At 56.1% G+C, this 45,707-nt stretch carries 52 protein-coding genes, 1 tRNA gene and 1 pseudogene (1 of these 54 running past the window's edge); 13 read left to right on the top strand and 41 right to left on the bottom strand.

Annotation, left to right across the window (positions count from 1 at the left end):
• Together COA55_RS06310 and xerD are read right to left on the bottom strand one after the other, a co-directional pair.
• A protein-coding gene (locus COA55_RS06310) for a DsbC family protein (protein ID WP_290501053.1) crosses the window boundary here: on the bottom strand, window positions 1-166 show its start. The gene continues 578 nt to the left of window position 1, outside the view; only the first 166 of its 744 coding nucleotides appear in the window; its start codon is at window positions 164-166; the stop codon falls past the left edge of the window.
• 45 nt (window positions 167-211) lie between these two features.
• Window positions 212-1,150 carry a site-specific tyrosine recombinase XerD gene (xerD, locus tag COA55_RS06315; protein ID WP_290501054.1) on the bottom strand — a complete coding sequence of 313 codons (939 nt, stop codon included), beginning with the start codon at window positions 1,148-1,150 and terminating at the stop codon, window positions 212-214.
• A 186-nt stretch (window positions 1,151-1,336) separates the two neighbouring features.
• Here xerD and COA55_RS06320 point away from each other — a divergent pair, with 186 nt between their 5' ends.
• Window positions 1,337-1,591 (top strand): GlsB/YeaQ/YmgE family stress response membrane protein, encoded by a 255-nt coding sequence (locus COA55_RS06320; protein WP_290501055.1) that lies wholly within the window; start codon window positions 1,337-1,339, stop codon window positions 1,589-1,591.
• Window positions 1,592-1,774: 183 nt separating this feature from the next.
• On the opposite strand, the gene rplS is transcribed toward COA55_RS06320, so the two are convergent.
• The 5 genes from rplS to ffh all read right to left on the bottom strand — a co-directional run bounded on the left by rplS (window position 1,775) and on the right by ffh (window position 5,556).
• Window positions 1,775-2,131: a 50S ribosomal protein L19 gene (rplS, locus tag COA55_RS06325; RefSeq protein WP_007150853.1), complete on the bottom strand. Its 357-nt coding sequence runs from the start codon at window positions 2,129-2,131 to the stop codon at window positions 1,775-1,777.
• Window positions 2,132-2,141: 10 nt separating this feature from the next.
• Window positions 2,142-2,939: a tRNA (guanosine(37)-N1)-methyltransferase TrmD gene (gene trmD, locus COA55_RS06330; protein ID WP_290501056.1), complete on the bottom strand. Its 798-nt coding sequence runs from the start codon at window positions 2,937-2,939 to the stop codon at window positions 2,142-2,144.
• Window positions 2,940-3,506, bottom strand: coding sequence for a ribosome maturation factor RimM (rimM, locus tag COA55_RS06335; RefSeq protein ID WP_290501057.1), 567 nt, complete (start codon window positions 3,504-3,506; stop codon window positions 2,940-2,942).
• Entirely contained in the window at window positions 3,506-3,754 is a 249-nt protein-coding gene (gene rpsP / locus COA55_RS06340; protein ID WP_290495092.1) for a 30S ribosomal protein S16, read from the bottom strand. Before rpsP ends, rimM begins: the two co-directional genes overlap by 1 nt.
• A gap of 383 nt (window positions 3,755-4,137) precedes the next feature.
• Window positions 4,138-5,556, bottom strand: a complete 1,419-nt coding sequence (gene ffh / locus COA55_RS06345) for a signal recognition particle protein (protein WP_290501058.1) — start codon at window positions 5,554-5,556, stop codon at window positions 4,138-4,140.
• Window positions 5,557-5,781: 225 nt separating this feature from the next.
• Here ffh and ccsA point away from each other — a divergent pair, with 225 nt between their 5' ends.
• Together ccsA and COA55_RS06355 are read left to right on the top strand one after the other, a co-directional pair.
• Window positions 5,782-6,582: a cytochrome c biogenesis protein CcsA gene (ccsA, locus tag COA55_RS06350; RefSeq protein WP_290501059.1), complete on the top strand. Its 801-nt coding sequence runs from the start codon at window positions 5,782-5,784 to the stop codon at window positions 6,580-6,582.
• A gap of 136 nt (window positions 6,583-6,718) precedes the next feature.
• Window positions 6,719-7,975, top strand: a complete 1,257-nt coding sequence (locus COA55_RS06355; protein WP_290501060.1) for an HlyC/CorC family transporter — start codon at window positions 6,719-6,721, stop codon at window positions 7,973-7,975.
• Window positions 7,976-8,143: 168 nt separating this feature from the next.
• Here the strand turns inward: COA55_RS06355 and rssA are convergent, their stop codons facing one another.
• The 4 genes from rssA to COA55_RS06375 are packed head-to-tail and all read right to left on the bottom strand — an operon-like array spanning window position 8,144 to window position 10,432.
• Window positions 8,144-9,073 carry a patatin-like phospholipase RssA gene (gene rssA, locus COA55_RS06360; protein ID WP_155134033.1) on the bottom strand — a complete coding sequence of 310 codons (930 nt, stop codon included), beginning with the start codon at window positions 9,071-9,073 and terminating at the stop codon, window positions 8,144-8,146.
• A complete protein-coding gene (locus COA55_RS06365) occupies window positions 9,070-9,279 on the bottom strand; it encodes a DUF1289 domain-containing protein (protein ID WP_290501061.1) in 210 nt (69 codons plus the stop codon). Before COA55_RS06365 ends, rssA begins: the two co-directional genes overlap by 4 nt.
• Entirely contained in the window at window positions 9,272-9,808 is a 537-nt protein-coding gene (locus COA55_RS06370; protein WP_007149553.1) for a gamma carbonic anhydrase family protein, read from the bottom strand. Before COA55_RS06370 ends, COA55_RS06365 begins: the two co-directional genes overlap by 8 nt.
• A gap of 51 nt (window positions 9,809-9,859) precedes the next feature.
• Window positions 9,860-10,432: a CoA pyrophosphatase gene (locus tag COA55_RS06375; protein WP_290501062.1), complete on the bottom strand. Its 573-nt coding sequence runs from the start codon at window positions 10,430-10,432 to the stop codon at window positions 9,860-9,862.
• Window positions 10,433-10,784: 352 nt separating this feature from the next.
• Here COA55_RS06375 and COA55_RS06380 point away from each other — a divergent pair, with 352 nt between their 5' ends.
• The 4 genes from COA55_RS06380 (at window position 10,785) to COA55_RS06395 (ending at window position 13,703) form a co-directional block, all read left to right on the top strand.
• A complete protein-coding gene (locus tag COA55_RS06380; RefSeq protein ID WP_290501063.1) occupies window positions 10,785-11,318 on the top strand; it encodes a hypothetical protein in 534 nt (177 codons plus the stop codon).
• A 55-nt stretch (window positions 11,319-11,373) separates the two neighbouring features.
• Window positions 11,374-12,633 (top strand): hypothetical protein, encoded by a 1,260-nt coding sequence (locus tag COA55_RS06385; protein ID WP_290501064.1) that lies wholly within the window; start codon window positions 11,374-11,376, stop codon window positions 12,631-12,633.
• A 103-nt stretch (window positions 12,634-12,736) separates the two neighbouring features.
• Window positions 12,737-13,303 carry a hypothetical protein gene (locus COA55_RS06390; protein WP_290501065.1) on the top strand — a complete coding sequence of 189 codons (567 nt, stop codon included), beginning with the start codon at window positions 12,737-12,739 and terminating at the stop codon, window positions 13,301-13,303.
• 73 nt (window positions 13,304-13,376) lie between these two features.
• Entirely contained in the window at window positions 13,377-13,703 is a 327-nt protein-coding gene (locus tag COA55_RS06395) for a hypothetical protein (RefSeq protein ID WP_290501066.1), read from the top strand.
• A gap of 83 nt (window positions 13,704-13,786) precedes the next feature.
• On the opposite strand, the gene COA55_RS06400 is transcribed toward COA55_RS06395, so the two are convergent.
• From COA55_RS06400 to COA55_RS06415, 4 genes are read right to left on the bottom strand one after another with little or no spacing between them, the layout of a single operon-like run.
• Window positions 13,787-14,659, bottom strand: a complete 873-nt coding sequence (locus tag COA55_RS06400; RefSeq protein WP_290501067.1) for a CsgG/HfaB family protein — start codon at window positions 14,657-14,659, stop codon at window positions 13,787-13,789.
• Window positions 14,660-14,684: 25 nt separating this feature from the next.
• Entirely contained in the window at window positions 14,685-15,086 is a 402-nt protein-coding gene (locus tag COA55_RS06405; RefSeq protein WP_290501068.1) for a curli assembly protein CsgF, read from the bottom strand.
• Window positions 15,086-15,457, bottom strand: a complete 372-nt coding sequence (locus COA55_RS06410; RefSeq protein WP_290501069.1) for a CsgE family curli-type amyloid fiber assembly protein — start codon at window positions 15,455-15,457, stop codon at window positions 15,086-15,088. The genes COA55_RS06405 and COA55_RS06410 overlap by 1 nt, the downstream gene beginning before the upstream one ends.
• Window positions 15,458-15,492: 35 nt before the next feature.
• Window positions 15,493-16,167 (bottom strand): response regulator transcription factor, encoded by a 675-nt coding sequence (locus tag COA55_RS06415; protein ID WP_290501070.1) that lies wholly within the window; start codon window positions 16,165-16,167, stop codon window positions 15,493-15,495.
• A 320-nt stretch (window positions 16,168-16,487) separates the two neighbouring features.
• Here COA55_RS06415 and COA55_RS06420 point away from each other — a divergent pair, with 320 nt between their 5' ends.
• Window positions 16,488-17,045 (top strand): NUDIX hydrolase, encoded by a 558-nt coding sequence (locus tag COA55_RS06420; RefSeq protein ID WP_290501071.1) that lies wholly within the window; start codon window positions 16,488-16,490, stop codon window positions 17,043-17,045.
• Window positions 17,046-17,062: 17 nt separating this feature from the next.
• Here the strand turns inward: COA55_RS06420 and COA55_RS06425 are convergent, their stop codons facing one another.
• The 4 genes from COA55_RS06425 to purL form a co-directional block, all read right to left on the bottom strand.
• Window positions 17,063-17,407 (bottom strand): hypothetical protein, encoded by a 345-nt coding sequence (locus COA55_RS06425; protein ID WP_063520164.1) that lies wholly within the window; start codon window positions 17,405-17,407, stop codon window positions 17,063-17,065.
• Between the two features lie 24 nt (window positions 17,408-17,431).
• Entirely contained in the window at window positions 17,432-18,145 is a 714-nt protein-coding gene (locus tag COA55_RS06430; RefSeq protein WP_063520165.1) for a PaaI family thioesterase, read from the bottom strand.
• A 3-nt stretch (window positions 18,146-18,148) separates the two neighbouring features.
• Entirely contained in the window at window positions 18,149-18,814 is a 666-nt protein-coding gene (locus tag COA55_RS06435; RefSeq protein ID WP_290501072.1) for a PaaI family thioesterase, read from the bottom strand.
• Window positions 18,815-18,975: 161 nt separating this feature from the next.
• Window positions 18,976-22,866 carry a phosphoribosylformylglycinamidine synthase gene (gene purL, locus COA55_RS06440; RefSeq protein ID WP_290501073.1) on the bottom strand — a complete coding sequence of 1,297 codons (3,891 nt, stop codon included), beginning with the start codon at window positions 22,864-22,866 and terminating at the stop codon, window positions 18,976-18,978.
• Window positions 22,867-23,272: 406 nt separating this feature from the next.
• On the opposite strand from purL, the gene mltF reads away from it, so the two are divergent.
• Window positions 23,273-24,676 (top strand): membrane-bound lytic murein transglycosylase MltF, encoded by a 1,404-nt coding sequence (gene mltF, locus COA55_RS06445; protein WP_063537853.1) that lies wholly within the window; start codon window positions 23,273-23,275, stop codon window positions 24,674-24,676.
• An 82-nt stretch (window positions 24,677-24,758) separates the two neighbouring features.
• Here mltF and COA55_RS06450 read toward each other — a convergent pair whose 3' ends face one another.
• The 4 genes from COA55_RS06450 to COA55_RS06465 all read right to left on the bottom strand — a co-directional run bounded on the left by COA55_RS06450 (window position 24,759) and on the right by COA55_RS06465 (window position 27,044).
• Window positions 24,759-25,604 carry a DUF72 domain-containing protein gene (locus COA55_RS06450; RefSeq protein WP_290501074.1) on the bottom strand — a complete coding sequence of 282 codons (846 nt, stop codon included), beginning with the start codon at window positions 25,602-25,604 and terminating at the stop codon, window positions 24,759-24,761.
• On the bottom strand, window positions 25,601-26,062 hold the full coding sequence (locus tag COA55_RS06455; protein ID WP_063518834.1) for a hypothetical protein: 462 nt from the start codon (window positions 26,060-26,062) through the stop codon (window positions 25,601-25,603). Before COA55_RS06455 ends, COA55_RS06450 begins: the two co-directional genes overlap by 4 nt.
• Before the next feature lie 111 nt (window positions 26,063-26,173).
• Window positions 26,174-26,250, bottom strand: a tRNA-Val gene (locus tag COA55_RS06460).
• A gap of 98 nt (window positions 26,251-26,348) precedes the next feature.
• On the bottom strand, window positions 26,349-27,044 hold the full coding sequence (locus COA55_RS06465; RefSeq protein ID WP_063521337.1) for a GntR family transcriptional regulator: 696 nt from the start codon (window positions 27,042-27,044) through the stop codon (window positions 26,349-26,351).
• A gap of 194 nt (window positions 27,045-27,238) precedes the next feature.
• Here COA55_RS06465 and COA55_RS06470 point away from each other — a divergent pair, with 194 nt between their 5' ends.
• Entirely contained in the window at window positions 27,239-27,784 is a 546-nt protein-coding gene (locus COA55_RS06470; protein WP_290501075.1) for an HD domain-containing protein, read from the top strand.
• Between the two features lie 429 nt (window positions 27,785-28,213).
• Here COA55_RS06470 and COA55_RS06475 read toward each other — a convergent pair whose 3' ends face one another.
• The 6 genes from COA55_RS06475 to dapA all read right to left on the bottom strand — a co-directional run bounded on the left by COA55_RS06475 (window position 28,214) and on the right by dapA (window position 32,180).
• A complete protein-coding gene (locus COA55_RS06475; RefSeq protein ID WP_063537857.1) occupies window positions 28,214-28,720 on the bottom strand; it encodes a hypothetical protein in 507 nt (168 codons plus the stop codon).
• A 140-nt stretch (window positions 28,721-28,860) separates the two neighbouring features.
• Window positions 28,861-29,094, bottom strand: a complete 234-nt coding sequence (locus tag COA55_RS06480; RefSeq protein ID WP_063519818.1) for a DUF6726 family protein — start codon at window positions 29,092-29,094, stop codon at window positions 28,861-28,863.
• A gap of 71 nt (window positions 29,095-29,165) precedes the next feature.
• Window positions 29,166-29,882: a phosphoribosylaminoimidazolesuccinocarboxamide synthase gene (gene purC / locus COA55_RS06485; protein WP_063519817.1), complete on the bottom strand. Its 717-nt coding sequence runs from the start codon at window positions 29,880-29,882 to the stop codon at window positions 29,166-29,168.
• Window positions 29,883-29,908: 26 nt separating this feature from the next.
• A complete protein-coding gene (locus tag COA55_RS06490) occupies window positions 29,909-30,682 on the bottom strand; it encodes an MBL fold metallo-hydrolase (protein WP_063519816.1) in 774 nt (257 codons plus the stop codon).
• On the bottom strand, window positions 30,682-31,299 hold the full coding sequence (gene bamC, locus COA55_RS06495) for an outer membrane protein assembly factor BamC (RefSeq protein ID WP_290501076.1): 618 nt from the start codon (window positions 31,297-31,299) through the stop codon (window positions 30,682-30,684). Before bamC ends, COA55_RS06490 begins: the two co-directional genes overlap by 1 nt.
• A complete protein-coding gene (dapA, locus tag COA55_RS06500) occupies window positions 31,296-32,180 on the bottom strand; it encodes a 4-hydroxy-tetrahydrodipicolinate synthase (protein WP_039926965.1) in 885 nt (294 codons plus the stop codon). The genes bamC and dapA overlap by 4 nt, the downstream gene beginning before the upstream one ends.
• A gap of 352 nt (window positions 32,181-32,532) precedes the next feature.
• On the opposite strand from dapA, the gene COA55_RS06505 reads away from it, so the two are divergent.
• Entirely contained in the window at window positions 32,533-33,060 is a 528-nt protein-coding gene (locus COA55_RS06505; protein ID WP_290501077.1) for an ACT domain-containing protein, read from the top strand.
• A gap of 66 nt (window positions 33,061-33,126) precedes the next feature.
• Window positions 33,127-33,615 carry a thioredoxin-dependent thiol peroxidase gene (bcp, locus tag COA55_RS06510; protein WP_063521514.1) on the top strand — a complete coding sequence of 163 codons (489 nt, stop codon included), beginning with the start codon at window positions 33,127-33,129 and terminating at the stop codon, window positions 33,613-33,615.
• 99 nt (window positions 33,616-33,714) lie between these two features.
• Here bcp and COA55_RS06515 read toward each other — a convergent pair whose 3' ends face one another.
• Both COA55_RS06515 and COA55_RS06520 read right to left on the bottom strand, forming a co-directional pair.
• On the bottom strand, window positions 33,715-34,806 hold the full coding sequence (locus COA55_RS06515; RefSeq protein WP_063521513.1) for an AI-2E family transporter: 1,092 nt from the start codon (window positions 34,804-34,806) through the stop codon (window positions 33,715-33,717).
• Window positions 34,806-35,087: a sulfurtransferase TusA family protein gene (locus COA55_RS06520; RefSeq protein ID WP_007150804.1), complete on the bottom strand. Its 282-nt coding sequence runs from the start codon at window positions 35,085-35,087 to the stop codon at window positions 34,806-34,808. The genes COA55_RS06515 and COA55_RS06520 overlap by 1 nt, the downstream gene beginning before the upstream one ends.
• 107 nt (window positions 35,088-35,194) lie before the next feature.
• On the opposite strand from COA55_RS06520, the gene COA55_RS06525 reads away from it, so the two are divergent.
• Complete coding sequence (locus tag COA55_RS06525; protein WP_231880762.1) at window positions 35,195-36,631, top strand: M48 family metalloprotease; 1,437 nt, start codon at window positions 35,195-35,197, stop codon at window positions 36,629-36,631.
• A 139-nt stretch (window positions 36,632-36,770) separates the two neighbouring features.
• On the opposite strand, the gene nadA is transcribed toward COA55_RS06525, so the two are convergent.
• From nadA to COA55_RS06570, 10 genes and pseudogenes are all read right to left on the bottom strand, one after another.
• On the bottom strand, window positions 36,771-37,820 hold the full coding sequence (nadA, locus tag COA55_RS06530) for a quinolinate synthase NadA (RefSeq protein WP_290501078.1): 1,050 nt from the start codon (window positions 37,818-37,820) through the stop codon (window positions 36,771-36,773).
• Between the two features lie 154 nt (window positions 37,821-37,974).
• On the bottom strand, window positions 37,975-39,258 hold the full coding sequence (locus COA55_RS06535; RefSeq protein WP_290501086.1) for a cyclopropane-fatty-acyl-phospholipid synthase family protein: 1,284 nt from the start codon (window positions 39,256-39,258) through the stop codon (window positions 37,975-37,977).
• 5 nt (window positions 39,259-39,263) lie between these two features.
• Entirely contained in the window at window positions 39,264-39,668 is a 405-nt protein-coding gene (locus COA55_RS06540) for a DUF1365 family protein (RefSeq protein ID WP_290501079.1), read from the bottom strand.
• A gap of 2 nt (window positions 39,669-39,670) precedes the next feature.
• Window positions 39,671-39,763, bottom strand: a pseudogene (locus COA55_RS16935) (peptide chain release factor-like protein); the annotation flags it as partial.
• A gap of 138 nt (window positions 39,764-39,901) precedes the next feature.
• Window positions 39,902-40,615: a phosphate signaling complex protein PhoU gene (phoU, locus tag COA55_RS06545; RefSeq protein WP_290501080.1), complete on the bottom strand. Its 714-nt coding sequence runs from the start codon at window positions 40,613-40,615 to the stop codon at window positions 39,902-39,904.
• A 62-nt stretch (window positions 40,616-40,677) separates the two neighbouring features.
• Entirely contained in the window at window positions 40,678-41,556 is an 879-nt protein-coding gene (gene pstB, locus COA55_RS06550; RefSeq protein WP_290501081.1) for a phosphate ABC transporter ATP-binding protein PstB, read from the bottom strand.
• A 41-nt stretch (window positions 41,557-41,597) separates the two neighbouring features.
• Window positions 41,598-42,899, bottom strand: coding sequence for a phosphate ABC transporter permease PstA (pstA, locus tag COA55_RS06555; protein ID WP_290501082.1), 1,302 nt, complete (start codon window positions 42,897-42,899; stop codon window positions 41,598-41,600).
• 2 nt (window positions 42,900-42,901) lie between these two features.
• Complete coding sequence (gene pstC, locus COA55_RS06560; RefSeq protein WP_290501083.1) at window positions 42,902-44,287, bottom strand: phosphate ABC transporter permease subunit PstC; 1,386 nt, start codon at window positions 44,285-44,287, stop codon at window positions 42,902-42,904.
• 71 nt (window positions 44,288-44,358) lie between these two features.
• Window positions 44,359-45,420 (bottom strand): substrate-binding domain-containing protein, encoded by a 1,062-nt coding sequence (locus tag COA55_RS06565; RefSeq protein WP_290501084.1) that lies wholly within the window; start codon window positions 45,418-45,420, stop codon window positions 44,359-44,361.
• Window positions 45,421-45,477: 57 nt separating this feature from the next.
• On the bottom strand, window positions 45,478-45,707 hold a 230-nt coding region (locus COA55_RS06570; RefSeq protein WP_290501085.1), incomplete at its 5' end, for a hypothetical protein.

Genomic DNA, 45,707 nt, shown 5'->3' on the forward strand with positions numbered 1-45,707 from the left:
CCATGGGTGCAGCACGCACATCACTGACCTCAACAGCAGGAAAGGCTTTCTCGAAAGCCGCTTTCGCCTGTTCACCATCGATCTCGGCGTTACCCTTGGCGGTTTCAGAACTGGCGCCACATGCGGTCATCAGCCCCAACAATACAAACAGCAAAACCTTTTTCATTGTGTCGTTACTCCTTCTCTTACCTTTGAGAACCCGCCAGCTGGCTCAGGTTCCCGATCGGGGGTGATGTTTCTGGTAGACGTCTTGTAACCGCTGTTGTGCCACATGGGTGTAGATCTGGGTCGTCGACAGATCCGTGTGCCCCAGAAGCAGCTGTACCACCCGCAAATCCGCGCCGTGATTCAGCAAGTGCGTGGCAAATGCATGCCGCAGTGTATGGGGGGAGAGCTTTTTTTGCACCCCCGCGACCACTGCCAACTGCTTGATTCGATGCCAGAATGTCTGCCGTGTCATACAGGTGCCACGACGGCTGGGAAAGAGCAGATCCTGATTGCCGCCCTGCTGATCCGCTGCCAGCAACTGGGGGCGCCCCTCCTGGGCATAACGGCCCAGCCAGTGCAGCGCTTCTTCGCCCAGTGGCACCAATCGCTCCTTGTCACCTTTGCCAATCACCCGGATCAGCCCCTGGCGCGGGTTAATCTGGCTCTGGGTCAATGTCACCAGTTCCGTCACCCGCAACCCGGTGGCATAGAGCACCTCCAGCATGGCCCGGTCACGCAGGCCCAGCGGCGTGGACGGGTCCGGCGCCGCCAGCAACGCCTCCACATCCGCTTCACTCAAGGTTTTCGGCAACGGGCGACCCAGTTTGGGTCGCTCAATCAGCAGCGCCGGGTCATCCGCAATGCGCCCTTCCCGCTTGAGCCAACGGTAAAAGCTTTTCACCGCCGACAGCTGCCGGGCAACAGAGCGTGCACTGAGGCCTTGCTGGTGCCGGTCAGCAAGGAATTCCAGCAATTGATAACGCTCACAGGCCAACAAACTCGCCCGTTGATGCTGCAACCAGACAGCCAGCTGGCTAATGTCCCGACGATAATTGGACAGGCTGTGCTCACTAAGGCCTTTCTCCAGCCACTGCTGGTCCAGCCAGCTATCAATCAGCCGACCATGCGCATCCGTTAGCTGCCTGCTATCCACCGTTCCCATTACGCCATCAGGCCTTATACAAAGAGAAAAAACAATGGGTTACCCAGAATGAACGCCCACACATACTGGCACGCCTTTTACTAAATATTACGCACAAGCCCACGGGCATAGACGACAAACCACGCGATTTAGGGCAACAATGGAGGCCAGTATAATGTTGATACATCGCCACCAAGGAGAGGAATCGTGGGAATTTTATCCTGGATCGTATTCGGTTTGATCGCCGGCATCATCGCTAAATGGATTATGCCAGGGAAGGACCCGGGCGGCTTTATTGTCACCACCCTGATCGGTATTGCTGGCGCCGTAGTCGGCGGCTGGCTGGGCTCCATTACCGGCCTGGGCGGTTCCGTCAGCGGTTTCAGCCTGGGCAGCTTTGTCACTGCCATCGTCGGTGCCCTGGTGCTGCTAGCCCTGTACCGGATGCTGAAGAAGAACTAGCGCGCCTGATGCCATGAGCGTCATGCATCCGGCATCCAGCGTCCGGCGCTCCAACAAAAAAGCCGCTTCCTTTTCGGGAAGCGGCTTTTTTGTTGGAGCAATCTACCGGGCCAGAGGTTGATTTCGCATGCCCTACAGCAAAGGCTAAACCAACATTCGCTCGCGGTAGAAGGAATCCGCAAACTACCGGATTTTTTCTTTGATCCGTGCGGACTTACCAGAGCGATCACGCAGGTAGTAAAGCTTGGCGCGGCTCACATCACCACGACGGTTCACCTGGATGGAATCGATCAGCGGGCTATGCAGCTGGAATACACGCTCAACGCCCACACCGTGAGAGATCTTGCGCACGGTAAATGCAGAGTTCAGGCCACGGTTACGACGGGCGATAACCACACCCTGGAACGCCTGCAGACGCTCACGGGTGCCTTCCTTTACTTTCACTTGCACGGTGACAGTGTCACCGGCGCCGAATTCCGGTACTTCGGTTTTCAGCTGGGCATTTTCGATGCCCTGGATAATAAGGTTCTTGCCACTCATGGCAGTGCTCCTAATCAGAGTTTTTTGCTGTATGCGACGGCTGCTCGGCGATGTATTCGTCCAGCAGCTGTTGCTCTTCGTTGCTCAAGCCCCGCGCCCGGCGGGCCTCCAGCAGGTCCGGACGCTGTTGCCAGGTCCGCCCCAGCGCCTGTTTAAGGCGCCAGCGGCGAATCAGCTCGTGATTGCCGCTGAGCAGTACCGGCGGCACTGCCTGCTCGCCATACACCTCCGGGCGGGTGTAATGCGGGCAATCGAGCAGGTTTTCGAAGTCACCCGAAAAAGAGTCCTGCTCGGCGGAATCCTGGTGACCCAGCACTCCGGGAATCAATCGGCTGACCGCATCGATCAGCACCAGCGCCGGCAATTCGCCGCCGCTTAGCACGTAGTCGCCGATGGATATCTGCTCATCCACCTCGGCATCGAGCAACCGCTCGTCTACGCCCTCGTAGCGCCCCGCCAGCAAAATCAGGCCGGGCTGCTCCGCCAACGCTGCGGCCTTGGCCTGGGTCAGCGGCTGTCCTTGCGGGGACAGGTAAATCACTTTCGCTGCCGGGTTGGCAGTGCGTGCAGCCTGCAAGGCTTTCGCCAGCGGCTCCACCTTCATCACCATGCCGGGGCCGCCACCAAAAGGGCGATCGTCCACGGTGCGGTGGCGGTCTTCAGTGAAATCCCGAGGATTCACCGTTTCCACCTGCAGCTGGCCGTTTTCCACGGCCCGCCGGGTCACGCCGAAGTCAGTAATCGCCTGCGCCATCTCCGGAAACAGTGTAACCAGAGTGACGGCAAACGGAGGCTTCGCCGCCATCATTTAAAAGTCCGGGTCCCAATCCACTGTCATCTCACCCTCTGCAAGGCTGATGGCAGTAATCACGTCATCCGGGAGCCAGGGAATCAGGCGTTCACGCCGATCCAGGCTATTGCTGTCACCGCGAACCACGACCACATCATTGGCACCGGTTTCCAGCATTCGCGTCACCTTGCCCAGGTCCATGCCATTCACATGCCTTACCCGCAGGCCAATCAGATCACGCCAGTAGTACTCACCTTGCCCAGACTGTGGCAGCAAATCCGCGGGTACGCCGATCTCCTGCCCCACCAGGGCCGCTGCTGCGTCCCGGTCGGCAATGCCTTCCAGTTGCGCAATCAGGCCTTTGCCCTGGGGGCGAAAACCGGTCACTTTCACCGGTTTCCACTCTCCACCCGGGCCACCCTGTTTCAGATGCCAGGGCTGGTACTGCTGGAGGTTGTCCATCGGATCGGTATGGGAATACACCTTTACCCACCCTTTGACGCCGTGCACCCCGAGGATGCGGCCGACGACCTCCAGCGTAGAGGACGCGCCCTCTTCAGAAGAGGATTGTCCCCGCTGTGCCATCAGGCTGCCTTACGGGCCTGCTTGGCAAGGGACTTAACACGATCAGACAGCTGTGCACCCTTGGCAACCCAGGCGTCCAGGCTTTCCAGGTTCAGCTTGAGAGGGATTTCACCGCCACGGGCGATGGGGTTGTAGAAACCCAGTTGCTCGATGAAACGGCCATCACGGGCGTTACGGCTATCGGCAACAACGATGCTGTAGAACGGGCGCTTCTTGGAACCGCCGCGAGCGAGACGAATAATTACCATGGTTTACGTACCTTTTTATCAATCCGGTTTCCCGGCCCGGCCATCGAAAAGAACGGCCTGACCATCGTATCCGCTTGAAAGCCACCCGTGAAAAGCACGGAGAGGCCGCGAAGGGCGCGAATTATACAGGCAGTTGCAGCCCGCAACAAGCACTTCGCAAATACCAAACGCTCCGGAGCACCTGTAGGAGCGGCGCTTGAGCCGCGAACCGTGCGATAGCACGACAAAGCCCACCAATTACCTCGCTGAGGCTCGGATTCGCGGCTCAAGCGCCGCTCCTACAAAACCCCTTACCCCAAACGCAACGCGGGCAGAGAGGTGGAGTCCCCACCCGCTCTGCCCGCGTTGTTGCGTGAAGCATGCCGCGTGATGCGTGCACGGCCTCACATCGGCGGCATGCCGCCTGGGCCGCCCATGCCGCCCGGGGGCATGCCACCACCCGGACCACCCTGGCCGCCGCCCATCATGCCTTCCATGCCTCGCATCATGTTCTTCATGCCACCCTTGGTGCGCATCTTCTTCATCATCTTGGCCATCATCTTCTGCTGCTTGATGAGGCGGTTCAGGTCCTGAATCTCCAGACCGGCGCCAGCGACAATGCGCTTCTTGCGAGAGCCTTTAAGCAGATCCGGGTTACGGCGCTCTTTGGGGGTCATGGAATCAATCAGGGCTTCCATGTGCTTCATCTGTTTCATGGCGGCCGGATCCTGGGCCGCTTCCATCATCCCGCCCATGCCCGGCAACTTGTCGAGCAGGCCGGCCATGCCGCCCATATTACGCATCTGCTGGAACTGGTCCTTGAGGTCCTCGAAGTCCATCGCCTTGCCTTTCTTGAACTTCTTGGCGATTTTTTCGGCTTTCTTCTTGTCCAGTTTGCGCTCGGCTTCTTCCACCAGGGAGAGCACGTCGCCCATGCCGAGAATCCGGCTGGCGATACGATCCGGGTGGAACGGCTCCAGGGCATCGGTCTTCTCGCCCATACCGATGAACTTGATCGGCTTACCGGTGAGCTGACGCACAGACAGCGCCGCCCCCCCGCGGGAATCACCGTCAGCCTTGGTGAGGATCACACCGGTGAGCGGCAGCGCTTCATTAAAGGCCTGGGCGGTGTTGGCCGCATCCTGACCGGTCATGGCGTCCACCACGAACAGGGTTTCCACCGGGCTGATGGCCCCGTGCAGGCGCTTGATCTCGCTCATCATGTCTTCGTCGACATGCAGACGGCCCGCAGTATCGACGATCAGCACGTCCATATAACGACGGCGGGCTTCTTCCAGCGCCGCATTGGCAATATCCACCGGATCCTGGTCGCCGGTGGACGGGAAGAAGTTGGTCTCCACTTCCCCCGCCAGGGTTTTCAGCTGCTCGATAGCGGCCGGGCGGTAGACGTCAGCGGACACCACCATGACTTTCTTTTTCTCACGCTCCTGCAGGAAACGCGCGAGCTTGGCCACGGAGGTGGTTTTACCGGCACCCTGCAGGCCCGCCATCAGAATAATGGCCGGCGGCTTGGTGGCCAGATCCAGGGCGTCGTTGGCATCGCCCATGGTGTGAACCAGCTCGTCGTTGACGATCTTCACAAACGCCTGGCCCGGGTTCAGGCTCTGCAGCACTTCTTGCCCCAGGGCCTTTTCCTTTACCTGCTCGACAAACTCTTTCACCACCGGCAAGGCCACATCGGCCTCCAGCAGTGCCTTGCGCACTTCGCGCAGGGTGTCGCGGATATTGTCTTCGGTCAGCGAACCCTGACCTGCCAGGTTTTTAAGCGACGATCCCAACCGATCGGTGAGATTCTCGAACATGGGTCTACCTCCAAATGCACCATGTCTGCGGCCAGGCGTGCTTGCCGCAGTGACAGGGGCGCGATTATAGCCTTCCTTGGGCACCAACGTCATGGGCCATGGCCTTCAGCAAGATGCCCGCAGCACAAAATGAGAATGATTGTTGATAGATAACTGGCGGCTATGCCAGACTTCGGCGGGCTTGGCCCGCAATTTTCGGGCACCTACTTCGGATAACAACGACTTATGAACTTTTCCGTGATCACCGGTTTCGCGGCGTTTGTTTTGTATCTCGCGGCCTGCCTGATCCTGTATCGGCAATTCCGCGGGCAGACGGTACCGTCCCGGGCCAGCATCCTGATACCCGGCACCCTGGCCGTTATCGCCCATGCCGCCAGCCTCTGGCAGGTGATGCTCACCACAGCCGGGTTGCAGCTGGGCCTGTTTCCGGTTGCCTCCGCCGTGGCCATGACCGGGGCCGCCGTGGTCGTCGTATCCAGCCTGTATCGCCCTTTCGAGTGGATTTCAGCGTTAGTCTACCCTTTTGCCGCGTGCACCATTCCCGCCATGCTGTGGGTCAGTACCGGCTACACTGCCCACCCGCTGGCCCACGGCCTGGGGGTACATGTCCTGTTTTCCATTGTTGCCTACGCTGTGCTGGCGCTGGCCGCCTGCCAGGCGATTCTGCTCTGGATTCAGGACCGTCAACTCAAGAGCGGCCATATCCGTGGCGTCATGCGGCTTTTTCCACCGATTCAGGTCATGGAGTCCATGCTGTTCGAGGCGATCTGGCTGGGCGAAATCCTGTTGACCGTTGCCATCTTCAGCGGCTTTCTTTACGTGGATAATCTGTTTGCCCAGCATCTGATGCACAAAACCGTGCTGACCCTGGTGTCCTGGGTAGTATTCGCCACTCTGCTCGGCGGCCGCTATCTGCGAGGCTGGCGGGGGCGCACCGCCATTCGCTTCACCCTCAGTGGTTTTGCAGTCTTGCTGGTGGCCTTCTTCGGCAGTCAGCTGGTGCTGGAATTCATCCTGAAACGCTGACAGGCAACACCCCTCACGCAGCACGCTTTTGCGTGCCCGGCGTGGGCCTGATGCATATAGCTTACCTCTCTCCTTGACACCCCAACCCCCCGGCCCGAACAATAGCGGGCCGACTGGCGGATAAACGATATTTCCTTTGGATACCTACTCTGACGGGTGGCTGATTGGCGCCCTGATTATTCTGATTCTGGCCTCTGCGTTCTTCTCCAGCAGTGAAACCGGCATGGTGGCCATTAACCGCTACCGCCTTCGACATCTGGCCCGTCAGGGACAAAAAGCGGCCAGCCGGGTGGAAGCCCTGCTCAAACGCACGGACCGGCTGCTGTCCGTGATCCTCATTGGCAACAACTTCGTCAATAACTTTGCCGCCACCGTGGCCGCTATTCTGGCGATTCGCTGGCTGGGCGACAGCGGCGCCGCTGTGGCACCGGTGGTGATTACCATCATCATGCTGGTTTTCGCGGAGATCACCCCGAAAACCTACGCCGCCATGCGCCCGGAGCGAGTCGCATTTCCTGCCAGCCTGGTCCTCAAGCCGCTACAAGTTCTGCTGGCGCCGCTGGTGTGGATGGTCAACGGGGTCAGCAGCATGCTGTTGCGTCTGGCGGGCATTCGCCCCAACGAGCAGGATGAGGACCACCTGAGCCCGGAAGAACTTCGTACCGTGGTCAATGAAGCCGGCGGGCTGATTCCCGAGAATCACCAGAAAATGCTGCTCAACATTCTCGATCTGGAGACCGTGACGGTGGAAGACATCATGGTCCCCCGAAACGAAATGGTCGGGATTGATCTGGATGACGACATGCACGACATCCTCACTACCCTGCGCTCCAGCCAGCATACCCGGCTGCCGGTCTTCAACGGCGACCCGAACAACATGATCGGCCTGCTGCACCTGCGCAAACTCAGCCGCTTGCTGCTCAAGGAAGACATCAACAAGGCTGAGCTGATGCAGTACACGGTGGAGCCCTACTTCGTGCCGGAAGCCACCTCCCTGCACCAGCAGCTGATCAACTTCCAGAATGCCAAACGCCGCATCGGCATTGTCGTGGATGAGTATGGCGACGTGCAGGGCCTGGTCACCCTGGAAGATATTCTCGAAGAAATCGTTGGCGAGTTCACCACCGACCTGGCCGCCACCAGCCAGGACATCCATCCCCAGGACGATGGCAGCTTCGTGATCGACGGCTCCTCCACCCTGCGCGACATCAACCGCGCCCTGCAATGGGAACTGCCCACCGATGGCCCCAAGACCCTGAACGGCTTGATTCTGGAGTACCTTCAGGATATCCCCGACGCCAACATCTCGATAAAGATTGAGCAGTATCTGATCGAAATCTTGCAGGTGAAGGACAATATGGTGAAAGCGGTGAGAGCAAGGAAGGCGAGTTAAGTTGACAGTTGATAGTGGAAAGTTGACAGCTGCGCGATCAAAATTCCTGTTTTCTTAAAGCAATGAGGCCGCGCCCAACCTTTTTGAGCGCGGCCTCTTGCGTTTCAAGATAACCCCTACGGTTAACGCGCAGCTGTCAGCTGTCAGCTTTCCACTGTCAACTGCCCTTCAAACCCGATCCGCGATCGGCGACCCAACCCAGGCGAGAATATCGGCCTCGTAGCGCTTCACCAACGCACGCCCTTCGGCGATGGCTTCCTTGGCACGGTGAAAATCCATCAGCGCGAAGTCTTCCAGCATTGGCACCAGCGTCACTTCAGGCGGATCGCCAGCCATACGCGAGCGGGTAATGCGGTCCTGCATGATATTGATGCTGGACGCCACCACATCGAAAAAACCCGGATCCTGACCGTCCCCTGAAGCAAAGTAATCCATCATTTTCTGCCAGATACTGCGCTCTTCAGCGGTGCCTTCCTCTCCCTCTGCCTGGCTGCGTGTGTCCCGGGACAGATGGGCGCCCACCAACTGGGCATTGAGATTCACCGCGATCACCACATCTGCGCCCATGGCGCGAGCGGCAGACACAGGAACCGGATTCACCAGGCCACCATCCAACATCCAGCGCCCCTGCATCTTCACTGGAGAAAACAGCCCCGGCAAGGCACAGGATGCCCGCGCGGCATCCAGCATCCGCCCTTTGGTTATCCAGACTTCGCGGCCACTTTTCATGTCTGTGGCCACGGTGACCAGCTTCTTGTCCAGGGTCTCGATTTCCGGATTTTCATGGTGGTCCTGAAAGAAGCTGAACAGCTTTTCCCCTTTCACCATGCCGCCGGAAAAGCTGATATCCAGCAGACCAAACACATCCTTGACCGTCAGGGACTCCACCCAGTCGGCAAAGGCATTGAGCGTGCCGGTCACATAGGCGCCCCCTACCAATGCGCCAATGGATGTTCCGGCCACCACCTGTGGCTGCACACCGATTTCTTCCAGCGCCTGGATGATCCCAATATGCGCCCAGCCGCGGGCGGAACCACTGCCTAACGCCAACCCGACAACGGGCCGCACCGGCTCCTGGCTACCAATCTGTGTTGTCATGGCTTTTTCTCCTTGCGCACCACACAGGGGGCCGGCTCGCCGTTCATTCGCTGATCAATACGGCGAAACACCTCTCGCTTTTCGTCATCCGAGAGCAGCCCCCAGATGGAGATTTCCCCGCCGGTACGGAAACAGCCCACACAAATATCATCTTCATCCAGTGCGCAGATCGACACACACGGCGACACCAGTTGCCTGTCAGTCATGGAAGCGTTCGTCCACCTCCAGGTGTTGATCGAATTCTTTGGCATGGGCAACGTAATGCATGCTGCCCATGGTCAGCATGGCCTTGTGCCCTTCACCAATTTCCTTCACCACCTTGGCCGGAGACCCCATCACCAGGGAGTTGTCCGGAATTTTCATTCCTTCCGGCACCAGCGAATTGGCGCCGATAATGCAGTTATTGCCGATAACGGCCTTGTTGAGCACCACCGCGTTGATACCAATAAGACTGTTATCGCCCACGGTACAGCCATGCAGCATGACCTTGTGGCCCACGGTCACGTCCCGACCCAGCTTCATGGGTACGCCCGGATCCACGTGCAGCACTGCACCGTCCTGAATGTTGGTATTTTCACCGATTTCGATCACGTCGTTATCGGCCCGCAACACCGCGTTGAACCAGATACTGCTGTTGGCTTCCATGATCACCGAACCAATGACGGTGGCGTTGTCTGCGATCCAGTGACCACTACCACGCTGCTCCAGGCGGCGCTCACCAATTTTGTAAATCATTCGACTCCCCTTTGTTTTCTCATGCCAGGCAGAGGGTTAACAGGCAGAAAATTACTTCACCTCGAACTCAATGCCCGCATCATAGACGTGGTTGATCAGATCCAGAATCATGAAGGCGGTAAGGCCCCAAATGCGCTTGTCTTCATAGTAATAGCTGGGGATACGGAACTGGCGCCCAAACACGTCAATGGGGCTGGACAGCTCCGGGACCTCATCCAGAAAGAACTGCAAAGGCACCTGGAAAATCGTATCAATTTCACCCGGCTCGGCCTGCAGCTCCGCTTCCGGGCTGACAATGCCCACAAAAGGCGTCACTTTCATACCATAACGGGAGGCCAGCGGAGACAACTGCCCCAGCACATCCACATAATCCGGTGACAACCCCACTTCTTCCTGGCTTTCACGCAGGGCCGTCATCAGCAGATTCTTGTCGCCCGGGTCCCGCTTTCCACCGGGGAAAGCGACCTCACCAGCATGGGTCGGCATGGAATTGGAGCGAACCGTCAGGATAACCCGAGGCTCCGACACATCAACCAACGGCATCAGAACGGCAGCCTCGGGCAACGCCAGGGGCAATTCTGTGCGTCTGTAATCCGGCAAACGCTGCCTGAGCTGCTCAAGCACACCCTTCTCCAATTCTCAAATTCAAACGGTAGTTTGAACAGCCAGAACGCCCTGGGCAAGCCTTGTCAAAGCCCATCTCCGACCACCGGTCACAAACTCACCCTCATTTTCTGACGCGGCAAGACATTGGCTTACACCAAACGAACTAACTGCCAACAGACTCTCAAATCCTTGTTCTACAGGCATTCCGCGGTTTTTTCTGAAAACCGCCCGGCCCAAAAACGCAATCTCTCCGCTTTTTATTACCCCACCGACTAGTCACGCCCTGAAAAATTCAGCACCGATGGCGAATGTCACTGCAGAAAAAATCGCGCAAGACTGAGTGCGTGAGGTTCAATTATCAGGGATGAAAATGATGACCGGGCACGCCATAGCCCGCCTTGTTCTTGCAGGACTCTTGTTGATTCTGGGAACACAGGCGATCGCTACCGACCTTTCATTTTTCGATGAAATTCCCGCCGGCAATAGCGCGGACATTGCCCAGGACGGTGCGGATCTCAATGCCACCATAACCCAGCAGGGAAAAAACATCGGCATCCTCCAACAGGAAGGCCTCAGCCATACCGCCTCGCTTCAGCAAAAGGGTTACGCCAACCAAGCCGACATCATCCAGCACGGCACGGCGCAACAGGCGGACATCACCCAGCTCGGCTGGGAAAACCTGGCAGTGGCAAGCCAATACGGCACAGGCAACAACGCCTCTCTCTTCCAGAAAGGCAGCCACAACACAATCACGCTCGATCAAAACGGCGATTACAACCGCGCCACCATTGCCCAATACGGGGTCGGCAATAACGCCGATGTGGCGCAATACGGTAACGCCAACGCTGTTTCGGTTACCCAGATCGGGGCCGGACTCCACGTCTCCATTCAGCAATGGGATTGAAATGGACGACGTTATTTTGCCTAAGACCTAGCCTAAACCTTGAGGAGATACACCCATGAAAACCTTGAAACCGCTTGCCGCTGCCATTCTGGCAACCCTGGCGACTGCATCCTGGGCTGCGAACAATTCAGCCACCACCAACCAGACCGGCGCCGGCAACACCGCCAGCACCGTGCAAAGCAGCACCGACGATGCGGTTGCCACGGTTGATCAAACCGGCAACAACAACAGCGCCGACGTCAGCCAGGCCAACAGCATCAACATGATGACTGCCGACATCGACACCGTAGGTGACGACAACGCTGCCACCATCACTCAGGATGACAGCTGGTTCGCCACTGCCACGGTTGAACAGGACGGCACGCTAAACACCGCCACCATCACCCAGGTTGCCATTTCCGACAACACCAATGGCACCATTCAGCAAATCGCAGGTAACGAAGACTCCGTTGCCAGCATCACTCAGACATCCGCCTTCTCCAGCGACGCGACCATCGTGCAAAGTGCCAGTCTGAACGCGGATGCCTCCATCACTCAAACCGGCGTCGACCACCTCGCCAACATCACGCAAAACAACCTGATTGGATCTACCGCCACGGTTAACCAGTCCAACGTCAACAATACCGCCGACGTGCTGCAGGATGATTCCTGGTTCGCCACCGCCACCGTAGACCAGACCGGTGCAGACAACATTGCCAGCATCAGCCAGGTGGCTATTTCCGACAATGCCACCGCCACCATCACCCAAAGCGGCGACAACAACAACGGTCTGATCAGCCAGGATTTCTCGTTCAACTCTGACGCAATGATTGATCAGTACGGCACCAACGGCGATGCGGATATCATCCAGGACGAATCCACTGGTAGCTACGCAGAAATCGTTCAGGGTGGCGACGCCAACATTGCACAGGTTGACCAGGGACTGGGCGATCGTAATACCGCTTATGTGAACCAGTCAGGCACAGCCAATGATGCGGAAGTGGACCAATCCGGCTCCGACAACCTGGCCAACGTGGACCAACACGGCAACGCCAACGTAGCGGTGGCACACTCACACGGCGGCAACAGCGTTATCGATGTGGACCAGCTGGGTGACAATAACCTGGCCAACGTAGAGCAGGACGCCATTTCAGAATACGGCATTGCAACCATCACCCAGCCCGGCTCTGACAACGAAGCCTTTATTACCCAGTTCGGCATTGGTGCCTCTGGCAATGAAAACGTGGCCACCATCCTGCAGGAAGCCACTCTGGACTCAGCCACCATCACCCAGATGGGCGGCGGCGGTAACAACGCCTTTATCCACCAGAACTGATCACCCCGTGATCACGTCGGGGCCACACCGTGGCCCCGACCTCGTTGTGCCCACCCATAATACCAACGCCTGACCCGGGGGCCGGACCCAAGAGGACAATGTCATGGCGCTGCCGCCTGCACTGCGGATGCTTTTTCCCGCGCTTATGCTGTCTCCCTGTCTCCTGCTTGCAGACAGCAGCATCCCCCAAATTGAACCACACAGCAGCATTAATACCGCCAGCCTCTATCAACAGAGCAGCACCAGCAGCCTTGCAATCATCCGACAATCCCAAAGCCATAACGCCAACGCCATAATCAACCAGCAACACAGCCACCACAGTGACGCCAACCTTCATCAGACGCGATCTCATCATAGCGGGGCACGGATATCACAAGACCACACCGATGGCGCCACAGGCAACGTCCAACAAAATCAGTCACCGTCCTCTCGAGCTGATATAGAACAGTCAAACGGGTCGAATATCGACGCGAGCATTGCACAGTACGGCTCGGGTAACGACGCACTGATAGCGCAGAGTCATATGGACAGCCGGGCATCCATTGAGCAGCACAGCACGCTTCGTGATATCGAGGGGAGCGCCGCAACAATCCTGCAATCAGCGGGCAATAGTTCGGGAAAAATCATCCAGTTTGGAGTGGGCAATCATGCAACGGTACATCAGTTCTAATCGGCAACGGAGCCTTGGCACCCCCACCCGCACAGCAGGGCTTACCCTGTTACTCATCGGAGCAGCGACACCCATGGCCGCCTATTCATCACCCTGCACTGTCGACATCATTGCCACTGCTGAAAAACAGCAACACCGTTTCCACCTGCTGCTCCAATGCGAGATGGCCGACAGCAATCTTCATTACGAAATCGGCATTGAGAAAAAAGAGCCGAGCGGAAGCAGCCGCACCCGTCAATCCGGCCATATTTCAGTGCATGCAGGAAAAAATCAGGCAGGAAATATCGCCATTAACGTCCTGCCAACAGATACCGTTACGGCCACCGCCATCATCCGCCGGGATGACACGCTAATGGCCAATGCCACGCGCACCTTTGCGCCTGGCTCGCTGAACCCTTAGAGAGCCGCTGAATGACTCCTTGCGCACTCAGAACAGATCGGCAAGCCTGCAGCAATCCGCACCGGCTAACTGGCAGTATTTTATTATCGATCACGCCGGCCAGGGGTTTCTACTGTCTCGCCCCTCAAGGCCAGACCGTACTGCTGAATCACCTCGGAATCCATATCAGCGGGGTTCTCAAGCTGCCAGTTGCCGTCCATAACCCCTTTGACGATAAGGTGTGCCACAGCGGCTTCGATCGCTAGTTTGACACATTGCTGAACCGGCTCGTTGGTGGTGACCCCGGCTTCGGTTTCCAGCAATTCCTTGAAGTCGATATACCGATACACACCGACCTGCAGCTCTTTACTGTAAATGGTCTTGCGTGTTGAGACCGTGTTGATGATCCGCCCTGTGCGCACATCAACAGCCCGCAGATTCACTGTCACCTGGTCAGTGCGGTATTGCTCCGATGCGCCTACCCCCAGATAACGGGCACCCAACCCACCGGTCTTGATATTGGACTCATAGGCAACAATGCCACCCTGAAAGAGGATGTCCGAGGAAAACAGGTCAGGGACATCCGCCACGCGCACGCCTTCCTTCTGGCGCTTTTCTACCACGGCCCGGGCAATCTTGCGCTCAGTCAGCAGGTCTTGCAGCCCTTCCCGTTCCAGGGTGAGAAACCAGCCAGAGCGATTCAGGGCATCGATAAGAAACGCCGCTGCGCCCTGGGTGACCGCCGTGGAAAATGACGAAGACGGCGCCGGCCGATATTGCCCGGTCAAATCACGAAAGCTGTATACCGAAGCCATGATTCGCCCTTTGGGGGGCGGCATGCTTTCAAGATCCAGAGCCACATCGGATTTTTGCACCAGCTCAGGGGCTTCCGGCTCCAGGGGCGGAGTCACACAGCCAGCCAACAGCAGGATCGGCAAGGCCAGCATGACTAGCCCGCAACGGTTGTAACGATTCATCCTTGAATTTCCCAGCGTAGAGCCTTTAAAAGGTATCGGGGACCAGGCCATCGACCGCAATCTGGGTGACTTCGCCGGTATTGATGTCTTCAATAATGATGGACAGCACACCCTGGTCATCGATGATGTTGATCGCAAAATCATCGGTCACAATACTGCCCTCGTTTCCCGCCCCCACATCGGCCAGCAACTGGCTCAACAGCCTGGACTGTAACGAGGATGTCAGGCGATCCAGATCAGAAGGCCTTTCATAAGCAGACGAAGAGGCTTGCGGATCCTTGTAATCGTTTTGCGCCTGAGCATTGCCCAGCAGGTGGGAACCGTTGAGGGGATTGCCTCCGAAGTTTGGATTGACCGGCTGGTAAACCAGCTCACTGGCCGCAACAGGGCCAGCAACAAGAACCAAAAGACAATAAAGCGTTTTCATTAATAGCCGTCCTTGGCCAGATCCGGATTTCCCACCAGCGTATCCAGCACTTTCATGCGCCGGACCCTGAATTCAATGGATTGCACCATCTGTTGTACCCGAGCATCTTCCCAGTTGGATGCAAACGACAGCACAAAGCGCTCCAGTGTCGTATCGTCCGATTTCACCGTAATGATGCTGCCACTGCGGGCGGAGGGTTGCTCATAAATGCTGATACTGAAAGGCGAGTCGGGAAACAGGTAATGGCGTTGATAAGCAAACTGCTGATAGAACCGTTTGCCGATAGGAGTAATCGTCTGGTCGACAACCACCCCCATGTCTTTTTCATTCAGGGCAGCCGCTATCCCGGACAGTGCGAGGAGACTGCACATGAATGGCACCCACGCCAATCGCAGCCCACACACGGCTATTCTCCGCTCTCTTCCAGGTGATTCTCATGCACCCAGCGCATCACACCCACCCGATTCTTCACACCCACCTTCCGGTAAAGGCTTTGCAAATGTGCCTTCACCGTATGCGTACTCAGGCAAAGGGCATCAGCAATTTCATGGTTGCTCATGCCACGCACCACATGATCCAGCATCTGCCGTTCACGGCTGGTGAGGCTTTCAAAGACATGCCCGCAACGGGTTGGGGTTTTGCGGTGACGAACCAGGTAATCCATGTAACTGCGCGGGAACCAGCTGCGCCCCTTGCAAACCACATCCAGCGCCTTGGAAATAAGGGCGTCGCTGTCCTGCTGATAAATAACGCCTTTAACCACCGGCCAGTTAAGCAGGAAAAAAATATTATCGCCCCGATCGGCATTAACCAGGATAACTCGACACAGGGGCATACGCTCCTGGACACGACCAAGCAACCTTTCCATTTCCGGGGTTGAAAAGTCCAGCACATTAATGAGCACCAGTTCATCCTGAATCTGATCACAAAAAAGATCATCACGACTGATTGCTGTGCAGGATACGCCTCGCTGGTTCTCAATGGATTTTGCTAAAAGACGGATTGCAAGATTATTGCAATGTGAAACCACCAAATAAGTTTTGCTTTCGTCACGCGTCCCGTGCGCCATCGACACATCCATATCAATGTCCCTTTCCCCAAGTTCATGGCCAATGGACCAAGAAATATCGCTCCCTTACGTTACCAACACAGACATTACCAACCTGGTCTGTCGGCAGGCTGGCTTCTGCCAACCGGGATCGTTAGTCTATGTCCACCATTTTTCAGTAGCACTAGCTCTATCGGCTATATTTTAAAATCTGTAAAATGGTGACATTCATCACAAAAAATATCACTTTATTTTTATAGCGGCTATTGTCATGCATTTATACCCAAGATGGGTAATTACCGTTGCGGCGATATTTTCGGGGCTCTTTTAATACCCTCTATAGCGAGTTTTCCATGAAATTCTGCAGCCATTGCGGCAACCCCAACCTGCAATTCAGTATTCCGGAAGGGGATAACCGGCCCCGCTACTGGTGCCCGGACTGCGAAACGATTCATTACCAGAACCCCAAGGTTGTGGTGGGCGCCGTGCCGATATGGGAAGGGAAAGTGCTGCTCTGCAAGCGGGCCATCGAACCGCGCAAGGGCTATTGGACGCTACCTGCTGGCTACATGGAAAACGGCGAAACCCTGCAGGAAGGCGCGGCCAGAGAAACCTGGGAAGAAGCCTGCGCTACAGTGGCAATCGGCGACTTGTATACAGTCTTCAACCTGCCGCACATCAATCAGGTGTATGTGTTTTTTCTGGGTGACGTGGAAGACGGCAAATACGGTGTCGGCGAAGAGAGCAGCGATGCCGGCCTGTTTGCTCTGGACGACATTCCCTGGGATGAGCTGGCGTTCCCCACCATCGGGCGCACGCTGCGGTTTTATATTGATGACCTTGCCCGCAATGATTTTCCCGTGCGCACCCAGGATATTCAGCCGCTTAAGCGCCGCCCCATAGACGAATAACCGGATCTCGGCAGCTCTCAGTGCGTGCCCGGCAGCGGCTCCAACTTCCACAAATCAATGGCAGGCTCTTCATAGGGGTGCGACAGGCGTAAGGCGCTGATCACCGCTTGCAGACACGCGCCCAGGCAAAGCGTCTCCACCCGGTACTCTTCCACCACTTCCACCTGATCATGCTGACCGAGAAAGGGCTGACTCCCTGACAGGGGCCGGAATTGCCCCTGACCCAGCGTCTGAAAGCTGCAATGATCGTAATCACCCAGGTGCCCGGCACCGGCCTCGAAAATGGCCGTTTTCACCTGTTCCACATGGCTCACGGGCACGTAAAAGCACAATTTGTAATGTTGATCACTGGCCTCTGTCATTCATGACTCCCAGTGCGTTGAACGTTACGATGCCACCCCGGTATCCGAGGGTAGCGCAGACACAAATTCTGGCTTCAACGCATACTCACCATGGGCGGAAATCCAGATACCTTCCGCCGAAACCGTTTGCTCGCCATTTACCCAGACACTGCCTTCACAGCGTAACTTGCGGCGCTCCAGCGAAACCAGCCGGGCTTCGAAATCCACCGGCGTGTTTAACGGCGTGGCCGCCAAGTAGCGGATATTCAAAGTGCCGGTCATGCCGATTTGACGGACATAATCCTGCGTCTTGGCCATCAGCATATCCAACGCCAATGCCAGCACGCCACCGTGGACCCGCCCTGGCGGCCCCTGAAACGCGGGACCAAACGTGGCCCGGCCACGAATACGGTCACCATCGATCCACAATTCCAGCGGCGGCGAAAGCGGCGAGGCTTTGCCGGTAAGAATTTCAAAATCCACCAGGTCAGTCACGTCATCACCACTGCCCTGCCCGGCCAGCAGACGCTGCAGAATATCGCTGTAATCCCGCTGGCCTTCCTGCTGCAATGCCTGGCGCAGCTGCTGCACCTGACCGATGTAATCCTGCAACTTTTCATGCGGTGCATCCAGCCGTAACACCTGTTCGGTGAGGCCCGCTAATTCCTGGCCCAGCTGACGATGCAACTGCGCCCGCGTGGACGGCTCTGGCGTTTCCGCCACACGAATATCGCGAAAATGATAGGTGGTTTCAGACATCAATTACCCCAGACTCTTGGGTGTCAACCAGACACCTTCTGCGCTGACGGTCTGGGTGTCCCCGTGCCAGATGCCGCCCTCTACAAAAATTTTCCGCCCTTCCTGGCCGGTAATGTGCGCCCGACATTCAATCGGCGCTTCTATGGGTGTCGCTGCCAGATAACGGATATTCAACGTACCGGTGACGCCCAAACGAAACGCGGCATGCAGCGCACGGGAGAGCCCTGCATCCAGCAGCCAGGCGATCACCCCGCCATGCACCCGTCCCGGCGGCCCCTGATACTGAAGCCCCAGGCTGACTTCTCCACGGATACCATCCTGATCTTCCTGCACCCACTGCACCTGGGGAGCAATCGGGTTGGACAGGCCGCCCACCGGGTCGTAGTCCATCATGTGATAGATATCGTCTGCGGTGGCTTTACCGGTAAACAGTTTTCGATTCGCTTCACGGGTATCACGACGCTCCGGTGTGCCCACCGTCTCTACCATGGCTTCCAGTTGCTCTGCCCAACCGGCGAGGGTTGCTTCATCCGCTTCTGCACGAATCAACCGCTCGGCCAGTAATTGCATGGCCGCACTGATACGGCGGCGCTGTGCAAAATCACTGGGCACAGGCTCGGTTTTGTAGGCCTTTTGCAGCTCAAAAGGGCCGAATGTTTTTTCAGACACAGATCACCAATGAATAATTAATCACGAAGAAATTCAAACAATCGTTTGATTCTGAGGGGAGAGACTCTGTAGCTCAAGCTCATAAAAGGACATAAAAAAGGCGGAAATGGCCACCCCATTTCCGCCTTTTTCAGTTTCCAGCTGTCAACTGTCCACTGTTTTTAACCTACCCATTTGCGGGCGTTGGCAAACATCCGCAACCAGGGGCCATTCTCGTGGCCACGCCAGTCGTCCGGGATCCAGCTGTTCTGCAGCACCCGGAACACCCGCTCCGGGTGCGGCATCATGATGGTGACGCGCCCGTCAGTGGTGGTAAAGCCGGTTACCCCCTGCGGAGAACCATTAGGGTTGGCCGGGTACTGTTCGGCCGGGTTACCCAGGCCGTCCACATAGCGCAGGCTCACCAGGCGTTGCTCGATATTGCGATTCAGGGCGTCATCCGCCAGCTCCACACGGCCTTCCCCATGAGCCACGGCAATCGGAATGCGCGTGCCAGCCATGTCTTTCAACAAGATGGACGGGGAATCCTGCACTTCCACCAGGGAAGTACGCGCCTCGAACTGCTCAGACAGGTTACGCACAAAACGCGGCCAGTGCTCCGCACCGGGAATCAGGTCTTTCAAATGCGACAGCATCTGGCAGCCGTTACAGACCCCCAGCGCAAAGGTGTCTTCACGGAAGAAGAAACGGTTAAACGCTTCGCGCATTGCGTCGTTATAGAGCACGGTCTTGGCCCAGCCACCGCCGGCACCCAGCACGTCCCCGTAAGAAAAACCGCCACAGGCCACCAGCCCCTTGAAGTCATCCAACTTCACACGGCCTTCGAGCAAATCACTCATGTGCACGTCAACGGCGGAGAAGCCGACGCGATCAAACGCCGCCGCCATTTCTGTCTGACCATTAACGCCCTGCTCGCGCAGGATGGCCATTTGCGGTTTGCTGCCAGTATTGATGAACGGCGCCGCCGGGTTTTCCGTCATATCAAAGGTCAGCCTCACATTCAGGCCCGGGCCATTGCTGTGCGGAATCGCATCAAATTCCTGACGGGCACAATCCGGGTTATCCCGCAGGGACTGCACCTGATAACTGGTTTCCGCCCAGATACGCTGCAATTCACGGCGCGGGGTTTCCAGCAAAATACCACCCCCCAAACGCAGGCGAATCACATCGTCGCCATCCGGTTGTCCCAAACGGTGAACACACTGCCCGAGACCCGCTTCGGCATAACGGGCAACCACTTCTTCCGAGTGGGATTTTTCCACCTGCAACACCGCGCCCAGCTCTTCGGTAAACAGCGCCGCCACGGCTTCCGGGGTATCGCCGGCCAGGTGATCCAGGGAAATATCCAGCCCTGTGCGGGCAGCAAAGGCCATTTCCACCAGGCTGGTAAACAGACCGCCGTCGGAGCGATCGTGATAGGCCAACAGTTTGCGTTCGGCCAGCAACTGCTGGGTCACCTCGAAGAAAGCGATCAGGTCTTTGGCATCATCCAGGTCCGGCGCGATATCACCGACCTTGCCGTACACCTGCGCCAGGGCGGAGCCGGCCATGCGGTTCTGACCACGGCCCAGGTCCAGCAGCAGCAGTTCGCTGTCCACACCGGTTTTCAGCTCCGGGGTCACCGTCAGGTCAATGTCGGTCACCGTGGAAAAGGCAGAAATCACCAGCGACATGGGTGCGGTGACGCTTTTATCGATGCCCTTGTCGTTCCAGACCGTACGCATTGACAACGAATCCTTGCCCACCGGAATGGCGATACCCAGCTTCGGACACAGGTCCATGCCCACCGCTTTCACCGCATCGAACAAAGCCTGATCTTCACCCGGGTGACCCGCTGCCGCCATCCAGTTGGCCGACATGCTGATCTGGCCCAGATCGCCCAGATGGGCGCCGGCAATATTGGTGATGGACTCGGCCACCGCCATCCGCCCGGACGCCGCTGCGTCCACCAGAGCCACCGGGGTACGCTCCCCCATGGCCATGGCTTCGCCTGTGGTTTTGTTGTCTGCGTTGGGATTAAAGCCGGTAGCGGTCACCGCACAATCAGCCACCGGCACCTGCCAGGGGCCAACCATCTGGTCCCGGTGCACCAGCCCGGTAATGGAGCGGTCGCCGATGGTAATCAGGAAGCTCTTGGAGGCCACGGACGGCAGGCGCATCACCCGCTCACCGGCTTCTTTCAGGTCGATATCTTCAGTGGTGAACGCCTGACGCACAAAATCTTCGCGCTCGAAACTGCGCAGCATTTTCGGCGGTTTGCCGAACAGCAGGTCCATGGGCAGATCCACCGGCGCCTTGCCGAAATGCTCATCGCTCACGGTCAGGTGCTCGGCATCGGTGGCTTCGCCCAGCACAGCGTAGGGAGTGCGCTCACGCTGACAGATGGCGTCGAAGTCCGGCAAATCGTCTGGCATCACGGCCAGCACATAACGCTCCTGGGCTTCATTACACCAGATTTCCACCGGGCTCATGCCGGGCTCGGAACTGGGCACTTTGCGCAGCTCCAGCTGGGCGCCCATATCATGATCGTGGACCAGCTCCGGCAAGGCGTTGGACAAACCGCCAGCGCCCACATCGTGAATGGATACAATCGGGTTATCGTCCCCGCGGGCCCAGCAGCGATCAATCACTTCCTGTACCCGACGCTCAATTTCCGGGTTCTCGCGCTGCACTGAAGCAAAATCCAGCGCTTCCGCAGACTGGCCGGAGGCCATGGAACTGGCCGCCCCGCCGCCCAGCCCGATCAGCATGGCCGGGCCACCCAACACAATAATCTTGGCGCCGGCGGGAATCGGGTTCTTCTCCACATGACCATCACGGATGTTGCCCAGGCCACCGGCGATCATGATCGGCTTGTGGTAACCGCGCATCTCATCACCGTTCACACCTGGTGCGTTAATTTCCAGGGTACGGAAGTAACCGCACAGATTGGGACGACCAAATTCGTTATTGAATGCAGCAGCGCCAATCGGCCCCTCGATCATGATGTCCAGCGCAGAGGCAATGCGCCCGGGCTTACCGTAGGGCTGCTCCCAGGGCTGGCCAAAACCGGGAATATTCAGATTGGATACGGAAAAGCCGTTCAACCCGGCCTTGGGCTTGGAGCCACGGCCGGTGGCACCTTCGTCACGGATTTCACCACCGGAACCGGTGGCCGCCCCCGGATGCGGCGCAATCGCCGTGGGGTGGTTATGGGTTTCCACCTTCATCAGCATATGCACCGGTTCGTTCACGAACTGGTACTGCTGACTGCCCGGCGCAGGGAAAAAGCGATCAGCCACCGGACCGGCCACTACCGACGAGTTATCGCTGTAAGCGCTTAGCACCCCTTCCGGCGCATGCTTGTAGGTATTGCGGATCATCCCGAACAGGCTCAGATCCTGTTCTTCGCCGTCAATCGTCCAGTCCGCATTGAAAATCTTGTGGCGACAGTGCTCGGAGTTGGCCTGGGCAAACATCATCAATTCTGCGTCTGAGGGGTTACGTCCGAGCGCAGTGAACTGTTCCACCAGGTATTCAATCTCATCCGCCGCCAACGCCAGGCCCAGCTCTCCATTGGCCGCTTCCAGCGCCCCACGGCCACCGCCGAGAATATCCACGGTGGTCAATTCCCGGGGCTGGTGATGGGTAAACAAGGCTTCGGCATCGTCCAGCTCCGCCAGCACCACTTCGACCATCCGGTCGTGCAGGGCGGCGGCCAGAGCGTCGCGGTCACCGTCTGCGTCCAGGCGATATTCAATACCGCGCTCAATCCGCTCTACCTGGGTCAACCCGGCGTTGTGGCAAATATCCGTGGCCTTGGACGACCAGGGGGAAATAGTGCCCGGGCGGGGCACCACCACGAAACGCTGCCCCTCAACCTGGGCCTCTTCGACACTGGGGCCATACTGAAGCAAGCCTTCCAGTATCTGCTGCTGCGCAGCATCCAGTGGCGCAGACAACTCCACAAAATGCACATAGCGCGCCGACAGAGCCGATACGCCATTCAGGGACTCAAGCAGTTTTTCCTTACGAAATGCGGACAGGGCCGGGCTTCCGGAGAGGATCAGCATAGTGCGCCTTATATGATTACCAATAGGGATTGAGGGGTGCCAGTTATTCAGGTCGGCAATGATACGGGATTTGCTCGTCGCTCGCAGCCTCTCAAGCCGCCGATTTACTCCGCAATTTGCGCCCGGAACAGGCCGGCTCACCCTGTCATCAGGCAGCAGCAAAACACCTACGAATGACGCCTGATACGCAATTTAATGCTCTTTTCCTGACTTTTAAAAATTGTGCAAAAAAGGAGCAATTGTTCGACAAAGCTTTACAGAACAGCCATTTGCCGATGATAGAGTTGCGCCGCAATTTCGTGATATAGATCACAAGTAAGGAACAATAGCGAAGGCATAGGGCCTTTCACCGGTCGGCGGTAAGCAGTATCGACCTGTCTGGACAACCTGACAGAGGTACCACCAAGTGACGGTATTCTTTCGACACAGCAAGCATTTGCTCGCCTCGCTGGCACTGTTCAGCGTACTGGGGCTAATGCTGGCCATGCGTCCCACCCCCTCCGCCATGGAGCGCGTTATCGCCCGTGGGGAGCTGGTGGTGCTAACCCGCCCGTCCAATACGACCTATTATGAGGATCAGCACGGCTTCACCGGCATGGAATACGAACTCGCCAAAGGGTTCGCTGACAGCCTGGGGGTAGAGCTGCGCATCCTCGAATCCGACGACCTCTCCTACATCCGCTACGCTATCCGCAAGGGCACGGCAGACATTGCCGCCGCTGGCCTGGTCGCCACCACAGAGCGCAGCGAAAGCCTGCGCTTCAGCACTCGCTACCAAAATATCGATACCCTGCTGGTACGCCGCCTGAGCAGCCCACGAATTACCGACCTGAGCGAGCTGAACGACCAGAAAGTGGCAGTAAGCGCCGGCTCCAGCCACGCCGAGCTGTTGATCAAGGCACAGCTGGACAATCCCGAGCTGGCATTCCAGGAAGTGGAAAACGCCACCCCCGAGCAACTGCTGGCGCTGGTGGAAGACGGTCAGGTCGACTACACCCTGATCAATTCCAACAGTTACGCCCTGCAACGTGCGCTCTGGCCTGACCTGATTGCCGATTACACCGTGGCCACCGATATGCCGCTGGCCTGGGCCTTTAATCCGAAAGATGACAAAAGCCTGTATATGGCCGCGCAGCGCTACCTGACCCAAGCCAAGGCGGACGGCACTACCGCCAAGCTGGAAGACCGCTTTTACGGGCATGTGGAACAGTTCAACCTGTACGCGGCACGCAGCTTTATGCGCCACCTGGACGACCGCCTGCCGCTTTATGAAGGGCTGTTCAAGGAAGCCGAAGACAACAGCGGCTTTGACTGGCGCCTGCTGGCTGCCCTCGCCTACCAGGAATCCCTGTGGGACCCCCAGGCCATCTCCCCCACCGGGGTCAAGGGCCTGATGATGCTCACCAACGATACCGCTCGCCAGATGGGTATCAGTGATCGCACCGATCCGTCACAGAGCATCAGCGCCGGCGCCGCCTACCTGCGACGCACCCATGCGCGGATTCCCGACCGCATTCCCGAGCCAAGCCGCACCTGGATGGCGCTGGCCGCCTACAACGTGGGCTTTGGCCACCTGGAAGATGCCCGCGTGCTGACCCAGCGCCAGGGCGGCGACCCGGACAACTGGCAGGACGTGAAACAGCGCCTGCCGCTGCTGGCCAAGCCGGCCTATGCAGACCAGCTTCGCTACGGCAACGCCCGGGGCGGCCAGGCGGTGGTGTACGTCCGTCATATTCGCCGCTACTACGATCTGCTGGTGTGGGCGGAAAATTCCCGCCGCCGCGATGGCACGCTCATCGCCCTGAATTAACAGACAGCAACGAGAGGCGAGTAACGAAACCCGGCCGGGTTCTGCACTTCGAAACTCGCCTCTTTGTTGTCTCAGCGTTATCTCAGAATAATCCTGGCTGACTCACCTGCCGCCCCAACGGCAACGGTGTCAGCCACGGCAAACGTTCCGTCAGCATCTCGTGCCACAATGCAGCCAGGGCCAGCGCGTCGCCATTATCCGGCATGTGAATAAACACACAGGGCTGCTTGCCTGCCTCAATCCAGCACGCCGCCCGCTCGACCCAGGGCGCAAGAAACGGCCGGTTGGCCAGTAAATCCGGGTGACCCACATAACGAATCACCGGCGCCACCTCGCCCGGCAACACATGCACCGGCAGCCGGGGCTTCTTGCGCTGGGCCTCCCGTGTTGCCGGGTCCTCTGCACTGGCGGCAAACAATGCCCGACTGTCAAAACAAACCCGCGCAAGGCTACGTTCCAGCAGGCCACGATTCAGTGCCCTTTCCGCATCGCCCTTGGCAAAAAAATCCCGATGACGCACCTCAACCGTACAGTGCAGCGATGGGGGCAACGCACCCACAAACCGCCACAAGTCCGCCAGATTTTGTGGACCAAAGGCCGCCGGCAGCTGCAGCAAGAACGGGCCCAGCACATCGCTCAACGGATCCAGCCGTTCCACAAACGCCCGCACCTGGCCCTCCACGCCACGCAACAAATCGTCATGGGTAATCTGCCGGGGAAACTTGAACAGGAAACGAAACCCTTGCGGCACCTGGGCGCGCCATTGCTCACACTGATTTCGCGAGGGTGTGGCATAAAAAGACGTATTTCCCTCAACCGCATTGAACACCCGGCTGTAACGCTCCAGAGGACTGCCGCCAACCGGCAGCCGCGCATTCCAGGCGGGATGTTGCCACTGTGGGCACCCCAGAAAATAAGGCAGACTCATGCAACACCAGGGTAGAAATGGTGCTCGCGCAGAGCCCCGCGCACCTGCTCTACACGGGCATTGCTGAGCTGGCGATAATCCGGGTAAGGCGTCAGCAGCAGCCGTTTTTGCGGGTCCACAGCAATCTCCGGGGCGCCATGCAACGGCCGGGCACCGTGCCGCAAACCGCTAAAACGCAGCAGGTTTTCCTTGCCACCGATCCAGTGCCAGCAAGGCCCCTGAGCCAACACCGGTGCAAAACACAGCGCCGTCTCCTTAAACAGCACTTGATCCCGGTAGCGCCGCCAATCCTCCGCCACCGGGCACGCCACCTTGGCCAGCAGATTCAGGATCTTTCGCCAGTGATTGGAGTTGGCCGCCACCAGCGCGGCAGCATCCGGGACCATCCCCAGAGGCCGGTGAGGCAGATACAGCGTCAGTCCTGGCCGGGCAGCCCCCAGGTAATCCGCTTCAGGCATTACAACGTTCTCCTGTTTGAGGCGTTCGCATTCTACCGGGCGCGATACTGGAGGAGCGAAAACGAAAAAGGGCCTGTCGCATCACTGCGACAGGCCCTTCTCGTCTGAATCTGGTAGGCACGAGTGGATTCGAACCACCGACCCCCACCATGTCAAGGTGGTGCTCTAACCAACTGAGCTACGTGCCTAAAGAGGGTGGCAATTCTATGCAGCTTGATCCGTCAGGGCAAGACCCTCGTTGCAGATTACCAATCATCCGTGATCCAGCCGCGCGCCCAGCACCGCATTACTTGCGGCGGCGCGAGCCCCAGGCGGTTTCAATCTGGCGCGCGCGGGTGATGGACTCTTCCACCAGGTCCGACTGATGCTCGGCAAACTCGCGGATAATTTCCAGGGCCGAACGCACATCACGGCGGAAAATGGTTTCCACCAACGCCTTGAAGAACGACAAACACTCTTTGATCTCATCCGGCTCCAGATGCAGAGCCATAAAGTAAGCCCGCTGCATGGCCGGCTGCATATTGATCAGCACATCTTCCACAAAGACATTGCGGGCAAACGGATAGACATGCTCCAGAAAGCGAAAGCTGAGGGTAAAGAAGACATCGTGGTCGCGCTCCTCCGCCGCCACTTGCAAACCGTGAACCAACTCAATGAACGAATCCAGGTCCTCCTCGCGCACCACTTTAATGGCCTTGCGAATCACCAGCCCCAGCAACACCTGCATGACTTCATACAGGCTGCGCACATGGGCTTCGGACATTTCCTTCACCACCGCACCCCGGCGCGGCAGAATGTCGATCAGCTGGCGGCGCTGCAAAATCAGCAATGCCTCACGCACGGACCCTCGGCTGACATCCAGTTCCCCTGCGACTCGCAGTTCCTGAATGCGATCACCGGCCAGCATGTCACCATGGATGATTTGCTGAGCGAGATGCTGGGCAATTTGCTCAGAGAGGCTTTCCTTCGCTTTAAAGCTCACCGAACCCCCGGTACTTGTTGAACAATCCAATTAAGCTTGTCCGACTATAGTACACAAGAATGCCGCCACCAAGTGCTGGATTTGCCAACCATCCCCCGTCAGTATCAAATGCATCAGTGCCATACTGATCCAGCTGCAGCACCGATTTACCCACAACAAGAACTGTAACCACACCCGATATCGGGCGGAGCTACATGAACAAGGACTTGATCACCCAGTTACCCAGAGTGGAGCAACTGTTCGACCAATACGCAGAGCGTTTTGGTAAACAACAGACCGCGTACCGCAACCATGTCTATCGGCTGGTAAACCTGGTCATGGCGCAACGCCCCATCAACGACGAAGAGCTGGATAAACTGCAGGTCGCCGCCTTTTTCCATGATGCAGGCATCTGGCTCGCCGGCACCTTCGACTATCTGCAACCGTCCGCCCGCCTCGCTGAACACTACCTTCAGGAAGAAGGCCTGGACGATTGGTGTCAGGACGTGCGCAACATGATCATGAATCACCACAAGCTCAGTCGCTTCAGCCGCAACCACCTGGACCTCACCGAAGTATTCCGCCGGGCAGACTGGGTTGATGTAAGCCTGGGGCTGCTGCGTTTCGGCATTCCCATGGCGCGAATCCGGTTGATCAAACGGGGCTTCCCCAATGCAGGCTTTCATCCGCTACTGCTAAAGCTCAGCGGCCAACAACTACTCAGCCAGCCCTGGCGCCCCCTGCCCATGCTCAAACGATAATCTTCTGCGCAGAACCCTCTGGCACAGGAGATAAAGTTACCCACAGCTTCTGTGGATAACTCTGTGCATAGACTGTCAGGAACCGTCCCCACCGCCTGCCGCGCCTGCCATGTCATTGGAATGATGAAAAAATGGCCATAATATTAAAGTCTTTTAAATCAAAGACTTAAAAATACACACTGCAAATCAATAGCTTAGACCTCAACGTTCACGCATCAAGTGAAATAAGCGTGTTCGCTGTGCAAAACTGTTGCCCGCCAAAAGGGCATAAGCGGAAAAAGCAAGAGAAAGGCGTGGCTAATCTAACGAAAAGTTGGGCTTACAGTTTTGCCCGGCGTGGCATGCAAGCGGAATAATCAGAACGAGAAAAGCCGCTCAAACAAGCGGCTTTTTCATAAAATAAAACAGTGATCTCGGGTTCAGGAGTCATCAACGACGCAGGCTAAAGCTCACGCCCAACACCACCACAGGCTCCACATCCAGATCATACTGGTCCTGCTCTTCCTGACTATCGCAACCCACATTGGTACGGTACTCCGTGCAATCCAGGGACTCCAGCACCCCCACCGCCGCGCTCACGGTCCAGCGGGAATACGGTTTCACCCACTGGTGGCCCAGCTCAACGCCTGCGCCCAGCCGCTCATAGTGGCGTTCGCCGCCCAGATCACCCGCCATCAGGCCTGTGTAGAAACCCTTCTCTGACATGAGTCCGCGTTCCATCTTGCGGCGCCAGCCCGCTACCCAGCGGAACTCTTCCGTATCCAGGCCACTGGAATCCACATAATAGGCAGGCATGCCGTAGAAACTGTTCTTTTCGGTAGCCCATTCGAGATTAAGCCCGACCAGACCATTGAGGTAGCCGATACCGATCAGGGCATTGTCCGCCGCCGCCGAGAGGGGCAGCAACACAAGGAAGGAAAGTAGCCAGCGACGCATGGCAAACTCCAGTTTATTGTTGTTATATCGGGCAAGCCCCGGCAAAGAGCCTGTATTTTTCACAACCCCCCGGCCGATTACAAGCGCCAAGGCGTCACCACCAACCGGCATCAATGCCGGCCGGGGCAGATTCAGCAGGATCAGAGCGGGATTTTATCGATGCTGTCCGCAGTCCCGTCAATGGCGCCGTCGACCTTTTCCAGCGCTTCATCCGCGGCATTACCGGCCACCGGAATAATCGACAGCACGGCCCCGACCACGGACCCGGCCGCTCCGACTAAACGCATGGGGGTCGTCGCCAGCTTGGTAAGGAAACAACCACTGAGAACGGCGGCCAACAGCCCGATAACGGTCATACGCATTACGGATTTCATATCCTCTCCTTTTTTCTACTTATTATTGGAACCTGCCGACACCGGTCGGCCCGGCAGGCTCATGTGATTGATCAATACTCGAACGTCATCCCCAGACGCTTACCCACTTCTTCGTAGGCCTCTACCACACCGCCCAACCCTTGGCGGAAGCGGTCCTTGTCCAGCTTTTCGCGGGTATCCTTGTCCCACAGGCGGCAACCGTCCGGGCTGAATTCATCGCCCAGCAACACTTCACCATTAAACACACCAAATTCCAGCTTGTAATCCACCAGCAGCATGCCACCGTCCAGAAACAGCTGCTTGAGCACATCGTTCACCTGGAAGGTAAGCGCTTTCATCTGCGCCACCTGCTCATCGGTGGCCCAGCCAAAGCTTTGAATATGGTAATCATTGACCATGGGGTCGCCCAAGTCATCATCCTTGAGGAAGAATTCGAATGTGGGCGGGTTCAATTCCAGCCCTTCTTCCACGCCCAGACGGCGACAAATGGAGCCTGCAGCGATGTTACGCACCACGCACTCCACCGGGATCATGTCCATCTTCTTGACCAGGGATTCGGTGGCCGACAGGGTTTTCTCGAAGTGGCAGGGAATACCCGCCGCTTTCAGCTTTTCCATGATGGCCGCGTTGAACTGATTGTTCACCGCTCCCTTGCGTGCCAACGCCTCCTTTTTCTTGCCGTCAAAGGCAGAGGTGTCATCACGAAACAGCATGATCAGCTTGTCCGCGTCATCGGTGGTGTACACAGACTTGGCTTTGCCGGCATACAACTCGTCGCGTTTTTCCATGGAAAGGCCTATTACTCAGGTCAGTATTAATGTACTTGCAGCCAGTCAAACCCTTCCGTCTGGCTGGCAACGCCAATTCGTTCACGCCCCTGGGTAATCACCCGTTCGACCGCATCCAGTGCGTGCCGGGACGTGTTGTTCTGTTCGCTCAGGTGCGAGAGCACCAGGTGTTGCAGGCGGTCCACATTGGCCTGGCGCAGCAACGCCGCCGCCTGATCATTGCTCAGATGCCCCAACATACCACCCACGCGCCGTTTCAACGATGATGGATACGGCCCCGACGCCAGCAACTGGGGGTCGTGATTGCATTCCAGTACCAGCGCATCACATTCCCGGTAGGCATCCACCACGTGGGGAGTAATCGCCCCCAGGTCCGTCAGCACCCCCACGGTGCGCTGCTGCCAGGAAAAACGGTACTGGCAAGGTTCGCGGGCATCGTGGGGCACCAGCACCGGCAGGATCTCCATGGCCCCCAAGCTAAACGCCCGGCCGGGGCGAACTTCCTGCCAATCGGCGCCTTTCAGCGTCGCGCGCTTGTCATGCACCGCACTGGCGGTGCCAAAGGAGCTATACACCGGACAGCCCACCTTGCGGGCCAGCGCCCCGGCGCTGCGAATATGATCGCCATGCTCATGGGTAACCAGAATCGCACTGAGCTGATCCGCTGCCAGCCCCAGCCTCCCCAGCCGCGCCTCGGTTTCTTTCACCGTGAAACCGCAATCGATCAGGACCAGGGTATCGTCAGCCAGCACCAGCGTGGCATTGCCTTTACTGCCACTGCCCAGTGACGCCAGTTGCATTAATCGAGCTCGTCGTAGATTCGCTCGAGAATGGCCAGCCCCGGGGTTTTCTCCACCAGCGCGGTGCCTTTCTCGTTCAGGACCGCCACCTGAATACCATTGGTGGTATGGCTCAGTTTCAGCTGTGCTTCACGGGCACCCAGTTCATAACGGTTGGGCACCTTGAGATAGAAGATCCCCACTTCGCGATCGCGGTCGTTGACTTTCAAGTCGGTCTGCTTCAGGGCATCTCCCACGTATTCCCACGCCCAGGCATAGCGGGTGGACATCATGATAATCGGGTAGCCGTTGCCATCACGGCCCAGCAGTGCCTTGGCGGACTCCCCTTCCGGCACAGGCTCGTCGTTCTCCTTGTCCGGGGCATTACCCAACACCACCAGTTGCGGCGGGCGAGGTGGCTGAAAACGGTCTTCATCCTCACGGGGGCCGGTCAACCGCTCGTCCTGACGAGGCACCGCATACAGCGGCTGCTCACCAATAAACACGCCACCTTCCGGCACCTTGATCGGATCGGTCACCGCAGCTTTGCGGTATTCCAGACTGCTATCCGGCAACCAGCTACAACCGGCAACCATCAGGGCGAGCATCAGTGGTACAAGCAGCGCCGCTTTCTTCATTTAACCTCCAGCAGGCCGCACTGGCGCATGGTTTCACGCAACCGCGGCTGGGCAGCTTCTGACAGCGACACCAGCGGCAGCCGGATACCTGCGTCAATCAGCCCCATTTCAAACAGTGCCCATTTTACCGGGATCGGATTCGCTTCAATAAACAGATCACGGTGCAGGGGTTCAAGTTCCGCATTCAGTGCACGGGCTTTATCTGCATCCCCGGCCAGGGCCGCCTCACACATGGCTGCCATTTTCGCCGGAGCCACATTGGCGGTCACCGAAATATCGCCGTGGCCGCCAGCCAGGATAAAGTCCAAAGCGGTGGCGTCGTCGCCGGAATAAAGCATGAAGTCGTCACCGCAACGCTCACGGATTTCGCGGGCACGCTCCAGATTCCCGGTGGCTTCCTTGATGCCGACAATGTTTGGCACCTTGCTCAAGCGTTCCACGGTCTCCGGCAACAGATCACAGGAGGTCCGGCCGGGCACGTTATACAGGATTTGCGGGATATCCACGGCACGGGCTACCGCCAGAAAGTGCTGATACAGGCCTTCCTGGGGGGGCTTGTTGTAGTAAGGGGTCACCAGCAGACAGGCATCCGCGCCATCCCGTTTCGCGTCACGGGTCAGGCGAATGGCTTCTTCGGTATTGTTTGCGCCGGTACCGGCAATCACCGGAATGCGCCCCTTGGCCAGTGCTACCACTTCACGGATCACACTGTCATGCTCTTCAAAGCCCAGCGTGGCGGATTCACCCGTGGTGCCCACAGCCACGATGGCGTGGGTGCCCTGCTCTACATGCCAGTTAACCAGCGAGCGCAAACGCTCCCAGTCCACGGACCCATCTGCACGCATGGGGGTCACCAAGGCCACTATGCTGCCGCGAATCATGCCTGTCTCCTGTTGTGCGCAAACGCTGTACGCCAATTAACCGCGACGCTTCCTGCCAGCAGGCGCTATCGTCGACTGAAGGGCGCTATGGTAAACCTCGCCCCCAAGGCGGACAAGACGCGAGTCCCCCGTTTCCCCCTGCGGACGTCACTGGCGGCTGAAAAACCGCAATACCTCGAGGGCCTGGTATTGAGACCAGTCTGGCCAACAAGTGTTCAGTGCGGGATGAACTGGGTAGACTAATTGGCCACACACGCCCCAGCAGAGGGCGACTTTAGCCCGGCGTACCGGAGCCCGCCCCGGTATTGCTCGGGCCATAAAACAGATGGCCCACCACTGATGGAGAGCAGCCATGGACCAGTTAATTGTCATTTCCGCCCTGGGTACGGACCGGCCCGGCATTGTGCAGGCTCTGTCCAAAGCCGTGCTGGAATACGATGGCAGCATCATGGATTCGCGCATGACCGTGTTGGGTGGCGAATTTGCCGTACTGATGCTGGTCGCCGGCAGCGCGACTACCCTGGATAACCTGGAAGCCGGGCAGCAGCAACTGGCCGAGCAGCTGGACCTGCTGATCACGCTCAAGCGCACCAGTGCCCCGGATGCCCGGCCTGCGGCCCTGCCCTACGAGGTAGAGGTCGTCGCCATGGACAACCCCGGCATCGTCCATGAAATCGCCAATTTCTTTTCCGCGCGCAATATCAATATTGATGATTTGCATACCGGTACTTACGCTGCGCCCCACACCGGCACCCGCATGTTCAGCCTGCAGCTGGTCCTGAGCATGAGCGCGGAGCACTCCGTGGCCCAGCTACGCGATGCGTTCCTGGATTTCTGTGAAGCGCGCAACCTGGACGCCACCATGACACCGAAGCGTTAAAATCCGCAGCACGCTTCACGCAGCACGCAAAAGACATCAACCAAGACAAGGGAAATAGACACAGACATGGCACACCCCAAGATTGGCAATCTGGCCCCCAACTTCAAACTGCCGGATCAGGACGGCAACCGGATTGAATTGCGATCCTTCAGGGACAACAACCCGGTGGTGATTTTTTTCTACCCCAAGGCCCTCACCCCGGGCTGTACCACCCAGGCCTGCGGCATCCGCGACACCAAGGCCGAGCTGGAAAAGCGGGGTGTGGTTGTGTTCGGCATCAGCCCGGATGCGGTTGCTCGCTTGCCCAAGTTTATCGACAAGCATGACCTGAACTTCACTTTGCTATCCGACGAAGATCACGCCACCGCCGAGAAATACGGATGCTGGGGCATGAAAAAATTCATGGGCAAGGAATTCATGGGGCTCATCCGCACCACCTTTATCGTCGGCAAGGATGGCAAGTTGCTGAAGGTGATGGACAAATTCAAGACCAAAACCCATCACGAAGACCTGCTCGCCGAACTGGATGCGCTGGGGATTACGCCTAACGCCTAACGCCTGATGCCTGATGCCTGATGCCTGATGCCTGATGCCCAAAGCCTGACGCCATGCGGTGACGCAAGCGTGTTCTCTTTCAGCATCAGGCGTCAAACATCAGGACTCTGGCTGCTCCTCAAGAGCACCGGCAGGGTATCCTCCCTGCCTCGGCCAGGCATTGATCACCGCCTTGATCAACGTCGCCAATGGAATGGCGAAAAACACACCCCACAGCCCCCACAGCCCACCGAACAGCAGAATCGCAGTAATAATCGCCACCGGGTGCAGATTCACCGCCTCGGAAAACAACAGCGGCACCAGAATATTGCCGTCAATGAACTGGATAATGCCGTACACGATCATCACCAAGGCGAAATCCCCGCCCCAGCCGAACTGCACATAGGCCACCGCGGCCACCGGCAAGGTCACCACGGTGGCGCCAATATACGGCACCACCACCGACAGCCCCACCAGCACCGCCAGCAGCACCGCGTAATTCGTGTCCAGCAGCACAAAGGCAATAAAGGTCGCCCCGCCCACCAACAGAATCTCAATGGCCTTGCCCCGCACATAATTGGCAATCTGGCCGTCCATTTCCTGCCATACATGGGAGAGGATCCGCCGCTTGCGGGGCAGAAAACCCAGCATCCAGTTCACCAGGGTTTCCCGGTCCTTCAAAAAGAAGAACACCAGCAACGGCACCAACACCAAAAATACCATGATTTCCACCAGGTTCGGGATCGACGCCAGCGACAGGGTCAGCACCCCTTGCCCGGCTTCCGCCACTTCCCGCTGAATCACCGCAACAATGGAATTCACCTGTTCCATGGAAATAATTTCCGGGTAATGTGCCGGCAACCCCCGCAACCAGATTTCCCCGTTCTTGAGCATATGGGGCAACTGGTCCTGAACCAGCAACACCAGCTGCCGCCAGACCATGGGCAATAATACGATCAGTGTGGCAATCAGCAGCCCCATGAACAGCGTGAACACCAGGCCGACCGCCAGCATGCGTTTCACTCCCCGGCGTTCCAGCGCGCCCACCAGTCCCTGCATCAGGTAAGCAACCACCATGGCCGTCAACACCGGGGCCAGCATGCCGCCGAAGAACGCGATGGTCAGGCCAATGACCAACAGCAGAACAACCAGATACACCGCTTCTTCATCGGAGAAGTAATTATCGGCCCAGTTTCTCAGTATGCGTAGCATCAAGGCTCCTGTGTGCCGCAGCGGATAACAAAACAGTAGCGGCCTTTGCTTTCCTGCATGCGAACTAGCTCATGACAGGATTGTCTCAGATAAGCAGGGATATCACTGGCTGAGCCGGTGTCCGTGGCGATCACTTCCAATACTTGCCCGGCGCGGAGTTGCCGTAACGCCTGCCGGGTTTTCAATAACGGCAGCGGGCATTGTAACGTGGAGGCATCCACATGGAGATCAACCATTTGTTCGGATACAGGGTTTTCAGTCATTGTAATCGCTTCATTCATCGCCGCCCTGACGGCATTATAGTCACAAGCCGGGCATTGATTCAGTGCCCATGTAGCGATACCCGAAATTCCATCACCCGTTACTCGTCCCTGGACGGAGCCACAATTTGTTGACGCTGTTTGCACGTACTTTTTTACTGTTCAGCTGCTGCTGGCTGGCCAGTCCGTCCGCCGCCGATGACAACCTGCCGGTGCTCGGGGACCCCACTGCCGCGCTGATGTCCGCCGATCAGGAATATCGCCTGGGGCGGGCCTGGCTGCGCAGCCTGCGCGGTCAGACCTCCATCATGTCTGATCCCATGGTGCAGGAGTACGTGGAAAGCCTGGTCTACCGCCTGGCATCCTACAGCGACCTGAAAGAGCCCAACCTGGATATCGTGGTCATCAACAGCCGCCAGATTAACGCCTTCGCGGTGCCCGGCGGCGTTATCGGGCTCAACGCCGGCCTGTTTCTGAATGCGGAAAGCGAAGACGAAGTGGCCGGGGTGGTTGCCCACGAAATTGCCCACGTGAGCCAGCGGCACTTTGCCCGCCGCTATCTGGATTCCAAAAAAATGAACACCGCCGTGCTGGCGGCCATGCTGGCCAGCCTGGCCGTGGCCATTGCTGGTGACGGGGAAGCCGGCATGGCCGGCATTGCCGCTACCCAGGCCGGCGCCATTCAGGCCCAACTGGCCTACTCCCGCCAGAATGAACGGGAAGCCGACCGGGTCGGCATGCAAACCCTGGCCGCCTCCGGCATGGACCCGGGCGCCATGCCGCGTTTTTTCGAACGCATGCACGATAGCCAGCGTTTCTCCGGCGATCCGCCGGAGTTCCTGCTCACTCACCCGGTGACCGAAAGCCGTATTGCCGACAGCCGGGCACGGGCTCGCACCCTGCCCCCGGCACGGCTGTCGGTATCCACCGGCTTTCTGCTGGCCCAGGCGCGCCTCAAGGCGGGTTTCATCACCTCTGACGATCAGGCCATTGAATACTTCAAACGCTACAGCAACGAACGTAGCGCGCTTGGGTTACAGGCGGCACGGTACGGTCTGGCCCTGAGTTATTTGCGCGCCAATCACTATGATCAGGCCCGCGAGTTGATGCAGGGGCTGGCGGACCAATACCCCGACCAGCTCTGGTTCCACCTGGGACTGGCGGAAGTGGCCCTCGATGAAGGCAACTACCCTCTGACCATTCAGGAAACCGAGTGGGTACAGAAGATTTCTCCGGACAACTACGCGGCGTCCATCCTGCAGAGCAAGGCTTATCTGCGCAGCAAGCAGCCAGAAAAGGCCCTGCCGCTACTCAAGCCGCTTGTCCATGAGCACGCCAATGATCCGCATATCTGGGACCTGGCGGCCGATGCCTACGGCAACAGTGGCGATACCGTGCGAGCCCTGCATGCCCGCGCCGAAAGCCAGTTCCTGCGCGGCAACGATCCCAAGGCCCAGCAACAAATGCGTTATGCCCTGCGCGATGCAGAAAACGACTTTGCGCTGTACAGCAAACTGAATGGGCGCCTGCGGGAAATGCAGCGATTATCCGAAGAGGAGTTTTGATTAAGAGCAGGAATCAAGAGTTAAAATGAAGAGGGGGGTACGGGAATCCGCCGGGCTCTCGCCTGTCGTCACTCGTCCCCCGTAACCGCCTGACCCCGCAACCTGTTACACAGATCACCCGGTCAGGCCTCGGGCTATTCTACCCTTTCAGGGATTGACCGAAATCCAGCATGCGATTCAACGGCACCATGGCTTTCTCAGCCAGGGCCTCATCCACAAAGATTTCCTGGCCCATGCCGTTTTCATCTTCCAGCACTGCCAGCATGTTCTGCAGGCCATTCATGGCCATCCACGGGCAGTGGGCGCAACTGCGGCACGTTGCCCCGGACCCTGCGGTCGGTGCTTCCAGGAAGGTTTTTCCCGGCGCCAGTTGCTGCATCTTGTAGAAAATGCCCTTGTCCGTGGCAACAATAAAGGCGTCGCTTTCCATCTCGCAGGCGGCCTTGATCAGCTGCGAGGTGGAACCCACCACATCCGCCATGGCCACCACTGACGCAGGCGATTCCGGGTGCACCAGAATGGCAGCATCCGGGTACGCGGCTTTTAAATCGTGCAAGCCTTTGGCCTTGAACTCTTCGTGCACGATGCACGCGCCGTCCCAGCACAGCACGTCGGCGCCGGACTTGTCGCGCACATAACCGCCAAGGTGTTTGTCCGGTGCCCACAGGATTTTTTCGCCGTTGCTATCCAGGTGCTCAATCAGCTCCACTGCAATGGAGGAAGTGACAACCCAGTCAGCGCGGGCTTTCACTGCAGCAGAGGTATTGGCGTAAACCACCACCGTACGGTCCGGGTGCTGGTCACAGAAGGCAGAGAATTCGTCTTCCGGGCAACCGATATCCAGCGAACAGGTGGCTTCCAGTGTCGGCATGAAAACGCGTTTTTCCGGGCTGAGGATCTTGGCGGTCTCGCCCATGAACTTGACCCCCGCCACAATCAGCGTGGACGCGGGATGGTCTTTACCGAAACGTGCCATTTCCAGGGAGTCAGACACACAACCACCGGTCTCTTCTGCCAGAGACTGGATCTCGGGATCCGTGTAGTAGTGCGCCACCAGCACCGCATCACGCTGACGCAACAGCGCCTTGATCCGGTCACGATAGGATGCACGCTGCTCATCGCTGAGCGTGTCGTCCGGCTCCACCTTGGCCAGGTGCGCCTGAACCCGTGCTTGTGCCTCTGCAGTCATTGCCTTACCGCCCAGGGTTTCCCCTTGATATCAACAACTTGGAAAGTTAATACGAAAAATAAGGCGGGCATAATACCACAACATCAAAGAACCGCTGAATCACGGCCAATGACTAGCCCTGCAGAGAATAAAATGCGCCCGCTTATGGCTGTTTTCAAGCCTTTAACGAGGACCGATAGGCGGGACCGGCGGCCACCAGGTGCACCGTGCTGATCGCCCGTTCCAGGAACGCCCCCTCGCAGTAGCACAGATAGTACTCCCACATACGCACGAACCGCTCATCAAACCCCAGTTCCCGAATGCGGGACAAGGCACCATGAAAACGTTGCCGCCAGTGATTCAGGGTAAGGGCGTAATCGTGGCCGATATCATGCAACTCGGTGGCCACCAGGCGGGTATGGCGGGTCAGGTTATCGCACATCACCGACACGCTGGGCAGGAAGCCGCCCGGAAAGATATAGCGCTTGATAAAATCCACCTGCTTGAGCGCGTACTCATAACGCTGGTCCGGCACGGTGATCGCCTGAATCAACAACAGCCCTTCCGGCTTCAAGCGTTTGCCGAGTACGTCAAAGTATCCCGGCAGAAATTCTGCCCCCACCGCCTCAATCATTTCCACCGACACCACACGATCGTATTGGCCGGTGAGTTCACGGTAGTCATTTTCCAGAATGGTGATGCAGTTATCCAACCCGGCATCGGCCACCTGTTGGCGGGCATAGCGGGCCTGCTCACGGGAGATAGTTGTGGTGGTAACGGTGACGCCATAATGCCGTGCCGCATGCAGGGCCAACCCACCCCAGCCGGTGCCGATTTCCAGCAGGGTCATCCCCGGCTGCAATTGCAGGCGCTGACAGATCAGGTCCAGCTTGTGTACAGACGCTTCTTCAAGGGACGCATCTGGGTGGGGAAACACCGCACTGGAATACATCATGGTGCGATCAAGAAACAGGCTGAAAAAATCGTTGCCCAGATCATAGTGGGCAGAAATATTCCGGCGGGACCCTTGCAGTGAATTACGGTTGTAGCGATGCAGCATTTTCAGCGCCGGCTTGGACAGGGCCGCAAAGCCACCTTCCAGGGCTTGCATGGCATCCACATTGGCCGCGAAATAGCGAATCACCTTGATCAGGTCCGGGCTGGACCAGCCCTGCTCCATAAACGCTTCCGCCGCCCCCAGCGCCCCACCGCTCATCATCATGCTGTAGGTGCGCCAGTCGGCCAGTACGATGTGCCCCAGGTCATTAGGCAGAGCGTTATTGTCCCGCACGGCGGAACCAAGCATGACCGTATTACCATCTGGCTCATCGATACGCAGGCCACCCCGCGGCAGTTTCTCAAGCTGATTCAACACCAGCGTGCGCGCCACCGATTGCGGCCAACTCAGTGTGCCGGCCTGGTCACCTTTATTGTCAGAGGCTTTATCGCCAGACAGCATTTGTCTCACTCCCTGTTTCCTTGATCGCATTCATCGCGCTTGCCAGCGGGGTGGCCATGGAAGACCGCCCCCTTGCGCCACAGTTTGAAGGCCTGCCAGTAAATACGTTTCAGCGTGGCCAACCCCTGTGCACCAAACCGGAAAATGCCCTTACCCATCATCGCCGGTTCTGACGCAAATAATTGCAATTTCACCCCGGCCTTGAAGACGGGAACCTGGTTCTCCCGGTCCTCTAACCCTATTCGCAGATCGGGTAAGGCAACGTGAAGATCCCAGTGATATTGCAGCAACATGGGCAGGAAGGGGGAGACATGGAAAGCCTTGGGGTGATCAACCACCAGGGCGTCGTTATCACCACAAGAAAACGTGAGCGGGTAAAAGTGGCGCTCACGCCAGGGGGTATTCTGCACCTCTGGCACTTTATTGCAATGCCGGTGGGTTTGTGTAGAAGATAGACGCAAGAGGCAGTTTTATTGATTTTTTGACCGCCACTGCCAGAGCCTTTAATAAAGCGTTCGCTGAGCTGGTTTTCATTTATTTCTAGCTCAGCCATACGCTGAGTGAGCGCATTGAGTTTGGTGACACTGATGGTGGTCATCGATGTATTTTAGCATTACTCTATTACTAATAGATCAATAGCTTACTACCAAGGTCTGTTCACTTCATCTTCCATTTCGTCCAGGCTTAAATGACGCACGTCTTTGCCCTTAACAACATAAACAACGTGCTCACAAATATTCGCAGCGTGATCACCAATACGTTCTAGTGAGCGCGTTATCCACATCAGCTCGACCGAACGGCGGACTTTCTTTGGGCTGTCTTCCATATCATTGATCAGTGATCGTAATAACTCGCCATAGCTGTCATCGATATTTTTATCCTGGCGCGCCACTTCAACCGCAGACTCTGCATCCATACGCGCAAAGGCATCCAGGGCTTGATTCAACATACCTTGTACGCGCTCAACCAATACTTTGAGCTGGTTATAATAAGGTCGTGATTCTTTTACTTTCGAGTCATCCGTCTTACGCGCAATCATTTTGGCTTCATCACCAATACGCTCCAGATCAGAAATCGCTTTACCGACAGCAATCACCAGCCTGAGGTCACGCGCAGTAGGTTGGCGTCGGGCTAAAATCTGGCTACAGCATTCATCAATCTCTATTTCGAGTTGATTGATTTTTTCATCACGTCGCACCAACTTTTCAGGGGACTCATTACCTTCGAGCAAGGGGACGATTGCCATTTGCAATAACTCTTCGACCATACCACCCATCACAAGAACGCGATTACGGATATTTTCCAGCTCATTATCGAACTGATGCGAGATATGCCGACCCAGTCTATAACTATCCACTCTGTTAATAACTCCTAATCATCGTATGACCTATTCTCCATCCTATCACTGTATTGATGTAGCTAACCAAAACGTCCGGTGATGTAGTCTTCTGTCAATGGGTGGACAGGATTAGTAAAAATGCTTGCAGTTTTACCCACTTCAATCAAATCACCCATATGAAAATAAGCTGTACGCTGTGAAACGCGCGCGGCCTGTTGCATAGAGTGTGTCACAATCGCAATGCTGTATTGCTGGCGTAACTCATCAATCAAGTCTTCAATTTTAGCTGTGGCAATGGGGTCCAGTGCTGAACAAGGTTCATCCATCAAAATAACCTCGGGGCTCACTGCTATGGTGCGGGCGATACATAAGCGCTGTTGCTGGCCGCCGGATAAACCCGTACCCGGCTTATCAAGACGGTCTTTCACTTCGCTCCATAAACCGGCTTTTTGCAAAGAGGTTTCAACAATTTCGTTAAGCTCAGCCTTGTTTTGAGCCAAGCCATGAATGCGCGGCCCCCAGGCAACGTTCTCATAGATTGATTTTGGAAAGGGGTTTGGTTTTTGAAAGACCATGCCTACTTGTGAGCGCAGTGGTACTACATCGATATTTTTATCGTAGATATCTTGACCATCAAGTTTTATTTCGCCCGTGACACGACAGGTCTCAATGGTGTCATTCATACGGTTCAGGCAACGTAAAAATGTTGATTTACCACAACCGGATGGGCCGATCATCGCCACCACTTCGTTACGAGCAATATCAAGATTAACAGCATGAATGGCGCGTTTGTCGCCATAATGAACCGTCACATCACGACAAGTAATACGTGGATCAGCAACGGTATAGTCGCCGACAGTTTCGCGATGCTCGCGAGAAATTTTTCTGTAGCCTGTCGCTGCCACAGCATTTTCGTTTGCTGTTGAATTGTCGTTAGATGTAATATCGTTCACCAACATGGTTTGCACCCTCATTCAGGAGTCTCTGAATAGCCATTAGCCTACCAACGACGCTCCAGTTTTYTACGTACAACAACTGCTACCGCATTCATTGCAATAAGAAACACTAATAACACCATGATGGCGCCTGATGTCTTTTCAACAAAGGCGCGCTCTGGGCTATCTGCCCACAAAAATATCTGCACAGGCAATACGGTAGAGGGATCCACCACCCCTGTTGGCACATCAACAATAAAGGCCACCATGCCTATCATTAACAAAGGCGCTGTTTCGCCCAAGGCTTGCGCCATCCCTATTATAGTCCCTGTCAGCATTCCGGGTAACGCTAAAGGCAACACATGGTGGCGAATCATTTGTACTTTAGACGCGCCGATAGCCAGTGCAGCCTGGCGTATGGCATTAGGTACACTTTTTAATGCGGCACGGCTGGAAATAATAATCGTTGGCAGCGTCATAAGTGTTAGCACAAGCCCACCTACCAATGGCGCTGAGCGAGGGAACTGAAACCAGTTAATAAACAAAGCCAATCCTAACAAACCAAAGACAATTGAGGGCACTGCGGCCAGATTATTGATATTAACCTCAATGATATCTGTCCACTTGTTTTTGGGTGCAAACTCCTCCAAATAAATTGCTGTCGCTATCGCAATAGGGAAGGCCAGCGCTAAAGTCACTAATAATGTCAAAAATGACCCTGACAAAGCGGCCAAAATACCGGCCAATTCTGCATCGCGTGAATCACCATTACTAAAAAAATTAAAATTAAAACGCGTTTTCAGTAACCCTTTGTCTTCTAGGACATCGACCCAGGCTATTTGTTGGTTTGAAAGACGACGATCACTTTCTGGTAGATCACGATCGATATAACCCTTTCTAAGCATGTCAATTTCATCATCAACTGGCACCCAAATTCGCATCTTTGTGCCAACTAAAWCTGGATTATTCTTAACCAGATCTGACATCTGATAAGAAGCACCCGTACTGATCAATTTATAGAGCTTACGCTTATCTTGACGCTGAGTAACCTCGGGAAAGAGATCTTGCAAAGTCACTTTTATTAGTGCTGCATAGTTAGCAGAGGCTAAGCTCTTTCTATCGCGGCGGTCGCCAATATTCATCTTGTCGGCATCAAAGCTAATATCCAAGACAACAAAGGTCTGTACAAAAGCCGTGTGCCCCTTATAAATAATATTGCTAAACATAAACAATAAAAACAACATGGCCGCCGCAATAGCTAGCTTGCCGTAAAGCTGAAAACGTTTTTCTGCCGCATTGCGCCGACGCATGCTGGCATTCACTATATCGATAGTGCGCAAGCGTTGAGCTGTGGTTTTACGACTCATACTTAGAGAACTGTCTCTTCACTATATTTTCGCACAACATAAAGTGCGATAACATTCAAAATGAGCGTCGTCACAAACAATAACAAGCCGAGCGCAAATGCTGCCAACGTCTTAGCACTATCAAACTCTTGATCGCCGGTTAACAAGGTGACAATTTGCACGGTGACTGTCGTTACTGCATCCAGGGGGTTCAATGTCAAGTTAGCGGCAAGGCCTGCCGCCATCACAACAATCATCGTTTCACCAATGGCGCGTGAAACGCCCAATAAAATACCGCCGATCACCCCCGGCAACGCTGCCGGAAAAACAACTTTAAGTATGGCCTCGGATTTCGTCGCCCCCAAGGCATAAGCACCATCACGCATAGACTGTGGCACAGCATTAATTACGTCATCAGACAGGGATGAAATAAAGGGAATAATCATAACGCCCATCACCAAGCCTGCGGCCAGCGCACTCTCAGATGCCACATCAAGACCTAAACCACCACCAAATTCTCGTATCAGCGGCGCCACTGTCAACGCAGCAAAAAAACCATAGACCACTGTAGGGATGCCCGCCAAGATCTCAAGCAATGGTTTAACAATTAGACGTACCTTAGGTGTCGCATATTCGGATAAATAAATGGCCGACATCAAACCAATCGGGATGGCGACGACCATGGCAATAAAAGAAATCAGTAGCGTACCGACGAATAGAGGAATGGCGCCGAAGCTCCCCGATGAAGCAACTTGATCAGCGCGTAAGGCGGTTTGTGGGCTCCACTGGGTACCAAACATAAAATCAGAAAACGGCACTTCGCCAAAAAAACGTACTGATTCAAACAGCACCGATAAAATAATACCCATGGTGGTTAAAATAGCGATACTGGAACTGGCAATCAAAAAGCCAACAATAACCTTTTCCACCCAATTACGCGTACGTGCCTCTTGTTTCACCGAGCGCCAGGCAATAAACAAGCCGGACAAAGACAGTGCGACAACAACCCAGGTCAACCAGTTCGCACTCTTGTCTTGCAATGCTGCATAATAATCGGCTGTCTGTTGTAGTAACGGACTAATATCGCCAATCGCAATACCGTTATCTACTAAGTTTTTAACCTTACTAATAAACAGATTAATTTCACCCTGAGCCTGGCTGCTTACCTCAACGGGCAAGGAGCCCAATACCATATTAGTGATAACGGTATTTTCTAAAAACTGCCACAGGGAAAAAATAAAAAAAGCAGGAATGAACGCTGCCAAAGCAACGAAGGAACCGTGATAGATCGGTAAAGAATGAAGCTGTTTTACCTTGCCGCCAACGACTGAAAACGAACGGCGCATGCCCATCTGATAAGCAATAAATGCCATCACAATGAGTACCAATAATAGTGTTGTTGGCTGCATACTCTCCCCAAAAAAACGATCAACACGCTAGCGTGTTGCTAACTTGGTTTAACGTAAATTTTTACTACCCTTCACTCTACATCAATCTTTGATGGTAAACTGTTTAACTCGGCAACGTCGGCGCGAAACCTTTCGCGCTCGTCTTCAGGCATTGGTATTAAACCTCGGTCAGATAAATAACCTTCCTCACCCGTTGCTTTATTACTCATAAATTCTTCAGCGAACTCCTGCAGCCCAGGTATTACACCAACGTGTGCTTTTTTAACATACATATAGAGTGGACGCGAGACAAGATATGCCCCCGTAGCAATAGAATCGAAGTCTGGTGTCACGCCCTCTATTGCAGCACCCTGTACTTTGTCAGAGTTTTGCTCGAGGAAACTATAACCAAAGATACCAAACGCATCTGAGTTAGCGACCAATTTTTGCACAATCAAATTATCGTTCTCACCCGCTTCAACATAGGCGCCGTCCTCACGAATACCGTGACAAATTGCCTTATAACGATTTTTGTTGGTTTTCTTAATGGCTTTAATCCAGGTAAATTTCTTGCAGCCCCCCTCCATCGCCAACTCAACAAAGGCATCACGCGTACCCGAGGTCGGTGGCGGGCCTAGCACTTCAATTTTAATATCTGACAAATTGCTGTTCACTTCTTGCCAGGTCTTATAGGGGTTCTCAATTAAGGTTTCTGAACCATCGGGGTGAGGCACATTTTTAGCTAAAGCCAAAAAAATATCCTTTCGTGTGAATGAGGCCGCATCAGCTTGCTTAGAATTAGCAAAAGCAATACCGTCATAGCCTATTTTAACTTCAATGATACCTTTAACACCATTGCCGACACACTGATCAACCTCAGATTGCTTAATACGACGTGACGCATTGGTCACATCCGGGTATTCCAAACCCACACCTCGACAAAACAATTTAAGACCACCGCCGGAACCCGTAGACTCAACCTTGGGTGTCTTATAATCAGTCGTCTTACCGAAAAATTCCGCGACAACGGTTACGAAAGGATAGACTGTTGAAGAACCTACGATTTCGATATAATCACGTGACGCAGCATGAGTCACTATGCTGGTCGATGAAACAATAACTGTCATCATCAGCATAAAAGAAAGTTTGTTCATTAAAAGTCGCCTATTACTAATAGCAAGCTCTGCCTACAATCCTGATAATGTTTTCTGCTAATAAAGATACTGTGCCTGTAAAAAGAAAGTATTATTGTCATTGCCAACAACACCATCCTCATTATCTTCTATACGATAGCTTGCCTGAAACTTGACATCATGTTTTTTAATAAAGTAAGTCGCGCCAATTTGAGTTTGAGTAAATGTTTCTGCATAAGTCTCCGCATCTTGCGTAGCGAAAGACAATGCTATCTGAAATTTCTCTGGAACAAGCATGTAACCCACTT

Source organism: Alcanivorax sp., from assembly GCF_002733835.1.
In the GTDB taxonomy this organism is placed as follows: Bacteria; Pseudomonadota; Gammaproteobacteria; order Pseudomonadales; family Alcanivoracaceae; genus Alcanivorax.

What these genes read in the sequence shown, in the direction of transcription:
- xerD (WP_290501054.1), bottom strand. Translation starts at nt 1,150, where the DNA reads ATGGGAACGGTGGATAGCAGGCAGCTAACGGATGCGCATGGTCGGCTG.
- rplS (WP_007150853.1), bottom strand. Translation starts at nt 2,131, where the DNA reads ATGAGTGGCAAGAACCTTATTATCCAGGGCATCGAAAATGCCCAGCTG.
- trmD (WP_290501056.1), bottom strand. Translation starts at nt 2,939, where the DNA reads ATGATGGCGGCGAAGCCTCCGTTTGCCGTCACTCTGGTTACACTGTTT.
- rimM (WP_290501057.1), bottom strand. Translation starts at nt 3,506, where the DNA reads ATGGCACAGCGGGGACAATCCTCTTCTGAAGAGGGCGCGTCCTCTACG.
- rpsP (WP_290495092.1), bottom strand. Translation starts at nt 3,754, where the DNA reads ATGGTAATTATTCGTCTCGCTCGCGGCGGTTCCAAGAAGCGCCCGTTC.
- ffh (WP_290501058.1), bottom strand. Translation starts at nt 5,556, where the DNA reads ATGTTCGAGAATCTCACCGATCGGTTGGGATCGTCGCTTAAAAACCTG.
- ccsA (WP_290501059.1), top strand. Translation starts at nt 5,782, where the DNA reads ATGAACTTTTCCGTGATCACCGGTTTCGCGGCGTTTGTTTTGTATCTC.
- rssA (WP_155134033.1), bottom strand. Translation starts at nt 9,073, where the DNA reads ATGACAACACAGATTGGTAGCCAGGAGCCGGTGCGGCCCGTTGTCGGG.
- COA55_RS06365 (WP_290501061.1), bottom strand. Translation starts at nt 9,279, where the DNA reads ATGACTGACAGGCAACTGGTGTCGCCGTGTGTGTCGATCTGCGCACTG.
- COA55_RS06370 (WP_007149553.1), bottom strand. Translation starts at nt 9,808, where the DNA reads ATGATTTACAAAATTGGTGAGCGCCGCCTGGAGCAGCGTGGTAGTGGT.
- COA55_RS06380 (WP_290501063.1), top strand. Translation starts at nt 10,785, where the DNA reads ATGATGACCGGGCACGCCATAGCCCGCCTTGTTCTTGCAGGACTCTTG.
- COA55_RS06385 (WP_290501064.1), top strand. Translation starts at nt 11,374, where the DNA reads ATGAAAACCTTGAAACCGCTTGCCGCTGCCATTCTGGCAACCCTGGCG.
- COA55_RS06390 (WP_290501065.1), top strand. Translation starts at nt 12,737, where the DNA reads ATGGCGCTGCCGCCTGCACTGCGGATGCTTTTTCCCGCGCTTATGCTG.
- COA55_RS06395 (WP_290501066.1), top strand. Translation starts at nt 13,377, where the DNA reads ATGGCCGCCTATTCATCACCCTGCACTGTCGACATCATTGCCACTGCT.
- COA55_RS06400 (WP_290501067.1), bottom strand. Translation starts at nt 14,659, where the DNA reads ATGAATCGTTACAACCGTTGCGGGCTAGTCATGCTGGCCTTGCCGATC.
- COA55_RS06405 (WP_290501068.1), bottom strand. Translation starts at nt 15,086, where the DNA reads ATGAAAACGCTTTATTGTCTTTTGGTTCTTGTTGCTGGCCCTGTTGCG.
- COA55_RS06410 (WP_290501069.1), bottom strand. Translation starts at nt 15,457, where the DNA reads ATGTGCAGTCTCCTCGCACTGTCCGGGATAGCGGCTGCCCTGAATGAA.
- COA55_RS06415 (WP_290501070.1), bottom strand. Translation starts at nt 16,167, where the DNA reads ATGGATGTGTCGATGGCGCACGGGACGCGTGACGAAAGCAAAACTTAT.
- COA55_RS06420 (WP_290501071.1), top strand. Translation starts at nt 16,488, where the DNA reads ATGAAATTCTGCAGCCATTGCGGCAACCCCAACCTGCAATTCAGTATT.
- COA55_RS06425 (WP_063520164.1), bottom strand. Translation starts at nt 17,407, where the DNA reads ATGACAGAGGCCAGTGATCAACATTACAAATTGTGCTTTTACGTGCCC.
- COA55_RS06430 (WP_063520165.1), bottom strand. Translation starts at nt 18,145, where the DNA reads ATGTCTGAAACCACCTATCATTTTCGCGATATTCGTGTGGCGGAAACG.
- purL (WP_290501073.1), bottom strand. Translation starts at nt 22,866, where the DNA reads ATGCTGATCCTCTCCGGAAGCCCGGCCCTGTCCGCATTTCGTAAGGAA.
- COA55_RS06450 (WP_290501074.1), bottom strand. Translation starts at nt 25,604, where the DNA reads ATGAGTCTGCCTTATTTTCTGGGGTGCCCACAGTGGCAACATCCCGCC.
- COA55_RS06455 (WP_063518834.1), bottom strand. Translation starts at nt 26,062, where the DNA reads ATGCCTGAAGCGGATTACCTGGGGGCTGCCCGGCCAGGACTGACGCTG.
- COA55_RS06470 (WP_290501075.1), top strand. Translation starts at nt 27,239, where the DNA reads ATGAACAAGGACTTGATCACCCAGTTACCCAGAGTGGAGCAACTGTTC.
- COA55_RS06475 (WP_063537857.1), bottom strand. Translation starts at nt 28,720, where the DNA reads ATGCGTCGCTGGCTACTTTCCTTCCTTGTGTTGCTGCCCCTCTCGGCG.
- COA55_RS06480 (WP_063519818.1), bottom strand. Translation starts at nt 29,094, where the DNA reads ATGAAATCCGTAATGCGTATGACCGTTATCGGGCTGTTGGCCGCCGTT.
- purC (WP_063519817.1), bottom strand. Translation starts at nt 29,882, where the DNA reads ATGGAAAAACGCGACGAGTTGTATGCCGGCAAAGCCAAGTCTGTGTAC.
- COA55_RS06490 (WP_063519816.1), bottom strand. Translation starts at nt 30,682, where the DNA reads ATGCAACTGGCGTCACTGGGCAGTGGCAGTAAAGGCAATGCCACGCTG.
- bamC (WP_290501076.1), bottom strand. Translation starts at nt 31,299, where the DNA reads ATGAAGAAAGCGGCGCTGCTTGTACCACTGATGCTCGCCCTGATGGTT.
- dapA (WP_039926965.1), bottom strand. Translation starts at nt 32,180, where the DNA reads ATGATTCGCGGCAGCATAGTGGCCTTGGTGACCCCCATGCGTGCAGAT.
- COA55_RS06505 (WP_290501077.1), top strand. Translation starts at nt 32,533, where the DNA reads ATGGACCAGTTAATTGTCATTTCCGCCCTGGGTACGGACCGGCCCGGC.
- bcp (WP_063521514.1), top strand. Translation starts at nt 33,127, where the DNA reads ATGGCACACCCCAAGATTGGCAATCTGGCCCCCAACTTCAAACTGCCG.
- COA55_RS06515 (WP_063521513.1), bottom strand. Translation starts at nt 34,806, where the DNA reads ATGCTACGCATACTGAGAAACTGGGCCGATAATTACTTCTCCGATGAA.
- COA55_RS06520 (WP_007150804.1), bottom strand. Translation starts at nt 35,087, where the DNA reads ATGAATGAAGCGATTACAATGACTGAAAACCCTGTATCCGAACAAATG.
- nadA (WP_290501078.1), bottom strand. Translation starts at nt 37,820, where the DNA reads ATGACTGCAGAGGCACAAGCACGGGTTCAGGCGCACCTGGCCAAGGTG.
- COA55_RS06535 (WP_290501086.1), bottom strand. Translation starts at nt 39,258, where the DNA reads ATGCTGTCTGGCGATAAAGCCTCTGACAATAAAGGTGACCAGGCCGGC.
- pstB (WP_290501081.1), bottom strand. Translation starts at nt 41,556, where the DNA reads ATGTTGGTGAACGATATTACATCTAACGACAATTCAACAGCAAACGAA.
- pstC (WP_290501083.1), bottom strand. Translation starts at nt 44,287, where the DNA reads ATGCAGCCAACAACACTATTATTGGTACTCATTGTGATGGCATTTATT.
- COA55_RS06565 (WP_290501084.1), bottom strand. Translation starts at nt 45,420, where the DNA reads ATGAACAAACTTTCTTTTATGCTGATGATGACAGTTATTGTTTCATCG.